General features: G+C 61.1%; 48 protein-coding genes (2 of these 48 cut by a window edge). 27 read left to right on the top strand and 21 right to left on the bottom strand.

What is annotated here, in order from left to right:
- Positions 1-458 carry the 3' end of a collagen-like triple helix repeat-containing protein gene (locus V9L13_RS24080; protein WP_338800714.1) on the top strand. 1,180 nt of this gene lie to the left of the window's left edge, so only the last 458 of its 1,638 coding nucleotides appear in the window; its start codon lies off the left edge, out of view; the stop codon is at positions 456-458.
- Between the two features lie 134 nt (positions 459-592).
- Positions 593-2,263 carry a POTRA domain-containing protein gene (locus tag V9L13_RS24075; protein ID WP_338800713.1) on the top strand — a complete coding sequence of 557 codons (1,671 nt, stop codon included), beginning with the start codon at positions 593-595 and terminating at the stop codon, positions 2,261-2,263.
- Between the two features lie 169 nt (positions 2,264-2,432).
- On the opposite strand, the gene V9L13_RS24070 is transcribed toward V9L13_RS24075, so the two are convergent.
- The 4 genes from V9L13_RS24070 to V9L13_RS24055 all read right to left on the bottom strand — a co-directional run bounded on the left by V9L13_RS24070 (position 2,433) and on the right by V9L13_RS24055 (position 5,941).
- Positions 2,433-4,832 carry an autotransporter domain-containing protein gene (locus V9L13_RS24070; RefSeq protein ID WP_338800712.1) on the bottom strand — a complete coding sequence of 800 codons (2,400 nt, stop codon included), beginning with the start codon at positions 4,830-4,832 and terminating at the stop codon, positions 2,433-2,435.
- A 186-nt stretch (positions 4,833-5,018) separates the two neighbouring features.
- Positions 5,019-5,426: a response regulator gene (locus tag V9L13_RS24065; RefSeq protein ID WP_262143623.1), complete on the bottom strand. Its 408-nt coding sequence runs from the start codon at positions 5,424-5,426 to the stop codon at positions 5,019-5,021.
- A gap of 71 nt (positions 5,427-5,497) precedes the next feature.
- Positions 5,498-5,704: a Flp family type IVb pilin gene (locus tag V9L13_RS24060; protein ID WP_003221332.1), complete on the bottom strand. Its 207-nt coding sequence runs from the start codon at positions 5,702-5,704 to the stop codon at positions 5,498-5,500.
- Between the two features lie 30 nt (positions 5,705-5,734).
- On the bottom strand, positions 5,735-5,941 hold the full coding sequence (locus V9L13_RS24055) for a Flp family type IVb pilin (protein ID WP_045122703.1): 207 nt from the start codon (positions 5,939-5,941) through the stop codon (positions 5,735-5,737).
- 340 nt (positions 5,942-6,281) lie between these two features.
- Between V9L13_RS24055 and cpaB the strand changes: the two genes are divergently transcribed.
- Genes cpaB through V9L13_RS24015 form a run of 8 tightly spaced genes read left to right on the top strand, consistent with a single transcriptional unit; the run spans position 6,282 to position 13,734 of the window.
- Entirely contained in the window at positions 6,282-7,220 is a 939-nt protein-coding gene (gene cpaB, locus V9L13_RS24050) for a Flp pilus assembly protein CpaB (RefSeq protein WP_338800711.1), read from the top strand.
- Positions 7,221-7,240: 20 nt separating this feature from the next.
- On the top strand, positions 7,241-8,464 hold the full coding sequence (locus tag V9L13_RS24045) for a type II and III secretion system protein family protein (protein ID WP_045122276.1): 1,224 nt from the start codon (positions 7,241-7,243) through the stop codon (positions 8,462-8,464).
- A complete protein-coding gene (locus V9L13_RS24040) occupies positions 8,461-9,651 on the top strand; it encodes a hypothetical protein (RefSeq protein WP_003221323.1) in 1,191 nt (396 codons plus the stop codon). The genes V9L13_RS24045 and V9L13_RS24040 overlap by 4 nt, the downstream gene beginning before the upstream one ends.
- Positions 9,648-10,916 (top strand): CpaF family protein, encoded by a 1,269-nt coding sequence (locus tag V9L13_RS24035; RefSeq protein WP_003221319.1) that lies wholly within the window; start codon positions 9,648-9,650, stop codon positions 10,914-10,916. Before V9L13_RS24040 ends, V9L13_RS24035 begins: the two co-directional genes overlap by 4 nt.
- An 18-nt stretch (positions 10,917-10,934) precedes the next feature.
- Entirely contained in the window at positions 10,935-11,819 is an 885-nt protein-coding gene (locus V9L13_RS24030; RefSeq protein ID WP_262143627.1) for a type II secretion system F family protein, read from the top strand.
- Between the two features lies 1 nt (position 11,820).
- Positions 11,821-12,705: a type II secretion system F family protein gene (locus tag V9L13_RS24025; protein ID WP_003221315.1), complete on the top strand. Its 885-nt coding sequence runs from the start codon at positions 11,821-11,823 to the stop codon at positions 12,703-12,705.
- A 23-nt stretch (positions 12,706-12,728) separates the two neighbouring features.
- A complete protein-coding gene (locus V9L13_RS24020) occupies positions 12,729-13,451 on the top strand; it encodes a tetratricopeptide repeat protein (RefSeq protein ID WP_338800710.1) in 723 nt (240 codons plus the stop codon).
- 10 nt (positions 13,452-13,461) lie between these two features.
- On the top strand, positions 13,462-13,734 hold the full coding sequence (locus V9L13_RS24015) for a DUF3613 domain-containing protein (protein ID WP_338800709.1): 273 nt from the start codon (positions 13,462-13,464) through the stop codon (positions 13,732-13,734).
- A gap of 793 nt (positions 13,735-14,527) precedes the next feature.
- On the opposite strand, the gene V9L13_RS24010 is transcribed toward V9L13_RS24015, so the two are convergent.
- Both V9L13_RS24010 and V9L13_RS24005 read right to left on the bottom strand, forming a co-directional pair.
- Positions 14,528-15,316 (bottom strand): response regulator transcription factor, encoded by a 789-nt coding sequence (locus V9L13_RS24010; RefSeq protein ID WP_338800708.1) that lies wholly within the window; start codon positions 15,314-15,316, stop codon positions 14,528-14,530.
- A 126-nt stretch (positions 15,317-15,442) separates the two neighbouring features.
- Positions 15,443-15,913, bottom strand: coding sequence for a prepilin peptidase (locus tag V9L13_RS24005; RefSeq protein ID WP_338800707.1), 471 nt, complete (start codon positions 15,911-15,913; stop codon positions 15,443-15,445).
- A gap of 75 nt (positions 15,914-15,988) precedes the next feature.
- Here V9L13_RS24005 and V9L13_RS24000 point away from each other — a divergent pair, with 75 nt between their 5' ends.
- Positions 15,989-16,450 (top strand): TadE/TadG family type IV pilus assembly protein, encoded by a 462-nt coding sequence (locus tag V9L13_RS24000; protein ID WP_103520870.1) that lies wholly within the window; start codon positions 15,989-15,991, stop codon positions 16,448-16,450.
- A complete protein-coding gene (locus V9L13_RS23995; RefSeq protein WP_338800706.1) occupies positions 16,447-19,200 on the top strand; it encodes an ATP-binding protein in 2,754 nt (917 codons plus the stop codon). Before V9L13_RS24000 ends, V9L13_RS23995 begins: the two co-directional genes overlap by 4 nt.
- Here the strand turns inward: V9L13_RS23995 and V9L13_RS23990 are convergent.
- The 5 genes from V9L13_RS23990 to V9L13_RS23970 all read right to left on the bottom strand — a co-directional run bounded on the left by V9L13_RS23990 (position 19,197) and on the right by V9L13_RS23970 (position 23,606).
- A complete protein-coding gene (locus V9L13_RS23990; protein ID WP_338800705.1) occupies positions 19,197-21,194 on the bottom strand; it encodes a pilus assembly protein TadG-related protein in 1,998 nt (665 codons plus the stop codon). The two genes, V9L13_RS23995 and V9L13_RS23990, sit on opposite strands and share 4 nt — an antisense overlap.
- Positions 21,195-21,324: 130 nt before the next feature.
- Positions 21,325-21,882, bottom strand: coding sequence for a DUF4136 domain-containing protein (locus V9L13_RS23985; RefSeq protein ID WP_201135894.1), 558 nt, complete (start codon positions 21,880-21,882; stop codon positions 21,325-21,327).
- A gap of 51 nt (positions 21,883-21,933) precedes the next feature.
- On the bottom strand, positions 21,934-22,542 hold the full coding sequence (locus V9L13_RS23980; RefSeq protein ID WP_338800704.1) for a DUF4136 domain-containing protein: 609 nt from the start codon (positions 22,540-22,542) through the stop codon (positions 21,934-21,936).
- Between the two features lie 12 nt (positions 22,543-22,554).
- Complete coding sequence (locus tag V9L13_RS23975; protein ID WP_338800703.1) at positions 22,555-23,304, bottom strand: methyltransferase; 750 nt, start codon at positions 23,302-23,304, stop codon at positions 22,555-22,557.
- Positions 23,304-23,606 (bottom strand): MazG-like family protein, encoded by a 303-nt coding sequence (locus V9L13_RS23970; protein ID WP_007951009.1) that lies wholly within the window; start codon positions 23,604-23,606, stop codon positions 23,304-23,306. Before V9L13_RS23970 ends, V9L13_RS23975 begins: the two co-directional genes overlap by 1 nt.
- Before the next feature lie 159 nt (positions 23,607-23,765).
- Here V9L13_RS23970 and V9L13_RS23965 point away from each other — a divergent pair, with 159 nt between their 5' ends.
- Both V9L13_RS23965 and V9L13_RS23960 read left to right on the top strand, forming a co-directional pair.
- Positions 23,766-24,059 (top strand): hypothetical protein, encoded by a 294-nt coding sequence (locus V9L13_RS23965; RefSeq protein ID WP_003221294.1) that lies wholly within the window; start codon positions 23,766-23,768, stop codon positions 24,057-24,059.
- 150 nt (positions 24,060-24,209) lie between these two features.
- Positions 24,210-25,559, top strand: a complete 1,350-nt coding sequence (locus V9L13_RS23960) for an MATE family efflux transporter (RefSeq protein ID WP_338800702.1) — start codon at positions 24,210-24,212, stop codon at positions 25,557-25,559.
- On the opposite strand, the gene V9L13_RS23955 is transcribed toward V9L13_RS23960, so the two are convergent.
- The 7 genes from V9L13_RS23955 to V9L13_RS23925 form a co-directional block, all read right to left on the bottom strand.
- The gene (locus tag V9L13_RS23955; protein ID WP_338800701.1) at positions 25,553-26,428 is read right to left on the bottom strand and encodes an alpha/beta hydrolase; all 876 of its coding nucleotides are present in this window, start codon (positions 26,426-26,428) and stop codon (positions 25,553-25,555) included. The genes V9L13_RS23960 and V9L13_RS23955 overlap by 7 nt on opposite strands.
- A 12-nt stretch (positions 26,429-26,440) precedes the next feature.
- Entirely contained in the window at positions 26,441-27,235 is a 795-nt protein-coding gene (locus V9L13_RS23950; protein ID WP_338800700.1) for a DUF4123 domain-containing protein, read from the bottom strand.
- Positions 27,232-28,569 (bottom strand): contractile injection system protein, VgrG/Pvc8 family, encoded by a 1,338-nt coding sequence (locus V9L13_RS23945; protein ID WP_338800699.1) that lies wholly within the window; start codon positions 28,567-28,569, stop codon positions 27,232-27,234. Before V9L13_RS23945 ends, V9L13_RS23950 begins: the two co-directional genes overlap by 4 nt.
- A 230-nt stretch (positions 28,570-28,799) precedes the next feature.
- Positions 28,800-30,713 (bottom strand): arginine decarboxylase, encoded by a 1,914-nt coding sequence (gene speA / locus V9L13_RS23940; protein WP_338800698.1) that lies wholly within the window; start codon positions 30,711-30,713, stop codon positions 28,800-28,802.
- 217 nt (positions 30,714-30,930) lie between these two features.
- Positions 30,931-31,302, bottom strand: coding sequence for a translation initiation factor Sui1 (locus V9L13_RS23935; protein WP_003221288.1), 372 nt, complete (start codon positions 31,300-31,302; stop codon positions 30,931-30,933).
- A gap of 188 nt (positions 31,303-31,490) precedes the next feature.
- Positions 31,491-32,048 carry an NUDIX hydrolase gene (locus V9L13_RS23930; protein WP_003221287.1) on the bottom strand — a complete coding sequence of 186 codons (558 nt, stop codon included), beginning with the start codon at positions 32,046-32,048 and terminating at the stop codon, positions 31,491-31,493.
- A gap of 3 nt (positions 32,049-32,051) precedes the next feature.
- Positions 32,052-33,119 carry a DUF2333 family protein gene (locus V9L13_RS23925; protein ID WP_003221286.1) on the bottom strand — a complete coding sequence of 356 codons (1,068 nt, stop codon included), beginning with the start codon at positions 33,117-33,119 and terminating at the stop codon, positions 32,052-32,054.
- 435 nt (positions 33,120-33,554) lie between these two features.
- On the opposite strand from V9L13_RS23925, the gene gcbA reads away from it, so the two are divergent.
- The 12 genes from gcbA to V9L13_RS23865 all read left to right on the top strand — a co-directional run bounded on the left by gcbA (position 33,555) and on the right by V9L13_RS23865 (position 49,794).
- The gene (gcbA, locus tag V9L13_RS23920) at positions 33,555-35,225 is read left to right on the top strand and encodes a diguanylate cyclase GcbA (RefSeq protein WP_338800697.1); all 1,671 of its coding nucleotides are present in this window, start codon (positions 33,555-33,557) and stop codon (positions 35,223-35,225) included.
- Positions 35,226-35,276: 51 nt separating this feature from the next.
- Entirely contained in the window at positions 35,277-37,223 is a 1,947-nt protein-coding gene (locus V9L13_RS23915; protein ID WP_338800696.1) for a methyl-accepting chemotaxis protein, read from the top strand.
- Positions 37,224-37,464: 241 nt separating this feature from the next.
- Positions 37,465-37,917: a type II 3-dehydroquinate dehydratase gene (gene aroQ / locus V9L13_RS23910; protein WP_003221283.1), complete on the top strand. Its 453-nt coding sequence runs from the start codon at positions 37,465-37,467 to the stop codon at positions 37,915-37,917.
- 48 nt (positions 37,918-37,965) lie between these two features.
- Complete coding sequence (accB, locus tag V9L13_RS23905; RefSeq protein WP_024164417.1) at positions 37,966-38,430, top strand: acetyl-CoA carboxylase biotin carboxyl carrier protein; 465 nt, start codon at positions 37,966-37,968, stop codon at positions 38,428-38,430.
- 17 nt (positions 38,431-38,447) lie between these two features.
- Positions 38,448-39,806, top strand: coding sequence for an acetyl-CoA carboxylase biotin carboxylase subunit (accC, locus tag V9L13_RS23900; RefSeq protein WP_045122275.1), 1,359 nt, complete (start codon positions 38,448-38,450; stop codon positions 39,804-39,806).
- A gap of 256 nt (positions 39,807-40,062) precedes the next feature.
- Positions 40,063-40,941 (top strand): 50S ribosomal protein L11 methyltransferase, encoded by an 879-nt coding sequence (prmA, locus tag V9L13_RS23895; RefSeq protein ID WP_027613592.1) that lies wholly within the window; start codon positions 40,063-40,065, stop codon positions 40,939-40,941.
- A 30-nt stretch (positions 40,942-40,971) separates the two neighbouring features.
- Positions 40,972-42,264 (top strand): DUF3426 domain-containing protein, encoded by a 1,293-nt coding sequence (locus V9L13_RS23890; RefSeq protein WP_338800695.1) that lies wholly within the window; start codon positions 40,972-40,974, stop codon positions 42,262-42,264.
- Positions 42,265-42,449: 185 nt separating this feature from the next.
- The gene (gene dusB / locus V9L13_RS23885; protein ID WP_003221277.1) at positions 42,450-43,460 is read left to right on the top strand and encodes a tRNA dihydrouridine synthase DusB; all 1,011 of its coding nucleotides are present in this window, start codon (positions 42,450-42,452) and stop codon (positions 43,458-43,460) included.
- Positions 43,457-43,777, top strand: coding sequence for a DNA-binding transcriptional regulator Fis (gene fis / locus V9L13_RS23880; protein WP_003221275.1), 321 nt, complete (start codon positions 43,457-43,459; stop codon positions 43,775-43,777). Before dusB ends, fis begins: the two co-directional genes overlap by 4 nt.
- Before the next feature lie 82 nt (positions 43,778-43,859).
- Entirely contained in the window at positions 43,860-45,467 is a 1,608-nt protein-coding gene (purH, locus tag V9L13_RS23875) for a bifunctional phosphoribosylaminoimidazolecarboxamide formyltransferase/IMP cyclohydrolase (RefSeq protein WP_338800694.1), read from the top strand.
- A gap of 157 nt (positions 45,468-45,624) precedes the next feature.
- Positions 45,625-46,920, top strand: a complete 1,296-nt coding sequence (purD, locus tag V9L13_RS23870; RefSeq protein ID WP_338800693.1) for a phosphoribosylamine--glycine ligase — start codon at positions 45,625-45,627, stop codon at positions 46,918-46,920.
- A 99-nt stretch (positions 46,921-47,019) separates the two neighbouring features.
- Entirely contained in the window at positions 47,020-49,794 is a 2,775-nt protein-coding gene (locus V9L13_RS23865; RefSeq protein WP_045122274.1) for a hybrid sensor histidine kinase/response regulator, read from the top strand.
- Positions 49,795-49,824: 30 nt separating this feature from the next.
- On the opposite strand, the gene V9L13_RS23860 is transcribed toward V9L13_RS23865, so the two are convergent.
- Positions 49,825-50,334: a hypothetical protein gene (locus tag V9L13_RS23860; protein WP_338800692.1), complete on the bottom strand. Its 510-nt coding sequence runs from the start codon at positions 50,332-50,334 to the stop codon at positions 49,825-49,827.
- 265 nt (positions 50,335-50,599) lie between these two features.
- The gene (locus tag V9L13_RS23855) at positions 50,600-51,388 is read right to left on the bottom strand and encodes a hypothetical protein (RefSeq protein WP_338800691.1); all 789 of its coding nucleotides are present in this window, start codon (positions 51,386-51,388) and stop codon (positions 50,600-50,602) included.
- A 253-nt stretch (positions 51,389-51,641) separates the two neighbouring features.
- Here V9L13_RS23855 and V9L13_RS23850 point away from each other — a divergent pair, with 253 nt between their 5' ends.
- Positions 51,642-52,238 (top strand): MarC family protein, encoded by a 597-nt coding sequence (locus V9L13_RS23850; RefSeq protein ID WP_007961956.1) that lies wholly within the window; start codon positions 51,642-51,644, stop codon positions 52,236-52,238.
- A 62-nt stretch (positions 52,239-52,300) separates the two neighbouring features.
- Here the strand turns inward: V9L13_RS23850 and V9L13_RS23845 are convergent, their stop codons facing one another.
- Positions 52,301-57,671: the 3' portion of a TcdA/TcdB pore-forming domain-containing protein gene (locus tag V9L13_RS23845; protein ID WP_338802899.1), read on the bottom strand. 1,595 nt of this gene lie beyond the right edge of the window; only the last 5,371 of its 6,966 coding nucleotides appear in the window; its start codon lies off the right edge, out of view — the gene reads right to left on this strand; the stop codon is at positions 52,301-52,303.

Here is a 57,671-nt window from a genome sequence, read left to right as displayed (position 1 = left end):
ACAATGGTCTGGTGAGCGCAGGCGGCGTGGCCGGCGCATCGGCGGGCAACGTAATCGCCTCGCTCAATACCGTTCTGGGTGGTTCCGGTACACCGATAACCAGCACCACAGCGCCACTGGCAGCACTGGGCAGCAACGTCGGCGCCGCACTCAACCCGGTTACCACAGCAGTCTCCGGCCTGACCCAACAAGTCGGCGCCGCGACCGGCCTCGGCAGCCCGGTTGCCGGCCTGACCAATCAGGTAGGTGGCGCGGTCAGTGGTCTGGGCGGTGCAATCGCCGCAACGAATAATCCGGTAGGCACCGCAGTCGGAGGCCTGGTCAGTAACGTCGGCGCTACCGTTGGTGCGGTCGGCGGCCTGGTGAACGGCGGCAGCGGAACTGGCACCGGTACCACCGGTGGCCTGGGTGGCGTACTTGGTGGCCTGACCGGCGCTCTTGGAGGCAACAAACGCTAAATTGCACCTGGCCGATTCGACGGCCTCACCTACAGCGCCTACGCTTGGTTGAGGGCGGAAGATTCCCACGAATCTTCCGCTTTTTTCTTAGGAAAAAAACAGCCCTGTGCTGCGACCTGACCACGGAGTGTCCTATGCGCGTAATGGCATCCCTGCTGTTCCTCAGTCTCAGTTCCGCCGCTTTCGCCGACACCCTGCCCAGCTTTCTCAACAGCAACGAAACCATTCGCAATCTGCCCGTGCCGAATCTGCCGGCCGATGCCTATCGCCCGGCCACCACCCCGGTGCAAGTGCCGGAACCCGGCGCGGCCAGTGCCCAGCCGCTGATGATGGAAACCAGAATCACCCTGAAGACGGTGCAGATTGAAGGCGGGACGATCTATCCGCTCGGCGAACTGGCCGAGATCTACAAACCCCTGATCGGTCACCAGACCAGCCTTGCCGACCTGATCGAAGCCACCCGCAACATCACCCGCCGCTACCAACAGGACGGTTATCTGCTGTCCTACGCGTTCTTGCCTCAACAAAAGTTCGACGACGGGGTAGCGCGGGTGGTGTTGGTGGAAGGCTACGTCAGGGATATCCAGATGCAGGGCGACGTCGGCCGGGTCAAAGGCCTGCTCGATAAACTGGCGGCGAAGATCCAGGCCGAACGGCCGCTGACCCGCAAGACCTTCGAGCGCTATACCACACTGATGACCCGCATTCCCGGAGTGACGGTACAGGCCCAGGTGCCTCCGCCCGGCACCACCGACGGTGCCACGACCCTGGTCGCCCAGGCCAGTCGCAAACCGTTCACCAGCACCCTGAGCACCACCGAAGACAATCGTAACGGCACTCAGGCATTGCTCGGCGTGAGCAGCAACTCGCAAACGGCCATGGGCGAACAGCTGACCCTCAGCGGCCTGTTTCCGCCGGGGCACGACGCAGAGCATTACTATCGCCTGGACTACAACCAGTTCCTCAATGCAGAGGGCACACAACTGAGCCTGTTCGCTTCGCGCTACCGCGCCGACCCGGGCACCAACGTGCAACTGGATAACGGTCTGGAACTCAAACCGCATCAGGAAGACGATCGCTACTCCATCGGTTTCAGTCACCCGATCATCGCTTCGCCCAACGAGTTGCTCAGCGCCGGCGCAAGGCTTTATGCGGTCGACGACACCACCCGCTATAACGTCGTCGGCTACCCCTTGAGTGTCGAAGAGCGCACCGACATCCGCGCCGTCGCCATCGAAGGTGACTGGCGCAAGTCAGACGCCCGGCAACTGCGGATTCTCAGCGCGGGCCTGTACCAGGGCATCGACGGCATGGGCGCGCACACCAATAACCCGGATCTGGATATCAACTTTTTCCGCATGCGCCTGTCCGGCGTACAGAGCGACAAGTTCTTCGACAACTGGCAGGGCGTGCTGTCGGCGGCGCTGTACTGGAGCGATGACACGCTGCCCGACAGTGAGCGTGCGGTGTTCGGCGGGCAGAATTTCGGCCGTGGCTATCCGGACGATCAGGCGTCGGGGGACAAGGGCTGGGGGGCGGCTTACGAGGTTAACTACAGCTTCAACCGTGACGGCACCTGGGTGCGCATCCTGCAGCCGTACGTGGTGCTGGACCGTTCGAAAACCTGGTTCAACAAACTGGCGGTGCAGAGCAACGACCTGTCATCGGCGGCGGTCGGGCTGCGCTTTGGCGATGCCAAGTACTACAACATTGCGCTGGAAGCGGCCAAGCCGATGGCCGATGAAGCACTGGACACCTACAACCGCCGGATGAGGTACAGCATCAGCTTCAGCTATCAGCTGTAGGAAGTCAGATCAATCAACTGAGCGGACAGACCGCTTGCTCTCACATTGCAGCGCACATTCCTGTGGGAGCGGGCTTGCTTGCGAAAGCGGTGGATCAGCCAGCATTTTTGCCGACTGACACTACGCCTTCGCGAGCAGGCTCACTCCCACAGGTTTTACGCGAAGTGGATCAGAACGCGTAACGCACCTTCGCAGTAAAGCTGTCGGAGTCGAAACCGCTCGAAGTCAGATAGTTGTAAGAGCCGCCGACGCTCCACGCGCCCATCCGGTAGTTGGCGCCCAGGCCCAGTTCATAGCTGTCACGCACCGGAGTGGTACCGCGGCTGACGGACGACTCGCCCCCCAGCACGAAGGCAGATGTGGTGCTGACCTTGTCACCGATGAAGTCATGCCAGGCCATCAGCTTCGCTTCCGGTTCCAGGCTGCCGCTGCCGACATCGAATGCCGCCGCCAGACGTGCACCGACGCCCATCTCACCGACTTCATAACGCTGGCTGCCGACATTCAGCGACGCCGAGCTGCCCTTCTCGCGATAGGCATCCATGCCCACATTGGCATAGCGTGCGCCGACCTGGGGTTCCAGCACCACATCAGGCATCAGCCGCAGGCTGTAACCGGCCAATGCGCTCATGCCAAATACGTCACTGTCGTAATCAGCCTTAGCCTGAGTGCCAGCGATATAACGTTTGGATTCGTTGTCGTTCCAGCCGTACATCAGCGACGAGTCGACGAACCAGTTGTCATGCACCCAGTTGCTGTACAACGTCAGCGCATGACCAGTGACTTTGGTCTTGTTGCCCAGATCGGATTTCACATCGGTATCGAGGTAGCTGTAGGCCAGACCCAGCGTGGTATCGGCATTCAACTGACCATCGGCACCGACCGCGATCCCGTGGCTGTCGGCGTCATAACCGGCGACACCGCGACGCTCGTCCTGATTGGCATCGCTGCTCAGGGCTTGCAGCCACACGCCTTTTTCCGGGGTTCCGGTGGCTGAGCGCGCGCGACTGGAGCGATCACTGATCACGCCCGAGACCAGCGTCTGGCTGTTGGTGGCCGCGTGAAGTACTCCGCGGCTGACATCCGGGCTGAGGGTTTCACTCAGGCGCGCCAGTTCGGCATCGGTGCCGGCGTTGGCGAATGCCTGGAACACCGGATCCTGTTCATCGAGGCGTGCCAGCAGTCCTGGCACATGCCCGACCGCCGTCGCCGCGTTATCACTGCCGCCAACGGCCAGGGTGTTCTCGGCCAGCACCTCGCTCGACTTGGTCGTCACCACACTGGTGATGTCATTGCCGACCACACCGAAGCTCTTCACATCGAGCAGCGCGGAGGTCGAGGTCACAGTCAGGTTGCTGCCACCGACCAGATTCCCCGAGCTGATCAGGGTGTAGCGCGTACCGCCGGGGCTCACGCGAAAATCACTGGAACGTGCCAGCAGACGCAGTTGCGCGCCCGGGGCGATATCGGTGGTGCCGGTGACTTTCAGCACAGGCAGCGCCGGGTTGGTGTCATTGCCCAGGTACATCTCCAGCACCGAGTTCGACTCTTCCATATCGAAGTCGCCGATGAAGGTGGTGTGCGGCTTCATCAGGGTCAGCGTGCCCTCTTCGATAGTGACGTAGCCGGAGCGGATGGTCGAACCGTCGAAAGTCGCATCACCGTCGACCAGTACTCCAGACAGGCCGAGCAGGTCACCCTTCACCGCGCCGCCATAGAAATAGAAGTAGCTCGTGCCGTCATCGACCTGGATCGCCGCCTTGCCCCCCTCGATCAACCCGTTCATTTGATAGATGCCGAAAGGCAGGGCGCCACTGGCCTGGTCGCTGACATGCACACCGATATCCTCGCCGGAGATGGTTCCGCCGTTCCATAGTGCGGTGGCGTTGGCACCTACTGGACCGCTGAACTTGACCCCCTCGAATACCAATGCCTCGGCATTGGCACCGGTTGCACGGATTGTCCCCGTGTTGTTGACCGACAGGCTCAGCGTCGCGCCGTCGAGCAAAACGCCCAATGCATCGGTACCGCTTGCGTTGATGGTGCCTCGGTTGCTGAGCCCGGTCATGCTGGTATGCACCAGCAACAGGCCACTGGCGGTCTGGCCGCTGACGTCGATGCTGCCACTGTTGAGCAACGAATCGCCCAGCGTGCTGCCGAGATCGGAAATACCGCTGGAGGTGCCAGCGTCAGGCAACCCGTGAATCGCAATGGAGCCGTTGTTGATCAGTGCGCCGGTGATATGGCTCGCCACCGTACCGGCAGAGTTCAGGCTGATGCCCACGCCGAATTTGGCACCGTCAATCCGGATGTTGCCGTTGTTACGCAACTGGTCTGCATTCAGCCCCGCAAACTGCGCGCCGTAGGTCAGCGTCGCCGGTGAGCCGGGAGCGATCGTCCCGTTGCCGCTCAAGTCGACAAGCCCCAGGTTCTGCAGATTGCTGTTCAGCGATCCGCCGCTCAAATCGTAATTGAGGTTGGCGCCGGCCGCGGCTGCGAGGGAGGCGTGCAACGTGGCGGCGGTGATGGAGAGCGCCAGCAGGGAGCGGCGCAGGCAAGCGATATTCAAGTGAGAATCCCTTCCAGAACAAAACAGTTCAGCAGGGTTCACACATTCATGATGGCATCCCTACCGGCCAGCCAGAGAGAACCGGCGAGGCGTGGGGGAATTTACAGGAGCCATCATTTAGACACCATCAAAATGTCATAGGATTGGCGCCAATAATCAAAGAGCTGGTGAAAGGCGCAAGACGCGTCAGCCGACATTTACCTTGGGAATGGGAAACAGATTGTTCAGCGTCTCAAGCAACCTGACGTGATAGATCGGCTTGCGAAACAGATCCAGCACCTGCAAGCGCAGCATGTCGCTGACATCTTCCATATCCGCATGCCCGGACGTCACGATGACCGGCAAATGCTGACGCGACGTGTGCTCGCGCAAACGCTTGATCAGCGACATGCCGGACTCCTCCGGCATACGCAGATCCGTAATCACCAAGGCAATATCGGGATGCCGGGTCAGATGGTGCAACGCAAGCTTCACCGATGTCGCGGTATGGCAGACAAACCCCTCGCCCTCCAGCAACTCCGCCAACTCGAGCAACGCGTCCTCTTCATCGTCAACCAGAAGCAACTGTTGGCGCGGGATCGAGGAAGCAGTCATGGGCAATACCTGAAAACCGAGGGTGGAACAGAGTGTAGTGCGACAGTCGCCAAGTGCGAGTTTTATCCCGCTCAGGGCGTGGGTGCCGTTACCGCCGTACCACCCAGTGCCACCAGCAGATTATTGAACATGATCAGCACTCTGGCACCGACGGGCGTGACAAAGACCACCACCACGACCGCTACCATCGCGACCACGATTGCATACTCGATAGCCGAGGCAGCTTCGGTACTGGAGAAAAAGCCCCGGGCACGCATCTTCAAGTACTCAAAGAACATCACCGTTCTCCTCAGGGATTGGCAGCGCGACTATGGTGTTGCACGGGTTTGCGCGGTGCCACCCAGTCCGACCAGAATATCGTTGAAGTACTGCAGGACGCGGTTGCCCAGTGGTGTCACAAACGCCACGACGACAACGGCAACCATGGCCACCACTATCGCGTACTCAATTGCCGACGCCGCTTCTTCGTTCTTCACGAACAGCCGGGTCCTGGCCACCATATAGTCGATGATCATCTGAAACATACGTCCACTCCTTTGCGCCTCTGGCGCCGCTAACGCTACAGCGGCAAAGCCTCCACCGTGCTATCTGAGCATTGTCAACAAACCCCCGGTCAACAACTGTAAGAACGGATTAATCACAAAGAATTAATCAGTTGGTCGTGACGCTTAGTTCAACTGTTAATTGGCGATTGCTCATACTTTAGTGAGTTATTTTCCGGCCAGTAATGGCGTTTTGGCTTGGATCAGCTAGCTTGGAAATAGCGAAATAGTTGCATGTTCATAGCTGCCTGAATGCGAAATTCCCTTGTCAGGAAATACGGGCTTGTAGTGCAGCAGGAAAGGGAGAGCCGTCATGAACAGTCGCATCACCATGGGCCTTGCAGCATTACTTCTGCTGGGAGCAATTTTTGTCGGCTATTGGGGACTGGTGCTCAGTCGTCAACCGGCGCCTGTTGCCGAAGCGCCTTCCGCCCCGGTCGCCACTGTTGAAAAAACCGTTGCCGTCGCCGAAGACCAGACCCGTCAACCCGTGGTGGTGCTGCTGCACGATGTGCCGCCGTTCACCCCACTCACTGCCGCCGACGTGACCGTGGAAAAGCTGCGCAACGCACCGGCCGGCAGCCTTAAAAGTGTCGATCAGGTCGTTGGCCGCAAACCCTGGCGGCCGCTGTCTGCTGGCACCTGGCTGAACGACGAGAGCTTCGACGCCGGCGGTGCCCTGGCCCGCATGATCCACAGCGATGAACGCGCGCTGACCGTGGCAATCGATGAAGTGATCGGCGGCGCCGGGCAACTGATTCCCGGCGACTATGTCGATGTGCTGCTGTACCTGCGTCAGGACAGCAGCAACCTGCAACAGTCGGCGCAGGTTGTCGTGCCCGCCCTGCGCGTGCTCGGCGTCGGTGACCAATACGGCTTGACCAACGACGGTCAACCCGCCACACCGGCCCTGAGCAGCGACGACAAAATCAAACAGGATCAACGCCGGATCGCCGCGCGCACCGTGGTGCTGGCGGTGCCCGAGCAATTGCTGAGCCGGATGATGCTCGCCACCCAGGTCGGCACCTTGCGGCTGGCCGTGCGCAGCAGCGAAGAACAGCGCCTGGCCAAATACTGGGCCGGCGAAACGCAGTCGCCGGCGCACCTGGACAACGCCAACAGCCAACTCTTCCAGTTCACCCAACTGGCGCTGGGCAGCGGCCCGAAAGCGCCATCCAGCGCTGAACACGGCGCTGCGCGCAAAGCGATGGAAGTGATTCGCGGCAATCAGATTTCCCAACAAGCCCCATGACTGAGCAAGGATCCAAGTGCATGCAGAGTCGATTCAGGCCGATATTAAAACCTGTACTCCGGGCCTTGATACTGACAGGACTGTCGATGAACGCGGCCTTCGCGGCCACGGGCAATTGCTCGGCGCTTTCCCGCATGCCCCCGGTGATCGAGATCGGCGAAGGATTCCAACAGGACATCCAGTCGCCAGTGACGATCACCCGCGTGGCAATCGGCGACCCGAAAATCGCTGACGTGCACGACACCGGTCACTCATCTTTTCTGCTGACCGGGGTCGCCCCCGGCGCCACCAGTCTGATGGTCTGGACGTCATGCTCCAGTGAGCCGCGCCAGAGCATGGTGTTCGTTCAAGGCAGCGCCACTGCTGCTTTGACCAACGCCAGCCGAATGCCTTCCGATGATCCGACGCTGCCCTCGCAAGTGCAGACCGACATTCGCTTCGTCGAAGTCAGCCGCACCAAACTCAAAGAAGCCACCGCCTCGCTGATCGGCACCCGTGGCAATTTCCTGTTCGGCTCCCCGGGTACGCTGCCGCCCATCGACGGTGTACCGACCCCGAAACTGCCGGTGGACAACACCCTGTTCAACTTCTCGTGGATCGGCGGCAAGACCATGGCGATCATCAACGCCCTGGAAAGCAGTGGCTTCGCCTACACCCTTGCGCGGCCGAGTCTGGTGGCACTGAGCGGGCAGAGCGCAAGCTTTCTGGCCGGCGGTGAAATCCCGATTCCGGTGCCCAGTTCCGGCAGCGACAACGTGTCGATCGAATATAAGGAGTTCGGCATCCGCCTGACTCTGACCCCGACCGTCATCAGTCACGACCGCATTGCGCTGAAGGTCGCACCGGAAGTCAGCGAACTGGATTTGAGCAACGCCGTGCAGATCGCCGGCACCACCGTTCCGGCCCTGACCATTCGCCGCACCGACACCAGCGTCTCGCTGGCCGATGGCGAAAGCTTTGTGATCAGTGGCTTGATCAGCACCACCAACAGCTCGCAGGTGAACAAGTTTCCGGGGCTGGGCGATATCCCGGTGCTCGGTGCCTTTTTCAAAGGCTCGCAGATCAAGCGCGAAGAGCGCGAACTGCTGATGATCGTCACGCCGCATCTGGTACAGCCACTGGCGGCCGATGCGCAACTGCCGTCGCTGCCGGGGGAAAAACTGCGCAACTACGACCCGAATTTCTACCGCATGTTCTTCCTCGAAAACGGCAACTTCGACAAACGCAGCGGGTTGTCGCAATGAGCCAGAGCCTGAGCCAGACCTTCCTTGCGATCACCCGCAACAGCACCGATCTGGAGTGGCTGCAAAGCGCCCTCGCCCCCCTCGGTCAAGTGGTGAGTGCCGGTGGCGGCAGCCTCGACGAACTGCTGGCACTGGTCGACGTGACCTTTGCCAGCCTGGTGTTCGTCGGCCTCGACCGCGAGCACGTGGTGGCGCAGAGCGCACTGATCGAAGGCGCGCTGGAAGCCAAGCCGATGCTGGCGATCGTCGCGCTGGGCGACGGCATGGACAATCAGTTGGTGCTCAATGCGATGCGGGCCGGCGCCCGGGACTTCGTCGCCTATGGCTCGCGCTCCAGCGAGGTTGCCGGACTGGTGCGCCGGTTGAGCAAACGCCTGCCACCCGTGGCACCCAACACGCAACTGGGCGGCCTGACCGTGATGTACGGCGTGCAGAGCAGTTCCGACGGCGCGTTGCTGGCCAATCACATGGCGCTGGTGGTGCAAAAGAGCGGGCAGCAAACCTTGCTGCTGGACCTCGGCCTGCCCCGCGGCGACAGCCTTGCCCTGTTGGGGCTGGAGAGTTCGTTTCACTTCGGCGATGCCTTGCGCCACTTGCGCAGACTCGACGCCACACTCATCGACAGCGCCTTCACTAGCGCCGAAGCGGGCCTGCGGATTCTCGCCTACGCCAGCAACGACGAGCCACTGGAAAACACCAGCGCCGCCGAGCTGTATATGTTGCTCAGCGCGCTGCGCCAGCACTTCCAGCACATCGTCGTGAACCTCACCGGGCAAGCCGACAGCGAAGCATTGCGCACCTTCGTCAGCCACTGCGACAAGCTGCTGTGGTACACCGATCAGAACGTGCTCAACTGCCGCCGCAACCTCGCCGTGCTCAACCAGTGGCGCGAAAAAGGCATGAAACTCGATCATGGACGCCTGCTGATCGACCGTTATCTGAGCAACGTGGCGCCGAGCTCGGAAACCCTCGGCAAGACCTTCAATCTGGAAGTCATTGCGGTACTGGCGTTCAACCCTGAAGTGCGGCTCAACGCGAAAAATCAGGGCGTGAGTCTGTTCGAACTGGCGCCCCGGGAAAAACTCACCCAGAGCCTGCGCACCCTCGGTGAACGCCTGGCCAAACGCTCCGAGGGTCTGGCCAAACCGAAAGTCACCTGGTTCGACCGCTTGCGAGGTTCCTCATGAGCGCGGAAAAACTCTTCGGCGCACCGCAACGCGCAGGTCTCGGCAACACCGATCACGAAGGCCTGAAACTGGTGCTGCACCGCTACATCATCGACGCCATCGAAGAGTCGGGGAGAAACCTGCTGGAAGGCTCGCGCCAGCAGCTGGCGCAATTTGTCACCGACAAGGTCGCCGAATACATCGCCCGTTTGCACCTGGCGATTTCCCGCTATGAGATGGAGCGGCTGGCCGAAGAAATCGTCGACGAACTCACCGGCTTCGGCCCACTGGAGGTGTTGCTGCGTGATCCGTCGGTGACCGAAATCCTGGTCAACGGCCCGCACCGGGTGTTCATCGAACGCGACGGCGTGCTGCATCAAAGTGACTTGCGCTTCATCGATGCGCACCACGTCGAACGGGTCATGCAGCGAATTCTCGCACCGCTGGGGCGACGCCTCGACGAGTCTTCACCGATGGTCGACGCACGCCTCCCGGACGGCAGCCGGGTCAACGCGATCATCCCGCCGATTGCCCTCGACGGCCCGTGTCTGTCGATCCGGAAGTTTCGCAAGGACATGCTCAAAAGCACCGACCTGATGGCCATGCAGACGATCGACATGGCGATCTTCGACTTCTTCCAGGACGCCGTGGGCAAGCGCTGCAACATCCTCATCAGCGGTGGGACCGGCACCGGGAAAACCACGTTGCTCAATATTCTCAGCCAACTGATCAACCCTCATGAGCGTCTGGTGACCATCGAAGACGTCGCCGAATTGCAGCTCGGCCACCCGCACGTCGTGCGCCTCGAAACCCGTCCGCCGAATGCCGAGGGCCACGGCGAAGTGAAAGCCAGCGACCTGATCCGCAACGCCCTGCGGATGCGTCCCGACCGGATCATCCTCGGCGAGATTCGCGGCGTCGAAGTGGTCGACGTGCTCACCGCGATGAACACCGGCCACGACGGTTCGATGAGCACCGTGCACGCCAACAACGCGCAGGATGCTTTGCTGCGACTGGAGACGCTGGTGGGCCTTACCGGCCGCACGATCGCCGAACGCACCTTGCGCCAGATGATCTGCGCGGCGCTCGACGTGGTCATTCAGTTGACCCGCATGCCCGACGGCCGCCGCTGCGTCAGTGAAGTGGTGGAAGTGGTCGGTATCCGCGAGGACGTCTACGTCACCAACACCCTGTTCCGCCTCGACCGTCGCACTGGTTTCGGCTTCCTGCGCGAAGCCGTCAACCCGGCCGGCGACAAGTTGCGCAACGACGCCCATCCGGGCTGACGGCAAGGAGCACCGAGCATGCTTGGACCGGTCATTCTCATCATCATGTGTCTGATTCTGCTCGGGCTGTCGATCCGCCTGTTCCTGCATGGCATCCACAAGACCGCCAACGAAAAGGTACTCAATCGACTCGCCGCCGGCCAACCGCAGATCGCTGTGGAAAAAACCCGATGGGTGGGCCTTGAGCGAATGTTTCTGCGCGCCGGGCTGGGCCGCCCGACCGAGCGTTTCGGCCTGTGGCTGAGCCTGTGGGCCATCGCCATATTGCTCGGTTACCTGCTGGGCCACTGGCTCGGATTGCTGGTGGCGCTCCTCATGCCGCCGGTGATTTTGCGCCTGTACATTTCGTGGCTGTACCGCCGCCGGCTCAAACGCATGATCGAGCAACTGCCGCAGTTGCTTGATCACACCGTGCGCAGCCTCAAGTCCGGCCGCACCCTGAGCGACGCGGTCATGGGCGGAATCGAAGCCAGCGACGATCCGCTGAAAACTGCCATGGGCCGGGTACAACGCAACGTGCAACTGGGGGTCAATCTGCCGGACGCCGTCAGCGACTTCGCCGAGCTCTATGAGCAAGACGAACTGCGCATGTTTGCCCTGGGCCTGAAGGTCAACCACCGCTACGGCGGCAACGCCAGCGAGCTGCTGGAGAACCTGATCAAACTGATCCGCGAACGTGATCAGGGCGCTCGCCAATTGCGCGCGATGACCGGCGAAACCCGGATGACCGCGTGGGTGCTCGGCGCGCTGCCCGTGATACTGGTGAGTTACTTCATGCTGACCAATCCCGGCTACATGCTCGGCATGTGGCACGACTCCGGTGGCCAGACCATGCTGATTGCCGCACTGGTGCTGCAGGTGCTCGGCTGCCTTGCGCTGTGGCGCATGTTGCGGAGCGTCTGACATGATCTTTCTTGTCGCCCTCATGTTGTTGCTCGGTGCGTTTTTGCTGGTGGCCAACCACTTGCTGACCGAACGCCGCCGCGAGCGCCAGGTGACTCAACGCCTGCAAGGCAACCTGGTGCGCGAAAGCCGCCTGGGCAACTGGTTGCGCGCCTTGGGCAACAGCCGGTTTGGCCGACGCTCGGTGAGCATCGACAGCGAAACCCAGACCCTGCTCAGCCGCCTCGGCTGGCGCCGCGCCAGCGAGCGTTCGTTGTACGCGGCGTGTCAGATCGGCACTCCGCTGCTGGCGCTGGGTGTCGGACTGTTTTTGCGAGAGGTGTTCTTCCCCCACGCGCCGAACGGCTGGCTGGTGCCGATGCTCGCCACCGGCGCCGGTTACCTGCTGCCCAAACGGCTGCTGGCGTACGCCGCAGCGCGCCGGCAGAAAATCATCGCCGTAGAAATTTCGACATTCATTCCGCTGCTGCGCATCCTGTTCGAATCCGGCATGGCGGTCGAACAGGCGCTGCGTGTCCTCAGCACCGAAGGGCAAAAACTGCTGCCGGAACTGACCACCGAACTGCGCCTGATCCTCAGCCGCGTCGACTCGGGCCTGGAGCTCGGCCAGGAACTCAACAAGACCGCCGTGATGCTCGCAGTGGACGAATTCACCGACACCTGCGTGATCCTCCAACAACTGATTCAACAGGGCGGCGGCGCGATGAAATCGCTGTTGTCGCTCAAGCAATTGCTCGACGACCGACGCCTGACACGGCTGCAGGAGTACGTGTCGAAAATGTCGGCAAAGATGTCGGTGGTGATGATGCTGTTTCTATTTCCGGCCTTGCTGATCGTTCTGGCCGGTCCTGGTTTCACTGCCATTTCAAGGGCGTTTGCAAACTGACGTGGGCTCATGGAGAGCGTTTGATGAAAGTACTGATTGTCATGGCAAGTCTGTTGATGCTCGGCGGTTGCGCCACCGACGGCCAGGCGCCGTGGACGGCGATGCTGTCACCGTCCAGTTGCAGCAAATTGAGCTCTGAACAGGAGCTGTCCCTGAACCTGGCGGACGATCTGGCCAACGACGGCAAACTGCACGCCAGCCTCGCCAACCTGCAGAGCATGCCCGACAACTTGAGCGAAGTGCGCCTGCGCAAAGCCAAGGTCTACCGCCTGCTCGGCCGCAGCGAAGCCGAGCCGCTGTACCGCGGTTTGCTCGGCGGCTGCCTGACCGCCGAAGCCGAACACGGCCTGGGCCAGCTCTACGCCGCCCGCGGCGACAACGGCCAGGCCCAGGCCCACCTGCAACGCGCCGCACGCCTGGCCCCCACCGACGAAAAAATCCGCAACGACCTCGGCGTGGTCTACCTCAACCAACTGCGCCTCGAAGACGCCCGCTTCGAATTCCTCACCGCCATCGAACTCAAGCAGAACAATCAACTGGCAACGATGAACCTGGTGTCATTGCTGCTGTACCAGAACAACTGGCAACAAGCCGCCGAAATCGTCAGCCGCGCCAAACTGACCCCGGCGCAATTTACCGAAGCCCAGGAACGCGCGGAAAAACTCAAAACGCCGATCCCGGCGAAACCGGCGACCGGCAATCAAGTGGCGGTAGCGGCTGATCCGCAACCGTCGACAATCAAATAAGGAGACAGCCATGAACGCACTCAAAGGCCTGTGCTACCTGAGCTTGTTGAGCTTGCCGCTGAGCGCCCTCGCCATCGACGCCGGCCCGGCCTCCGCGCAGCAACAGGAAACCGAAGGCTGGCTGCTGCTGCAAAGCCGCAACAAAGCCGCCTCGGAAAAAAACCAGACCGCCACCGCCGCTGAACGGGAACTGGCGATGCAGCGCTGGCTGAAAAAGTACAAATACGAAATTCCGGATTTCTACGACCCGGATGCGGGCGGCAAGATCGAGACCAACAAGTGATTTGATGTTGGCCGCCATACCGCCATCGCGAGCAGGCTCGATCCTACAATGGGATGGGGTGTGGTCTGTTGGAGGTTGGGCGGCTGTCAGGTCGCCTTCGCTGGCAAGCCCGCAGTGATTGAGTACATCTGCGAAGGATCCGTCGCCTGTCAGGACGTCTTTGCGAGCAAGCCCGCTCCCACAATGGGATGGGGTGTGGTCTGTGAAGGCTGGTCGGCTGTCAGGCCGCCATCGCTGGCAAGCCAGGCTCCCACAGGGATTGAGTGCATCTGCGAAGGATCCGTCGCCTGACAGACCGCCTTCGCGAGCAAGCCCGCTCCCACCATGGGATGGGGTGTGGCCTGTGAAGGCTGGTCGGCTGTGAGGCCGCCATCGCCAGCAGGCTGGCTCCTACAATTTAGCAAGCGCACACACCATGCGGCGAAGCCGCCCCACTCCAGGATGAGCGCAAGCTCGGCTGCAGCTCTTGATCTTGATCCACGGGCGACGTCGGAAGGCTGAGTGGAGGGATTGATCCGGGGGTGGGAGCGCAGCGACCGTTTGGCGCAGCCAAACACAGCGAGAGGAGGTGCAGCGAAGCAAACCGTAGGCGCTGCCCCCGGATCGATCCCGGAGCGAAGGAACCCCGAGCCCCAGCGAGCGGGCCGAACGCAGGAGCAAGCCTTTTTGGTTACTTTTTCGGCGTCTGGAAAAAGTGACCCGCCGTAAGGGCGGAACCCTAATCCGCCATCACCAAAAAAACGGATATACACCCAAACCACCCGAAGCCTGGTCGGCCCACAGGCCGCCAAGGTCAATGCGCCGTCACCCGCTGCCGCAAAGCCGCCCCACCGGGAGACAACGCCAACGCCAACTGCGTCCGGTTATGCATATGCGTCAACCGCAAAACCTGCGACACATAAAGCTTCACTGTGTTCTCGGTAATCCCCAACTCACAGGCAATCTGATAATTGGTCTGCCCCTTGCCCACCAACCGCGCCACATCGAGCTGGCGTGGCGACAGTTGTTGAAAGATCTCCGGCATTTCCTGCTGCTCGCTGTCGGGCGCTTCCCCACCCATCACATCACGAACCACCGCCGCCGGACTGCGCCGAACCTTATCGAGATCCTGATAAAGGTCATCAATCGACTCGGACAAAAATTGCAGCTTCTGATTCAAATGCCCCAACTGCACATTTTTATGCCGTTCGTGCAAAGCCTGCTCCTGACGCTGCAAGCCCTCGAGCAATTCCGTCAAAACAATCGGCTTCTGATAGTAATCGGCAATTCCGGCACGCAACGCCTTGATCACGTCCTGCTTATCGGCGCGCCCGGTGAGCATGATCGCCTCGAACACCCGGTGCTTGCCGCAGATCCGCTGCAACGCCTGCACCAGCTCGATGCCATCCATGTCCGGCATGTGCAGGTCGCACAGCACCAAGCCGATATCGGCATCTTCACTGAAGCGCGCGATCGCCTGCTGACTGGATTCACAGGGTACGCAGCGGTAACCGCTGCTTTCGAGAAACTCGCACAACTCCTCCACGATCAAGGGCTGATCGTCAACCACGAGGACTTTTATCGCAGACGTAAGCTTGTTCACGTGCCACTCCATGCCGTAGGCCAAAGCTGACCATTCCTGTACTGCCAGACTTTGGCTGTATAACCTGCTCATTTGAAAGTAGACGCACTTTCCGACTATGTACATAGGACTAGTGGCATCTGGCGACTAATGGATCCAATGTATCGAAAGCAATACACCGATCAGCACGAACGGTGCAAATGGCAGCTTTTTTGACTTTTCCGGCTCCAGATAACGAAGATGTTCTCTAACTCGTTGACTCATATGCAGCCAGAGTCTTGGCGCTATGAGCAGCCAGATCAAACTTGCCAGGCCAGCGCCGATAAACGCGCCAAGAATGAACAGACCGTCCGTCGCAAGCCCCAGTGCTGTCATTAATTTCACATCGCCGGCCCCCATGCGGCCCATGAAATACCCCGGTAGCGTTAGCACCAGCGCAATCAGAAAAGCCCAACCACCCTGCCCCGCATCGGCGCCGAGCCAGGTGTTGCCGGTCCACAGCAAATACCCCAGCGCGAGCGCACCTGCACCGAGTGTCAGAAGGTTGGGAATACGCCGCTGGCGGGCGTCGAAGGCGGCACACATGGCCAGCCAGACAAGAAGGGTGAAGCTGAGCATTCGGTAAAAACCGTCCGTTTTGGCTGAATGATTCTATGCTGATACTACGCAGTGACTGTCAGGGTAGACGCACTCATGAAAACCGGCTTTCGCAAGTCGCAAAAAGGCGCGGTGGCGATTGAGTTCGCCTTGGTATTCGTGATCTTTTTTGCGGTGTTTTACGGTCTGGTCAGCTACAGCCTGCCATTCGTGATGATGCAATCGTTCAACGAAGCCACATCCGAGGCGATCCGCCGCAGCGTACAGGTCGATCCGAACACTCCCAACTATTCAACGGTGGTGGTGAACACCGCAAACGCCGCGCTCACCCAGCAATTGTCCTGGGTGCCGCCGGCCTTCAATCTGGTAATCGGGGTCGATACCAATGCGGTCTATAACACCGGCAGTGCCTATGGGCCCAATGGCACGCTGACCGTCTCGGTGAAATACCCGGTCAGCAAGCTGAATCAGGTCATCCCCTTTCTGGTACTGCCGGGGATAGGCACGGTGCCGAACCTGCCGACCAATCTGACCGCCATTTCGAGCCTGCAATTTTGACGGCCGGCGACAATCTCTTCGGGCGTTTGCTCAAGCGCGCACCGACCGCCGCCCTCGACCTGCCCGACCCGCTCGGGACGCCGCCGGTCGGCCTGCATGTGTATCTGGACGACGACGGCGGCGTGCTGCAAATGGCCGGCCCGCTGCGCCACCTGCTCGCGCAACACCCCCCGCATGAGCCGCCGTTACCGTTGCGTGCCTGCCTGCTGCCACACAGCACACTGGCGATCCACGGCCGCCCGGCAGATTGGCAGGGGCAAATGTTCGATCTGGATTTCCCCGGTCTCGGCGATCAGATTCTGCACCTGCGTGGCTGGGTGCAGCCGTCGGGCAACGGCTGGCTGATGCAACTGCTGGACATCGCCGACCTGTTGCTCGAACGCCAGCAGTCCCGTCATCGCGAAGCCAGCCAGTTGATCGGCGGACAAATCAGCGAGCAGGTGCGCATCTGCGGCCTGAGTCGCCTGCCGCAGGTCGTCAGCGAACAACTGCAACTGATCGCCCAGCGCTGGCATATCCCCTGCCTGGGTCTGGCGCTGCTCGACGAGCAGACACAAGGCTGGCAGATCTATCGTCAGTTCAGCGCCTACGATGCGCCCACACTCTGGGAGGACGGCCAGCGTCTGGGCACGTCACTGGACAGCCTGAGCGGCAGCGCGCCGCAGCGGATCGGTGCGCAGCATGGCCTTGACGAACATGCGCGGGTGCAAGCCGTGTTCGGCAATGGCGAAGGGTTGGCTGTGCCCTACAGTGATGAACGCGGCGTGGTGGCCTGGCTGCTGTGCGGTTTTTTTGCGCTGGATTCGGCCGCGCCGTACCTCAAAGACCGGGACTGGATGGCCTTGACCAGTGCCCTCGCCGGCCCGTTGCTCGGGCGTTTGCGTGAGCAGCAACATCACCTGCAACTGGAGCGCCTGGAATCCTTGCAGACGCTGCTCGGCACCGGCTGGTGGGAAATTCAGGCTGACGGCAGCGAGATCCAGTTGGCCCCCTCACTGACCAGCGCCCTGCAGTTGAGCAACTCGCGGCTGGCAGTCGAAGACTGGCTGGCGCTGCTGCATCCCGCCGACCGCGATGAGGTGCGCAGTCGTCTGCAGGCCTTGCAGCAACAGGGCGAGCCGCTGACGCTGTGTGTTCGCCTCAACCGACCGGAGGCCGGGCAAAACTCGACGTGGTATCGCCTGCAGGGTCAGACCAGCGGCAACGGCGAACAGCGCCGGCTGATCGGTTTCATGCTCGACATCAGCGACATCAAGAACCAGCAGCAACTCGCCGCCGCGGCGCACGCACGGCTGGACAACCTGATCGCCAGCTCACCGGCGGTGATTTACGTGCAGCACTACCTCGAGGGGGCTTTGGTGCCGGCCTTTTTCAGCGCCAGCCTGCAACCGTTGCTGGGTTGGAGCCTGGCCGATTGCAGCGCCAGCGCACTGGTCGAAATGATTCACCCCGAAGATCGCGACGGGTATTTCCAGCGCACCCGCCAACTGCTGCGCGAGGGCTCGGTGAGTACGCGTTATCGGTTGCGCGACAGTCGCGGGGTTTATCACTGGCTGCTCGATGAGGCCAGACTGCTGCGCAACGATCTCGGCCTGCCGGTCGAAGCCGTCGGCTTGTGGCTGGACGTCACCGAGGCGACGCAAGCCGCCGAACAAGTGAGACAAAGCGAAGAGCGCTATCGGATTCTGGTGGAAGACTCACCGGCAATGATCTGCCGGTATCGACCTGATCTGACCCTGACCTTCGGCAACCGGCCACTGGCGAATTATCTGGAATGCACCCCGCAGGATCTGCCGGGGGTCGATCTGGGCGGCTGGATGTCCGACGAGCAACGTAGCGCATTCAAGCATCGCGTGTCCCTGTTGACCCCGGAGCTGCCGGTGAGCACCGCGGAAATCAGCCTGCAGCTGCCGGGGCGCGAGCATGCATGGTGGGTGTGGTCGGATCGCGGTGTGTTCGACGAACACGGACAGTTGATCGAGGTACAGGCCGTGGGCCGCGACAACACCGAAGTGCGCCGCTCGCAGCAGCAACTGACACAAAGCGCAAAAATGGCCACCCTCGGCGAGATGGCCACGGGACTGGCGCACGAAATCAATCAGCCGCTGAACGTGATGCGCATGGCCATCGTCAACGTGCTCAAGCGCCTGGGCAATGGCGATGTGCAGATTGATTACCTGACCGACAAGCTCAATCGTATCGATGCGCAGGTCGAGCGCGCGGCAAAAGTGGTGGATCACATGCGCGTGTTCGGCCGCCGTTCGGAGATCGAACAGCAACTGTTCAACCCGGCCTCGGCCATCGAGGGCACGCTGTCGCTGCTGGCCGAAGGCATGCGCGGCAAAGGCGTGGATCTGCGCATCAGCGAAACCGCGTTTGTGGTGCAGGTGCGCGGGTTTGTCGACCAACTGGAGCAGGTGTTGATCAATCTGATGGTCAATGCCCGCGATGCGTTGCTGAGCAAACGCGAGAAGGATTCGACGTTCAAGCCGTGGATCTCGATCTACGCCGAACGTGATGATCAGAAGGTACGGCTGTGGGTCGAGGACAACGGCGGTGGCATTGATCCACGGCTGCTGGAGCGGATTTTCGAACCGTTCTTCACCACCAAACCGGTGGGCGTCGGCACCGGGCTGGGTCTGTCGGTCAGCTACGGCATCATCGAGAACATGGGCGGCCATTTGAGCGTGCGCAACTCGGTGGAAGGCGCACGCTTCTGCATCGAGCTGCCACTGGCGCCGGACGCCTAGATCACCAGATAGGCTTTGCCGGTCTGGCCGCAGGTCATGTTGGCGCCCACATCGACGTCCATCAGATTGATGCCCAGGCTATTGAGCAGGTTGTTCAGCAAGGGGTCGAGCAGCGGGCTGAGCAGGTTGGTAATCAATGGCTGAAGAATGGTAGTAACGCTGCTGATCAGACTGGCCACACCTGTAACGATGGCACCCAGGGGGTTGCTGCCCAAAGGTTGATAAACAATCAGATTGATCCCCGCCAGCGTGCTGGCCAGGCTGTTGACGATGTTGCTCGATGGCGCAGCGGAAATCACACTGGGCGGCAGCTTCAGGTTGGGCGGCGTCGCGAATGGGGTCGCGCTGGAAAACACCAGGTTCTGAGTATTCTGAGCCACGCTGGTGTTGACCATGATCGCAATCCCGCCGGCCCCGTATTGCACATGCGTGCTCTCGTCGCAGCTGCCGATCCCGAGAATCTTGTGGCAGGTCACGGTGCCCAGATCCACAAGAGGCAGCGGCGTAACGGTGGGTTCCGCGGACGACGAAAAGGCATTGGTCGGGTCAATCTTGCCAACCTTCAGATCGGCAATCGAGGTGATGGTGTGCGCAGTCAGGCTCTTGGTGCCCGTGGTACCCGTCGGGCAGCTGTAATCAGTGACGTAGCTGATGGCACCACCGGCATCCAGGGCGATATCGATTTCCGGGGACGGCAATAGCAGCGGGTCGAGTTGTTGGCAACCGGCACCTAGCAGACAGCCGACCGAATTGAGAGTCGCTACCAGGTTGAGGCTCAGCAGAGCATTCAGGGTCGGGGTCAAAGTTCCGACCAGCCCCAGTACCGCATTGACCAGACCGGTCACCCCGGACAGCACCGGCAGATTCACCGACAGCATCGTGCGAATCTGCGCCGTGCGCACATAAATCCGGTTCGGTCCCGTCGGGTTGGCCTTGGCCAGCGCCGGATCACCGATCGCGGAGAACTGCGGCGGCTCGATGACTTTGACCCGCACCGTGACGTTCGCCAGCCCCAATACGCTGATCGGCACCGTGGCGGACACCGCGCTGTTGCTGTTGGCCAGTTGCACCACGGCCTGCACCAGTTGCAGCAACTGCAGGTTGGCATCCAGCCCCGCCGCAGTGGTACCGGTCTGCAGTTGCAGGATGTCGCCGAGCTTGACCGGCGCGGCATTGATCGCGGCAATTTGCAGCTGGCCCAGTGCGGTGATCACGTCGGCGGTCGCGCCGTTGAGTTGCACCACGGTGGCGGCGGCTTGAATCAGCTGTGTGACGGTAGCCTGGGTGTTGAGCAACTGGGTGTAATTGCCGGCGGCCACGTTGAGATTGATCGCCAGTTGATTGAGGTAACTGAGCAGGTTGACGTTGGTATTGAGCAAACCGTTCCAGCCCAGCGCGGTCAAGTTGACGTTACCGCCGAGCAGCGATGAAAACAGCGGATTGAGAATGTTCGACTGAGCCGTGTTGACGCTCGCCAGCGTGCTGCGAATGTTCAATTGCGCGACGGTCGGCTGTGGCTTCGCGGCGACGGCAGAGGCATTGAGCGTCGTGTTGAGGCTCACCGGCGTCCCGCTGAACAACGCCTGCACGCCGCCGGCAATGCTGGTGATGACGGTGCGGCTGGCGGCGACTTTCACGGCGGCGGCTTGAGTGGCGTCTACCGTGAAGGTGCGCAAGCCTGTGGCGGCGGTGACCAGCGTGCCGCATGTGGTAACAAGGGTGTCGCTGGCATCGACTGTGTAGCCGTTACGCACGGCGCTTTGTCCGGCGTAGGTCGCGGCCGTCAGACCGGGCAGGCAGGTGCCACCGCGACTGACCGCTTCCAGCGCGGCGTTATCCACCACCCGCTGCAACTTGCGTTGTTCCATGTACAACCGGCCGGTATCGACCACGAGCAACATCAATACCACTGCCAGGCTGAGGGTGACTGCCGCCATCAGCCCGATAGCCCCGCGTTGCCGCGCCGGGCTGTTGAATTGCGAACGGGGCGACATCGCGCACTCCTTTGCCGGCCCTGTGCCGGGCGCTGCCTCCATGGGTGCAGTTGAGTGTAGACGGCGCTAGTCGCAGCGCGCCATTTCGTGCGCCATAAAACCACTGTGGGAGCTGGTCAGTCTCGACGTCTTAGCGCGGTGGATAGTTGGCCAGGATACGACTGACCGTCTCACGAATCGCTTTGCTGCGATCCTCGGGGTTCGGCGTGCTGCTGAGCATCTGCTCGTCGCTGCCGCGCCACACCAGTTTGCCGTCCTTGCCGTCGAGCAGGTCGATCTGGATCGTCGCCACTTTGTAGGTGATGTTGCGGGTTTCGTTGTACATCGGTGCGCCCCAGTATCCGTTCCACGGGCCGCCCCAACCGCCGCCGTAGTTGGTGGTGACTTGCTGCTGGCGATCCTCGACGATCAGATAGGCTTGCACGTTCAGGTCGCCCTTGGTGCCCGCCGCCGCAGGACGCAAGCCACGCTGGTCAAGCTGATCACTGACGGCCTGGCGGATGCGTTGCTCGGTCAGGTCACTCTTGATCCGTGGATCATCAGGGCGGTATTGCAGCGCGGGTTCTTTCCAGTTCCAGCTGCGATAGGCAGCGAAGTCGCGGCTGGCATCGAAGTCGTGATTGACCTGGTTGGCGGCGCAGGCGCTGAGCAGTGCGGCCATGGCCAGTAAAGCGAGACGACGGAACATGGTTGTTCTCCGGTTGAAGGCCTGAATCTGCGAAGCGTTCTCACCTGAAGTCTAGCTCGGCGGATAGGCCGACAGCGCTTTTTCCAGAGCCTCGCGAATGGCGTCGGTGCGCACGAGCTGGCTCCCCTGATTGGCGGTTTCGGCGCTGGCGCTCCACACCGGTTGACCGGTGCCGGCGTCGAACAGATTGACCTGCACCACCACGACCTGCTCCTGATAAGTACGAACAATCGGCACGCTGTTGTACATGCCGTAACCGCGCCCGTATCGATCATAGCCACTGTATCCGCCGTAACCGTAATCGTCCTGCACCTGACGCAAGCGGGTTTCCAGACGCAGATTGGCGCTGACCAGCAGGTCGGCCGGACGGTTGTCGTGCAACGGCCGCAACCCGCGCTGATCCAGTGCATTGCTCACCGCTTCGGCCACTTGCGCCGAATCGGCCCAGGCCGTGCCCGGCGGCAACTGGCCGTTGAGCCAGGCCCAGCTGCGATAGCGCGCATAGTCACGCGGCGGCGCCGGATAGGCGCTGCGATCAAAGGTGTTGGCGGCTTGAGGCGGCGCCGGTGGCAAGGGCCGCGATTGCGCTACGTACGGGTTGCTGCCCTGGCAGGCAGCCAACCCCAGACAGATCAGCAATAACCCGGATTGAGCTTTCATGTGGTGCTCCGATCAGATCGGCCGGCAGATCCAGTGCAAGTAACGCCCAAGCCCGGCGAAGCTTGGGTGGCGACGGTGAGCGAGCTCCATCTCCAGCAAATCCACCAGTTCGGCGCGAGCCTGGAATTCCACCGGCATGTAGTCGTGGAAAACCCGAATCCCGCTCTGGCTTTCGACCTGCCACAACCCTTCGAGTTGCGTTGCCAATTCTCGTGGATCGAGCGGCTGTTGCGGGGTCAGACTCTGCTTTTCCCCGGCCAGGGTGTTCTTGCGCATTTTCTTGAAATGGCCTTTGAGCAGGTTGCGGTAGATCAGCGCATCGCGGTTATAGAACGCCAGTGACAACCAGCCACCGGGCTTGGTCAGTTGATGCAGCACCGGCAGGATCGCGTGTGGCTCGGCCAGCCATTCGAGCACCGCGTGGCAGATCACCAGATCGTAGGGCTCGGTGAGCTGACCAAGCAGCTCCTGCCACGGCGCCTGAATGAACGTTGCGCTCTGCCCGGCTTCGGCGAAGCGCTGACGGGCGCCCTCAAGCATCGGCTCAGCCGGCTCGGTGAAGGTCACTTCATGGCCGCGCTCGGCCAGCCACAGCGACATGTGGCCCAGACCGCCGCCGATGTCCAGCACGCGCAGCGGTCGGTCCGGCAATGCTTCGGCCAGGTCGGCCTGCAACACCGCGAGGCGAATCGCGCCTTTGGCGCCACCGTAGATTTTTTCGGCGAACCGGGTCGCCAACTGATCGAAATGCCGGTCGCTCATCAGCTGAACCGCCGTTCGCTGTCGGCGAGCTTGCTGCGCACCACTTCATTCATGTCCAGCCCCAACTCGCTGCACAGCAGCAACAGATACAAGACGATGTCGCCGACTTCCTGCCCGGCATGCGCCAGTTTGTCCGCGGGCAACTGGCGGGACTGGTCTTCAGTCAGCCACTGGAAGATCTCCACCAGCTCGGACATTTCCACGCTGGCAGCCATGGCGAGGTTTTTCGGGCTGTGAAATTGCCGCCAGTCATTGCGGTCGCGAATGGCGTGCAGGCGTTCGGTCAGTTCAACAAGGTTCATCGGGCTCTCCTGAAGGCGTATAGCTTCGGGGGGATGCCAAACGAAGGCAAGGGGCACGCGTCGCTCCCACACAGGATTGAGGCAAACCCTCTATAGTTGCAGGGAACTCGGCCACCTGCGTTGTGGCCCAAGGCTCAGCTCTTTCATCAGGATGCACACATGCAGGTAGAAAGCTTTTTCGAATGGCTCGGCCAGGCGCTCGGTTCGGTCATCCGCTTTATCGTTGATGGCCTCAGTGGCCTGTTCAATGTGCTGAGCCATGCCGGCGGCAACTTTGTCGACGGTCTGGCCAAGACCTTGGGCATGGACACCTCGATCATCAGCATCCTCGCGCTGATCGTTGGCTTGATGCTGCTGTGGTCGGCGATTCGCGCGTTCATGAATGCGTCGATCATTGCCGGGATCATCTGGTTGCTGCTGGGGTTGTGGTTGTTGAGCTGGATCATCCACTGACACCTCTCTTCCCCTGTGGGAGCGGGCTTGCTCGCGAAAGCGTCAGATCAGTAAAAGCTGTTTTGACTGACACACTGCCTTCGCGAGCAAGCCCGCTCCCACAATAGGTCGCATGAATCGCTACAATCCCCGCTCCCCCAAGGAGCCCGCATGTCCAACCTGATCGCCGACTGGCGCGACCGCCCGACTCACCGCAAGGTCTGGGCGCTCGCTGCGCCGATGATTCTTTCGAATATTTCCGTACCGCTGGTGGCGCTGGTCGACAGCACCGTCATCGGCCACCTGCCCCACGCCCATCAGTTGGGCGCGGTGGCAGTCGGTGCCAGCCTCTACACCTTTCTTGCCTGGGCCATGGGTTTTCTGCGCATGGGCACCACCGGGTTTGCCGCTCAGGCGGCCGGGCGCAGCGATGGCGCGGCGTTACGGCAGATTCTGTTGCAGGGTTTGCTGCTGGCGCTGGGACTGGCAATCGTGCTTGGCATTCTCGGCGTGCCGTTGAGCGGTGTGGCCCTGCATTTCATGCAGCCATCGGCAGAACTCGATCAACTGACCCGCGAGTTCTTCCACACCCGGCTATTCGGCTTGCCGGCAGCGCTGGCCAGTTACGCCCTGGTCGGCTGGTTTCTCGGCACCCAGAATGCACGGGCGCCACTGGCGATTCTGCTGACCACCAACCTGATCAACATCGCTCTCAACCTGTGGTTCGTGATAGGTCTGGAATGGGGGGTGGTCGGCTCGGCCCGGGCCTCGGTGATCGCCGAGTGGAGCGGCGCCCTGCTCGGCCTGTGGCTGACCCGTGGCGCATTGCGCGCCTATCCCGGGCACATCGCCTGGGCAGCGCTGAAGGTGTGGCAGAGCTGGCGCCCGCTGCTGGCGGTCAACCGGGACATCTTCATCCGCAGCCTGGCGCTGCAATCGGTGTTTTTCCTGATCACCGTGCAAGGTGCGCGATTGGGCGATGCCACAGTGGCGGCGAATGCCTTGCTGCTCAATGGCCTGCTGTTGACCGCGCATGCGCTGGACGGCTTGGCCCATGCGGTCGAAGCCTTGTGCGGCCACGCCATCGGCGCCCGCGACCGCCTCGCCCTGCGCCGCTCACTGGTGGTGGCCGGCGGCTGGTCGCTGCTGGCCAGCCTCGGTTTCGCCGCGCTGTTTCTGTGGGGCGGGCACTTGTTCATCGAGATGCAGACCGACATCCAGAGCGTGCGCGACACCGCGTTCATCTACCTGCCGTATCTGGCGGTGTTGCCGCTGATTGCGGTCTGGAGCTACTTGCTCGACGGTCTGTTCATCGGCGCCACCCGTGCCCGGGAAATGCGCAACGGCATGCTGCTGACCATCGCCCTGCTGCTGCCATTCGCCTGGGCGCTGCAAGGGCTGGGCAATCATGGGCTGTGGATAACGTTCCTGCTGTTCATGGTCTTGCGCAGCCTGACCCTCGGCGCACTCGCCCTGTGGCTGCGGCGCAACGACGGCTGGTTCAGCGGCGCCACTCACTGAGCCGGCGTGTGTTTGACGAACGCCACGACCTGATCGAGTACCGGCGCCAGCCGCCGCAGCGGCCGCGACAGGGTTGCCACCAGCGTCACATGATTGGGGCGCGAGTAATACAGATCCTGCACCGGCACGCCGACCTCACGCAGTTTTTTCGCGAGGCCGGCGGTGTTGCGCGTCGGGTTGACCAGATTGTCCTTGGTCGCAGCAATCAGCAACGCCGGAGGCTCGCCCGCCCTGACGTGGTTGATCGGCTGCGATTGCGGCGGTGAGTCCGGCCAGAAAAATACCGGGCGCACGTCGGTATTGTTGATCGGCAAAAAGTCATACGGCCCGGCCAGGCCGATCCAGCCGCTGAGGTCTTTCGACGACATGCCCACCGCCCCCAGCAGGCCGGGGTCCAGCGCCAGCATCGCGGCGTTGTAGGCGCCGGAGCTGTGGCCCATCAGATACAGGCGTTGCGGGTTGCCGGAGAACTCGCGGATATGTGCGCGAGTCCAGGCGACTGCCCGCGCCGAGTCTTCAAGAAACAGCGGATAGCGCACTTGCGGGTACAGCCGATAATCTGCCAGCACCGCGACAATTCCCCGCGACGCCAGCGCCTCGCCGACAAACGCGTAATCGCCGCGCTCACCGCTGTTCCAGCTGCCGCCATAGAAGAACACCACCACCGGCGCGTCCTCCAGCCGCTGACGTGGCACGTAGACGTCGAGTTTCTGTCGCGGATCATCGCCATAGGCAATCCCGGCGGTTTTGTGGAACGTGTCGTCGGGGGTCAGCGCATTGAGCACCTTGACCGGGGAACATCCCGTCAGCACCAGCAGCAGAAACCCGCCGAGGACTGCGCCGAACCGCTGCCACAGAGGATTTGTCATGGATGTCGCACCTCAAGATTGATCGTTCTGCCACTGTCGCCGCACATGGTCGAGCCGTTCCTGCTGGGTCAGCCCGTCCGGCACGCCTGGCAATCCCGCTCGGGGATGCTGCAAGCGTAGCCACAACCAGCCATCCAGCACGGTTCGGTCACTGAAACCCAGCGTCAGTCCCTCCTGCACATGGGAGGCCATCCGCGTGTAGTCGGTTCCGAGTGATTGGCACCAGCGCCAGATGTGGTGTTCCAACAGGCAACTTTGCAAACGTTCGCGCTGACGATGGGTAAGGCTTTCATCGATCCCCAGCGGCTCGACCGCCCACTGCGGATTGCGCAGTTGCTGCCAGCCCTGACTGCCGATGGCGAGGTCGGCCCAGGTGCCACCGAACCAGCGCATCAGCCGGATCGGGCCGAGCCAGCGGCTCAAGTCGGCGGCATCACAGGCATCGAAGAAATAACTCGCTGTCTGCCGGTTGTAGTAACCGAGCAAGGCACGGTGGTTGAGCCCGAACGAAACGCTGAGCATCCGGCGCAGGTGGTTCAGAAGTGTCTGCTGCGAAGCATCGCTGGCCAGCAGCAGACCGCGCCAGGTCTGCGGATCGCGGTGACACAGCGCAGCCAGTGCCGGACTCTCGTGCAACTCGACCAGCAGCGGCCCGTACTCGCTCACCGCTTGAAACTCGGTGCCCTCGAGCAGCCGCGTGCAACGTACTCCGGCGAACCCCTGACGCAGTGTCGCCAACGCCTGCTGCGCGTCGGTGCCGTCGAGCAACAGCCACTGTGCCTGCTGGGCAAACCCGACGCCGCTCAAGTGGCGCCGCCCTGATCCAGCGACGCGACCAGTCGGCAACTGCAGATCGACGCCGTGCAATGGTTGTAACTGCCGCCGCCGGGCAACAGGCACAACAGCAACAGCGGTTCGGCGGACTGGAGCCATTGCGCCAGACCCGCACTCGCCAGCACGTCCGGCAGCTCCAGTGACTCGTCGACGTCTTCGATCACCGCCGGTTCCTGCAGCACGCCACTGATCACCGGTTGATCCGGATCGCCCTCATGAAAACTCACCACCACTTCGACCCCTTCACGCAACGATGCCAGCGACGTGTCGCTCAACGCCGCCGCCAGCGGCAGCCAACAGTGGCTGGCGGCAGCGCCTTCGCCCTGGTAAAGCCAGTCAAACTGCACGGCCACCGGTCGCAGGTCGTCAGGTTGTGGTTCATCGACCGTCACCACCCAGGCACGTTGCAGGCTGTGCATCCGCGGTCGGGTACAAGTGCTCGCCAGCGGGGGGAGTGGCGCCTGGGCGGCGGCAACGATCCGATTGCTGTAAGACGGCTCGCTGGCGGGGTCAGCACGATGCTCGATCCGGCTCAGCAACCAGCGGCGGTTGCACTCGGTAAACGGATGTTCGGTCAGCGCCAGCCACTGCGCGCTGCGCAAGGTCGGCAGATCGCTGTGGCCGTAAGCTTTGCCGATCCGGGCGGGATGCGCGCCCGCATCCGGCGCATTCATCTCTATCTGCCAGCGTCTTACCGTCGCCGCACTCGCGCCCGTGTCCACAGACGCCACACCCGCCACGGGCAAGCGCGCAGGATCATCGGCGAAAACCACACAGTGCCCGTCGGGCCGGTGCTCGAAGTAGTAATGAATCCCGGCCTGCGCGCACAGGCGTTGCACAAACTGCAGATCCGATTCGCAGTACTGGGTACAAAAAGTGCGCACCGGGTAATCGCAGTGCAAATCAAAGCGTCGTTGCCCACCGATGATCCCGTGCTCCTTGAGCACCTGAGCGAGGATCTGCGGCACGCACTGGCTGCTGAAAATCCGCTGGCTGAACCGTAGCGCCAGGCAACTCAGCTTCGGCCCCAGCGTCACCCGACACAAGCGGCAACCCTCGGCGTGCTCGTGCTGGACAAGACTCTGCAATTGTCCGCTCAAGCCATTGTGCAGGGGGCCGAACTGCAGGAACGCCGAGCGGAAAAGCAGACCGGCAAGGTCCAGTTGCGGATCATCGATCAACAGATCGATCGCAAAAACGAAGGGTTCGCTGATGCCCTCACTCCCAGTAAAGGCCAGCACCTCGAAGGGGTCGGGCAGCCCCGCTACATCGAGACGAAACGACGGCTCGTTGACTGATTCGAACATGGGCGGATCTCTACAGGAGGGACGGCCGGGGATTCTCGCCGAGAGCCATGGCCGAGTAGAGAGCTGAAGTACAACTTAGGAAATGACCTACGCGAAAAGCAGACCGGATGACTTCACGGGCGATGTCATGCAGTCTTTTCGCGGGGAATTTGGGAGATGTCCCACCGGGTCATCCGAATTTTCCACAGCTTGCGGAAAAATTTCAGACAACCCGGTGCAACAGACCTGACTCAGGAAGACAGGTAGGAGGAGCGGGTCAGACCCAGACGCAAGGCATCGAGGAACTGCGTGCGCTCGCTGGCACTGATACGGGCACTGGCGCACTTGTCGCGGTAGTGGGTCATCAGTTCTTCCGGCGACAAGTGCACATAACGCAGCATGTCTTCGATGGTGTCGTGGGTCTCGATGCCGGCGTGGTACACGCTGCCATCGGCGTTCTGGTAGATGTTCACCGAGTCGGTGTCACCGAACAGGTTGTGCATGTCGCCGAGAATTTCCTGATAGGCGCCGACCAGGAACACGCCCAGCAGGTAGTCTTCACCTTCGTTCAGACCGTGCACTGGCAGGCTGGTCTCGATGCTCTGCTCGTCGACGTACTGGTTGATCTTGCCGTCGGAATCGCAGGTCAGGTCTTGCAGCACGGCGCGACGCAGCGGCTCTTCGTCCAGACGATGCAGCGGGATGATCGGCAGCACCTGATCGATCGCCCAGGTGTCCGGCAGGCTCTGGAACACCGAGAAATTGCAGATGTACTTGTCGGCCAGCTTGTCGTTGAGTTCGTCGAGCACCTGACGGTGCGAACGCTGACGCGCCTTCAGCGAGTTGTGCAGGCGCCGGCACACAGCGAAATAGCACTGCTCGGCCAGGGCTTTTTCCGCCAGGGTCAGTTTGCCGTCGGCGTACTGCGAAGCCACGTCGCTCATGTAGTGCGTGGCGCGCCAGTAAGTCTCGGTGACCATCTCGATGTCGGTCGGGCCGAGCAGGTCCACCAGCCACTGCACGGTTTCCGGCAGGTTTTCCTTGTTTTCGATCAGCGGGATTTCGTCGTTGTGTTTCTCGACGTCGGTCACCTGCACCACCAGCATCGCGTGGTGCGCGGTCAGCGAGCGGCCGCTTTCGGAGAAGATGTGCGGATGCGGCAGGCTCTGCGCGTCGCAGAACTCCTTGAGCATGCCGACCACGACACCGGCGTAGTCGTCCATGTCGTAGTTGATCGAACTGGCGTTGCGCGAGTGGGTACCGTCGTAGTCGACACCCAGACCGCCGCCGACGTCGATGTGATCGACCGGCAGGCCAAGGTTGCGCAGCTCGCCGTAGTAACGGATCGCTTCCTTGAAACCGTGCTGGTAATCAGCCAGGTTGGCGATCTGCGAACCCATGTGGAAGTGCAGCAGGCGAATGCCCTGATCGAGGCCGGCCGCGCGGAAGCGCTCGACCACCGACAGCAGTTGCGCCGCCGACAGACCGAATTTGGATTTCTCGCCACCGGTGTCCGCCCACTTCGAGGACGCCAGCGACGACAGGCGCACGCGAAGACCGACCTGTGGCTTGACCTTCAGCGAGGCGGCTTCTTCGATCACCAGGCCGACTTCGGATTCTTTCTCGATCACGATGAACACGTTGTGGCCGAGCTTCTGGCCCATCAGCGCCAGACGGATGAACTCGCGATCCTTGTAACCGTTGCAGACGATGGTGCCGCCCTTCGGCGCCAGCGCCAGCACCGCCAGCAGCTCAGGCTTGGAGCCAGCTTCCAGACCGATGGAAACGTTGTGGGTGGCGATGATGTTCTCGATCACCGCTTCTTGCTGGTTGACCTTGATCGGGTAGAGCGCGGTGTACTTGCTCTGGTATTCCAGGCGCTCGATGTTCGAGTCGAAAGCACCGGTCAGCTGACGGACACGGTCTTGCAGGATGTCGGGGAAACGTACCAGCAACGGCAGGGACAAGCCGCTCTTGCGCAGTTGGTCGACTTGTTCGAACAGGTCGATAGGCGAACTGCTCGGGCCGTTCGGACGAACTTCGACGCGACCGGCGTCATTGATCGCGAAATACCCGGCCCCCCAATGGCGAATCCCGTAAACACTGCGGCTGTCCGCAACTGTCCATTGGCTGCCATCGTCTTTACGTGTGCGTCGTACGGACATCGAAGTCCCCTATAAAGAAGTCATAGTGCGTCGCCTGATCGCAGGCCGGCGCAGTCTAAAGAATGAAAATGACGATTCGTCAGCGCGGCGGTAGACCGCGCTGACCGCGTGTAGTTTAGAAACCGGTATGAACAGGCTCTGTGAAAACCATGGAGACGACGCCGGCGCTGAGCATTTCAGAGCCGGATCAAGCCGCAGGTGGTTTTCACAGAGGCTGCTAGCCGCCGGACTTCTTCGCTTTGAAACCGAGCTTGATCAGTTCAGCCAAGAGTAGCTCGACATGATCGCCCTGGATTTCGATGATCCCGTCCTTCAACGCCCCACCGGTGCCGCAACGTTTCTTCAACGTTGTCGCCAGCTCCTTGAGAGCGTCTTCGGCCAATGGCACGCCGGTTATGGTGGTCACCGTTTTGCCGCCACGGCCCTTGCTCTCGCGACGCACGCGGGCAATGCCGTCCCCGGCCGGGATCACGGTTTGTTTGCAGATACAGGCGTCCACCGGCTTACTGCATTCCGGGCAATGACGACCTGCGTCGGTGGAAAATACCAGGCCACCAAGGGCGGCGAAGGATGCGGCTTTTTTGGCCACCGGCAATCCTCTTGGGAGGACAAAGACTGATCGCGACCTTGGGCAAGGTCATCGACCGCGAAGCCCCACTCAGGCAGGGGCAGCGCTACTGCACCGTGCGCTTCAATAAAAGCAGGTCGGTGCAGCTTGAAAAGGTCGCGCAGTGTAACGGCAAAAAGCGCAATTGCTAAGAGCCAATCGGCGCCAATTTATGAGTTCTTTGCGACGTCGCTTTGCTGAGCCTTCAGATAGCGCTTCAACGCGGCCAGAGAGTCCGGACAGTAAGGCTTTTGCTCGATTTCGCGCATCACCTGTTCGACCGGAATAAAGCGTGCTTCCAGCACTTCTTCAGGCTGCAGTTTCAGCGGGCCGTCCCACACCGCGGAAAATGCCGAACACCACAGACGGTTGCCGGTGTCTTCGAAGAAGAAATGATCGTGGGCGGTCAATTCCACCCCGCTCACACCCAACTCCTCTTCCAGCTCCCGGGCTGCGGATTCGGCGTAGGTTTCATCGGCCTGCACCATACCGCCGGCCGCAACATCCCAGTAACCGGGATAGATCGCCTTGCTCAAGGTGCGCCGATGCACGCAAAGCTCACCGGCGCTATTGAACAGCATGATGTAGGTGCCGCGACCGATCAGCCCGCGTTCACGCAAATCGGCCCGCACCAAGGCGCCGAGCAGGTTGTCCTGCTCGTCGACCCAGGCGATCTGTTCGGCATCGGAGGCGGCGCGGTGGGCCGCCTCTTTGGCGCTCTCGACCATGACTCAGCCCTGATTGAGCAGTTGACGCAAATCGATCACCGCTGCGTTGGCCCGGGAAATGTAGTTGGCCATCACCAGCGAGTGGTTGGCCAGAATCCCGAAACCGCTGCCATTGAGGATCATCGGACTCCAGACTGTCTGCTGCGAGGCCTCCAGTTCACGAATGATCTGACGCACGCTGACCGTGGCGTTCTTCTTGGCCAGCACATCGGCGAAGTCCACCTCGATAGCGCGCAACAGGTGCGACAGGGCCCAGGCCTGACCGCGAGCTTCGTAGAACACGTTGTCGATCTGCATCCAGGGAGTTTCCACAACTTCCTCATCGACCTGTGGCACCTGCCCCGGCGCCACGACTTCAGTCTTCAGCGCGGTATTGAGCTTGACCCGACCGACACTGGCCGACAGTCGTTGCGACAACGAACCGAGACGCGTACCGACATCGCCCAGCCAGTTGTTCAGGTTGTCGGCTCGAGCATAGAACAGCGCGTTTTTCTGCGAAGGATCGGACAGGCGCGCCTGATAGCGGCTCAGGGAATTGATGCCTTCCTGATATTCCGACTCGCTCGACGGCAGGATCCAGCTCTTGTTGTCGAAGTTGAAACGCGGCTCGGCCTTGGCCAGATCGGCGTCTTCGGCCGACTGCGATTGCGAGCGGGCGAAGTCCTTGCGCAGGGCACGGGTCAAGTCACGTACCTGCACCAGCACGCCGTATTCCCAGCTCGGCATGTTGTCCATCCACAGGCCCGGCGGGAAACGGTCATTGGCGATGTAACCGCCCGGCTTGTTCAGCAAAGTACCGGCAACGGTTTTCAGGGTTTCGACCGTGGTGTAGCCGACGACCATCTGCTTGCCTTCTTTTTCGGCCGCAATCTGAGCGTTCTGCGCCACCGGGAACAGCGCCGGCTCCTCGCTCCAGTAAATGCCCAGGGCGATGGTCACCAACAGGTAAATGCCGACCAGTGTGGCCAGCGCACGGCTGAACAACAGGCCGCCGAAATAGCTGCGGGTGGCCGACTTGGGCTCGGCGGCACGTTCAGGCGCGCTGCCCGCGCGGTTCTTCCAGTCCAGCATGGCGATATCCTTTCAATCACTTGGGTTCAACGGTTCGACCACAACCATACAACAACGTGCCAAGGCCGGCACCCGCCCGTAAAGATAAGCAGCAAATCCGCGGCGCGGACGAAGCATCCGTCAGAGTCTAGGGGAATACCTGATACCGCACCGGCAAAAATCTTTCGCCGAACGGTTTTTCAAGCACGCAAAAACCATTCAAGAGCTTTATGTCAGCCGCAGCGGAAAGTCATGTGAATGATCCCGCCGGCCACCTCATACCCCCGGCATTCGGGGACTTGCCCGACGAGCAGGTCCGTTTTGAAACCCGCCAGTCAGAAACTGAATTGTGTCGCATCGCAGATTATTGACGCACGACACTGATGTAAGGGAAAAGAGGTGCTAGCATAGAGCCACCAGTCGATCTCAGCATGCACCCTAACTAGTAGTCAGGATATGACCGAGCCAGAAGACCCCAGCCGCGAGCGCCTCAAGCACCACTTTGCCCAGCGGGTAATTCATCAGGCACGTCAGATTCTTGAGATATGGCAGCGCCTGCAACGCAGTGAGTGGTCCACTGCCGACCTCGCCGAACTGAGCGAGGCCAATCTGCGCCTGCTGCGTTTTGCCGAGCGTTTCGAGCAGCCCGAGCACACGCAACTCGCGCGTCATATCGGCCAGTCGCTGGAAGCGGTGGACGCCAATCGCGGGCGCCTGAGCAGTGGCCTGATCACCGATCTCAATCGTTTGATGCAGCGCCTGTCGCGCACCGGTCTGCGCCATGGCGATCAACTCGACCAGACCTTCCTGCCGCCGCTGCGCAAACCGATCTACGTGATGTTGCAGGATCACGACCGCGCCGAGCGGCTGGCCAAGCAGCTGGAATTTTTCGGCCTCACCGCGCAGGCGCTGGACAGTGTGGCGGCGTTTCGCTCCTCGATGGTCGAGCGCTTGCCGGCTGCGATCGTCATGGACGTTGACTTCAGCGGCGCTGGCGTCGGCCTGCAACTGGCCGCCGAAGCCCAGGTCGGTCTGGAAGAACCGCTGCCGCTGCTGTTTTTCAGCCTGCACGAAACTGACACCCCGACCCGCCTCGCGGCGGTGCGCGCCGGTGGCCAGGAATTCCTCACCGGCACCCTCGAAGCCTCGAGTCTGCTGGAGAAGATCGAAGTCCTGACCTGCGTTGCCCAGTACGAACCCTATAAAGTGCTGATCATCGACGACTCCCGCGCCCAGGCCTTGCACACCGAACGCCTGCTCAACAGCGCCGGGATCGTCACTCGCACGCTGATCGAACCGATCCAAGCGATGGCCGAACTGGCGGACTTCCAGCCGGACCTGATCATCCTCGACATGTACATGCCGGCCTGCACCGGCACCGAACTGGCCAAGGTCATTCGCCACAACGACCGCTACGTCAGCGTGCCGATCATCTACTTGTCCGCCGAGGACGATCTGGATAAACAGCTCGACGCGATGAGCGAGGGCGGCGACGACTTCCTGACCAAACCGATCAAGCCGCGGCACCTGATCACCACCGTGCGCAACCGCGCCGCGCGTGCGCGCAACCTCAAGGCACGCATGGTCCGCGACAGCCTCACCGGCCTGTACAACCACACGCACATCCTGCAATTGCTCGAAGACTGCTCGTTCCGCGCGCGCCGCGAGAACAAGCCACTGAGCTTTGCCATGCTCGACATTGACCACTTCAAACGGGTCAACGACAGCCACGGCCACCCGATGGGCGACCGGGTGATCAAGAGCCTGGCGCTGTTCCTCAAACAACGGCTGCGCAAGACCGACTTTATCGGTCGTTACGGCGGCGAGGAATTCGCCATCGTCATGCCCGACACCGACATAGAAGCGGCGCACAAAGTGCTCGACGAGATCCGCCAGCGCTTCGCCGAAATCCACTACCCGGCGCAACCGCAGGATTTGTGGTGCACCTTCAGCGCTGGCGTGGTGGAAATGCACGAGGACTCCGACAGCCTGATGATGGCCAGCCAGGCCGACGAGGCGCTGTACCGCGCCAAAGGTGCCGGACGCAATCGGGTACAGACCGCGTACGGATCAAAGCAAAGTGCCACTTTTTCATCGGAATCCACCGATTCGGTCATAACCCTGTAACAGAACCGCAATAAATTCAGGCGCTTACCATTTCTGCCGTTGGTAGCCGTCATGCGCCTGAAGTTGCTCACCAATCTCAACACTCTGCTGCTGGTCGCCGTCTGCGTGGCCCTCGGCGCGACGCTGTGGTGGTCGCAAAAAGCCCTGGAGCGTCCGTACTTGTTGATGGAGCGCTACCTGGGCCTGTCGCAGCAATTTCAGAATGATGTGGCGCGCAATGTCGAGGATTACCTCGCCAGCGGCGACGCGCTGCGCCTGAGCAGCGCCAGCCAGGCCATCGACGGCTTGCAGAAGGAACTCGGCGAACTGCCACCGGCACTGGCCGAGCCCCTGCGCCCGAGCCTGTCGAGCCTCGAAGAATTCAGCAAAACCGACCTGCTCGCAGCCGGCAAACTGGCCGGTGATCCGCAGGCACTGCTGTTGCAGGCCGAACGCGAACTGAGCGCCAGCCTCGATCAGCTCAGCACCTACGCCGATGGCAACGCGACGTACCTGACACCCCTGCTCACCGCCTCGCAGCATCTGGGCAAGCTGTCGCTGGCTCGCGACAAACTGGTCAGCAGCGGCCGCAGTGAACTGGCCGCCGACGTCGAGCGCGAGGTCAGCAACATCCGCGCTCAGGCACAGGTGATCGATGCCCTGCCCCTGCTCGGCGTGGTCGCCAAGAACGAATCCGGCAGCGATGATTTCGCCGCCATGATGGGCATCGAAAGCAACGAAAAAGCCGCCGCCGAAGACGCTGGTGTCAGCCTCAAGCGTGAACTCAACAGCCTGCTGGGGCGCTATCCGGCGGAACTGGAACGCACCCGCGAGCAGATCCAGAAACGCACCGACCTGAGCACCGCCACGCACCTGAAGATCGCCGCCGTGCAGCAAGCCATCGCCGGCCTCGAGCCGGTGGTGCGCGCCCAGCACGGGCAGATTCAGGGCGAAGTGCGCCTGATGCAAGGCGTGATGATCGGCCTGATTCTGTTGATCGCCCTGCTGATCGACACCCTGCAGCGGCGCCTCGCCCGCACCCTGACCAACCTCGCCCCGGCGCTGTCGACCTGGGCCGAGGGCGACTTCAGCAACGACATTCACTTGGGCAAGACCAACCGCGAGCTGCACGACATCGAAGCGTCGCTCAATCGCTTGCGCGCCTATCTGGTGGATCTGGTCGGCACGATTCGCGGCAATGCCGAACAAGTCGCCGGCAGCAGCCGTACCCTCGCCGAACTGAGCAATGAGCTGCACAGCGGCGCCGAACATCAGGCCGGCGATACCGCGTTGATCCGCGACTCTCTCGGCGAACTGGAGGCGACCATCCAGCAAGTGGCCGGTGATGCGCGCCAGGCCGCGGACGCCAGCCGCCATGCAGGGCTGGCGGTCGAACATGGACAGACCGTGATCGGCCAGAGCCTCACCGGGCTGCACGCACTGGTCGGCGAGGTGCAAGGCAACGCGCAGATGATCGAGCACCTGGCCGAAGAGTCGGCGACCATTGGTGGCGTGCTGACGGTGATCCGCTCGATTGCCGACCAGACCAACCTGCTGGCCCTGAATGCGGCGATCGAAGCGGCGCGGGCCGGGGAAATGGGCCGTGGTTTTGCGGTGGTGGCCGAAGAAGTGCGCTCACTGGCGCAACGCACGGCGGGCGCGACAGCGGAAATCCAGACGCTGATCGCCGGCCTGCAAAGCGCCGCCCGACAATCGGTCGAAGGCATGCGCGCGCAAGTCGAACACGCCGAAGCCACGGCCAATCAGGCACAGGCGGCGGACGGCGCGCTGGATAAAATCGTCGGTGCGATCCAGACCATTTCCGACACGGCGATCCGCATCGCCGACATCACCGCCCAGCAGAGCGGCGCGGTCAGCGAGATCCGTGACCACAGCGAGCGGATTCATCAATTGGGCGGGGATAACCTGCTGCGCATCGGCGAAGGTCGTGAACAAGGCGAGAACCTGCTGGTATTGGGCGGACAACTACATACCGCCGTGCAAGCCTTCCGCGTCTGACAAATAGCCTTCGCGAGCAAGCCCGCTCCCACATTGGAATGCGTACCCCTGTGGGAGCGGGCTTGCTCGCGAAGGCGGTATTGCTGTCACCACAAATGACCGGATCAAATTACTCAGTCACAAATTTCGCGCAAACATCGGTCATCGTGCTGGCTATTGCAGAGAACTGGACAGTCACAAAGTCTTTGCGGCATAGTCGCCGGGTTCTGACGACTGCTCATTCATAACAAGGAACACGCAGATGGCAACCCTACTGGTGCTGCACGGCCCCAACCTGAACCTGCTCGGCACCCGCGAACCCGGCACCTACGGTTCAACGACCCTGGCGCAGATCAATCAGGATCTGGAGCGCCGCGCCCGTGAAGCCGGCCATCATCTGCTGCACCTGCAAAGCAACGCCGAGTACGAATTGATCGACCGCATCCACGCCGCTCGCGGCGAAGGTGTCGATTTCATTCTGATCAATCCAGCAGCTTTTACGCACACAAGCGTCGCATTACGTGACGCGCTGCTGGGAGTGAGCATCCCATTCATCGAAGTGCATTTGTCCAACGTGCACAAGCGCGAACCTTTCCGCCATCACTCTTACTTCTCCGATGTAGCGGTGGGAGTGATCTGCGGCCTTGGCGCCAGCGGTTACCGACTGGCCCTGGAGGCCGCACTAGAGCAGCTTGAAACACAGGCAACAGCTTGAACCACAAGCGTTAAACGCCCCTGACCGACCCTTGGGAGTTGATGATTCATGGATATCCGTAAAGTTAAGAAACTGATCGAATTGCTGGAAGAGTCCGGCATCGACGAGCTCGAGATCAAGGAAGGCGAAGAGTCCGTACGTATCAGCCGTCACAGCAAGACCCCGGCTCAGCAGTACTACGCTCCGGCGCCGATGCAGGCTCCGGCCGCTGCGCCTGCCGCCGCTGCCGCTCCAGTGGCTGCCGCCGCTCCGGCTGCCGCTGCTGCTCCAGCACTGAACGGCACCGTGGCCCGCTCGCCAATGGTAGGCACCTTCTACCGTAAATCTTCGCCAACCTCGCCAGCCTTCGTTGAAGTCGGCCAGACCGTGAAGAAAGGCGACACCCTGTGCATCGTCGAAGCCATGAAGATGATGAACCACATCGAAGCTGAAACCAGCGGTGTGATCGAATCCATCCTCGTCGAAGACGGCCAGCCGGTTGAGTACGACCAACCGCTGTTCACCATCGTTTGAACTGCGGAGAGCCTTTGATGACTGCGAAGTTGGAAAAAGTTCTGATCGCTAACCGCGGTGAGATCGCCCTGCGGATTCTGCGTGCCTGCAAAGAGATGGGCATCAAGACCGTCGCCGTTTACTCCAAGGCCGACAAAGAGCTGATGCACCTGGGTCTGGCAGACGAATCCGTCTGCATCGGCCCGGCTTCTGCCGCTCAGTCCTACCTGCACATCCCGGCCATCATCGCTGCCGCTGAAGTGACTGGCGCTACCGCCATTCACCCAGGCTACGGTTTCCTAGCGGAAAACGCCGATTTCGCCGAGCAGGTCGAGAACTCCGGCTTCGCCTTCATCGGCCCGAAAGCCGACACCATTCGCCTGATGGGCGACAAGGTATCGGCCAAGCACGCGATGATCGAAGCCGGCGTGCCAACCGTTCCTGGTTCCGACGGCCCACTGCCGGAAGACGAAGAAACGGCACTGCGCATCGGTCGTGAAGTCGGCTATCCGGTGATCATCAAGGCCGCTGGCGGCGGTGGTGGTCGCGGCATGCGCGTGGTGCACAAGGAAGAAGACCTGATCGCCTCGGCGAAACTGACCCGCTCCGAAGCTGGCGCGGCGTTCGGCAACCCGATGGTCTATCTGGAAAAATTCCTGACCAACCCGCGTCACGTCGAAGTTCAGGTGCTGTCCGACGGCCAGGGTCACGCCATCCATCTGGGCGACCGCGATTGCTCGCTGCAACGCCGTCACCAGAAGGTTCTCGAAGAAGCGCCGGCACCGGGCATCGACGAGCAGGCGCGCCAGGAAGTTCTGGCTCGCTGCGTCAAGGCGTGCATCGATATCGGTTACCGTGGCGCCGGCACGTTCGAGTTCCTGTACGAGAACGGTCGTTTCTACTTCATCGAAATGAACACCCGTGTTCAGGTGGAGCACCCGGTTTCGGAAATGGTCACCGGTATCGACATCGTCAAGGAGATGCTCAGCATCGCCGCTGGCAACAAGCTGTCGTTCACGCAGGATGACGTGGTTATCCGCGGTCACTCGCTGGAGTGCCGGATCAACGCTGAAGACCCGAAAACCTTCATGCCGAGCCCGGGCACGGTCAAGCATTTCCACGCCCCAGGCGGCAACGGCGTTCGCGTCGATTCGCACCTGTACAGCGGTTATGCGGTTCCGCCGAACTACGACTCGCTGATCGGCAAGCTGATCACTTACGGCGCCACCCGCGACGAAGCCATGGCGCGCATGCGCAATGCCCTGGACGAAATCGTGGTGGACGGGATCAAGACCAACATCCCGCTGCACCGTGATCTGACCCGCGACGAAGGCTTCTGCAAAGGGGGCGTGAACATTCACTACCTCGAGCACAAGCTGGCTGGCGAGAAGCACTAAGCTTCAGCCCGCACCTGACAAAGCCGCCTTCGGGCGGCTTTGTTGTTTCTGCAGATTACATAAACCCCTGTGGGAGCGGGCTTGCTCGCGAATGCGGTGTATCAGATACATTTATTTGTCTGGCACAGCGCCTTCGCGAGCAAGCCCGCTCCCACAGGGTGCAATGCAGCTCCCACAAACCCTGCGCGCTCGCGTAAACTTGCGCGCTTCTCGCTGGCCGCTAGGCTGCAATCATATTTTTTCAAAGGTGCCCGCCATGCCTTGGCTGCAAGTACGTCTCGCCATCAGCCCGGAACAAGCCGAAACCTACGAAGACGCTTTCCTTGAAGTCGGCGCCGTTTCGGTGACCTTCATGGACGCCGAAGATCAGCCGATCTTCGAGCCGGAACTCAACACCACCCCACTGTGGGCGCACACGCACCTGCTGGCCCTGTTCGAGGGCGGCACCGAGCCTGCGCCGGTACTCGCGCATCTGGAACTGCTGACCGGCAGCCCGCTGCCCGAGCATCACAGCGAAGTCATCGAAGACCAGGACTGGGAACGCAGCTGGATGGACGGTTTCCAGCCAATGCGTTTCGGTCAGCGCCTGTGGATCGTGCCGAGCTGGCACGCCGCCCCTGAGCCTGACGCAGTCAACCTGCTGCTGGATCCGGGCCTGGCGTTCGGCACCGGCACCCACCCGACCACCGCACTGTGCCTGGAATGGCTCGACGGCCAGGACCTGAAGGACTGCAACGTGCTCGACTTCGGCTGCGGCTCGGGGATTCTGGCAATTGCCGCCCTGCTGCTCGGCGCGAAAGAAGCGGTCGGCACCGACATCGACGTGCAGGCGCTGGAAGCCTCGCGCGACAACGCCGGGCGCAACAACATCGCCGATGAGCTGTTCCCGCTGTACCTGCCGGAAGATCTGCCGCAAGTCAAAGCCGACGTGCTGGTCGCCAATATTCTGGCCGGCCCGCTGGTTTCCCTGGCGCCGCAGCTGTCCGGCCTGGTGAAAACCGGCGGTCGTCTGGCGCTGTCGGGCATCCTCGCCGAACAAGGTGAAGAAGTCGCTGCCGCCTATGCGCAGGACTTCGATCTCGACCCGATCGCCAATCGCGATGGCTGGGTGCGTATCACCGGCCGCCGGCGCTAGAATGACCGACTGCATAATCCGGATCGCCGCATGACTGACAGCTTCGTCACCCAGTGCCCGCATTGCCAAACCAGCTTCCGCGTCAGCCATGCTCAATTGAGTGTGGCACGCGGGGTGGTTCGCTGTGGCGCCTGCCTGCAAGTGTTCAATGCCGCCAAACAGCTGCTGGAACAACACGCCGGCAAGGACGCGGTCACCCCGGTGGCGCCGGCCATGGTCGAGCCAGTACCGTCTCAGCCGGTGGTCAGCGAGCCGCCGCCGGTGGTCGAAGCGCCCGTCGACGACGAACCACCCGCGCCGCGCGCCATCAGCCAGAAGCAATGGAGCGCCAACGAGCTGGACCTGGACTGCCTCGATCTGGACGAAGAACTCGCCCGGCTCGAACAACGGGAAATCCAGCCGACCACCGAATTCGGTCGTCAACGCGAAGAGTCCCTGAGCGCCCGCCGCGACAGCCACGAAAGCGATGAAACGGAGTGGCGCGACAGCCTGTTCAGCGCGCGCGACGATGAGCGTCTGCCCGAGCCCGAAGCTGCGATCGAGCCTGATATCGTCGAAGTAGAACCACTGAAAACCACGCGCACCGAGCCTTCGTTGTCGCTGGAACCGGTGGATCTGGACGACGAGCCGCCGATCCCGCAACTGCGCCTGCACGACCCGATCGATCCGAATGCCCGTCGTGAACGTCTGTCGGCCAACGTCGAGCCCGACGATGATGACCTGCCCTCGGTCGAGCCGCTGCGCAAGAAACGCGAGCGTGCCGAACCCGGCGTACGCGCCGAAGTGCTGCAGGACCTGACCGACGATCCGCTGCAACTGGACTGGCAGAAACGCCGCTCGCCCTGGGGCCGACGCCTGCTCTGGGGCTTGCTGGTGCTGTTGGCCGCCGCCGGTCTGGCAGGTCAGTACATTGCCTATCATTTCGATGAACTGGCGCGGCAGGATCAGTACCGCCCATGGTTTCAGCAGTTCTGTCCGCAGATCGGCTGCACGGTGCCGTCCAAGGTCGACATCGGCAAAATCAAAAGCAGCAATCTGGTGGTGCGCAGCCATCCGGAATTCAGCGGGGCGCTGGTGGTGGATGCGATCATCTACAACCGCGCGACGTTCTCCCAGCCATTTCCGTTGCTGGAGCTGCGTTTCGCTGACCTCAACGGTCATCTGATCGCCAGTCGTCGCTTCAAACCCGGCGAATACCTCAACGGCGACCTTGAGGGCATGGCGGAAATGCCGCCGCAGACGCCGATCCACATCGCGCTGGATATCCTTGATCCAGGCCCCAAAGCGGTGAATTACAGCCTGAGTTTCCACTCGCCCGAGTGAATCGCTTCATCGCTTCAGGTTTGACGGCAGTTTTCTGACTTCGCCCGCGCCCACCAAACCGCTGGTAATAACAGAATAACTGTTCAGATTTTGTTCAATTCAGCCTTTATCCAGTCATCGAGAGCGGGTATCATGCCAACCCTTTTTCGAACTCTCATGATCCGGCCCCACTTCAGGGAAGTCCTATGTCGGCGGTACGCATCGGCCCATATACATTGCAGAACGGTTTGATTCTCGCCCCGATGGCGGGCGTCACCGACCAGCCCTTTCGTCAGCTGTGCAAGCGTCTGGGCGCAGGGCTTGTAGTCTCGGAAATGGTCACCAGTGACATGAGCCTGTGGAACACCCGCAAGTCGCGCATGCGCATGATCCACGAAGGCGATCCCGAGCCACGCTCGGTGCAGATTGCCGGTGGCGATGCGCAGATGCTGGCAGATGCGGCACGGGCCAACGTCGAACTGGGCGCGCAGATTATTGATATCAACATGGGTTGCCCGGCAAAGAAGGTCTGCAACAAGGCCGCCGGCTCCGCGCTATTGAAAGACGAAGCACTGGTTACCGAGATCCTGCAGGCCGTGGTCGCTGCAGTGGATGTGCCGGTGACCCTGAAGATCCGCACCGGATGGGATCGCGACAACAAGAACGGCCTGACCGTGGCGAAGATCGCCGAGCAGGCCGGGATCACCGCGCTGGCAGTGCATGGCCGCACTCGCGCCGATCTGTACACCGGCGAAGCCGAGTACGACACGATTGCCGCGATCAAGCAGGCGGTGTCGATGCCGGTGTTTGCCAATGGCGATATCGATTCGCCGGAAAAGGCCCGTTACGTGCTCGACGCGACCGGTGCCGATGGCCTGCTGATAGGCCGGGCTGCCCAGGGGCGGCCATGGATTTTTCGCGAGATCGAACACTTCCTGCGTACCGGCGAGAAATTGCCGGCGCCGGAGCTGAGCGAAGTGGAACGCATCCTGCTGGAGCATCTGGCCGCACTTCACGCCTTCTATGGGGATGTGATGGGTGTCCGTATTGCCCGCAAGCATGTGGGCTGGTATCTCGCAACCTTGCCGGGCGCCAGGGAGTTTCGCGCCCACTTCAATCGTTTGGATGGTACGGAAACACAATGCGCCAACGTTCGGGAGTTTTTCGCCGAGCGTTACAAGAGCCTGACAGGGGACGAAGAAGGGGTGGCCGCATGACGATGATGACCGAGACTTTAGTGAGTGGAACAGCACCCGTGAGCGACAACGTGAATTTGAAACAGCACCTCAATACCCCGAGCGAAGAAGGTCAGACCCTTCGCGGGAGTGTCGAGAAGGCGCTGCACAATTATTTCGCCCACCTTGAGGGCGCGTCCGTCACGGATGTGTACAACCTGGTGCTCTCCGAAGTCGAGGCTCCCCTGCTCGAAAGCGTGATGAACTACGTCAAGGGCAACCAGACCAAGGCCAGTGAGCTGCTGGGACTCAACCGCGGCACGCTGCGCAAGAAACTCAAGCAGTACGATCTGCTGTAAGCATTCAATCAAACCAGAAAGGCGCCCGCGTAAAACCGGTCGCCTTTTTTGCTGACTTCCTTTGCTTTTGATGGAAATTGAGATGACCGACCAGACTACCCGCCTGCCGATCCGCCGCGCCTTGATCAGCGTTTCCGACAAGACCGGGATCCTCGAATTCGCCAAGGAGCTTGAAGCCCTCGGCGTCGAGATCCTCTCCACCGGCGGAACGTTCAAGCTGCTGCGCGACAACGGTGTTGCCGCAGTGGAAGTCGCGGATTACACCGGTTTCGCGGAAATGATGGACGGTCGGGTGAAAACCCTGCACCCGAAAATCCACGGCGGGATCCTCGGTCGTCGCGGTATCGACGACGCGATCATGAACGAGCATGGCATCAAGCCGATCGACCTGGTAGCGGTCAACCTGTACCCGTTCGAAGCCACCATCAACAAGCCAGGCTGCGACATGCCGACCGCTATCGAGAACATCGACATCGGCGGCCCGACCATGGTCCGTTCGGCAGCGAAAAACCATAAAGACGTGGCGATCGTGGTGAATGCCAGCGATTACGCAAACGTTCTGCAAAACCTCAAGGCCGGCGGCCTGACCTACGCTCAGCGTTTCGACCTGATGCTCAAGGCCTTCGAACACACCGCTGCCTACGACGGCATGATCGCCAACTACATGGGCACCGTGAATCAGGCTGCCGACGTGCTGAGCACCGAAGGCCGCAGCGAATTCCCGCGCACCTTCAACAGCCAGTTCATCAAGGCTCAGGAAATGCGCTACGGCGAGAACCCGCACCAGAGCGCGGCGTTCTACGTGGAAGCCAAGCCGGCCGAAGTCGGCATCGCCACCGCGACCCAACTGCAAGGCAAAGAGCTGTCGTACAACAACGTGGCCGACACCGACGCCGCGCTGGAATGCGTGAAGAGCTTCGTCAAGCCGGCCTGCGTGATCGTCAAGCACGCCAACCCGTGCGGCGTGGCCGTGAGCCCGGACGCCGAGGGCGGCATCCGTCAGGCCTACGAACTGGCCTACGCCACCGACACCGAGTCGGCGTTCGGCGGCATCATCGCCTTCAACCGTGAACTGGATGCCGAGACCGCCAAGGCGATCGTCGAGCGTCAGTTCGTGGAAGTGATCATTGCCCCAAGCGTCAGCGCAGAAGCTCGCGCCATCGTCGCCGCCAAAGCCAACGTGCGCCTGCTGGCGTGCGGCGAGTGGTCGGCGGATCGCGTTCCGGCCTGGGACTACAAGCGCGTCAACGGTGGCCTGCTGGTGCAGAGCCGCGACATCGGCATGATCGGCGCCGACGACCTGAAAGTGGTGACTCAGCGTGCACCGACCGAACAGGAAATCCACGACCTGATCTTTGCCTGGAAAGTGGCCAAATTCGTCAAATCCAACGCCATCGTCTACGCCAAGAATCGTCAGACCATCGGTGTCGGCGCTGGCCAGATGAGCCGCGTAAACTCCGCACGTATCGCCGCGATCAAGGCTGAACACGCCGGTCTGCAGGTACAGGGCGCGGTGATGGCTTCGGACGCGTTCTTTCCGTTCCGCGACGGCATCGACAACGCGGCCAAGGTCGGCATCACTGCGGTGATCCAGCCAGGCGGCTCGATGCGTGATGCTGAAGTGATTGCTGCCGCTGACGAGGCTGGCATCGCCATGGTGTTTACCGGCATGCGCCACTTCCGTCACTGATTCAACTCGATACAAATGTGGGAGCGGGCTTGCTCGCGAATGCAATCTGTCAGCGACAACTGTTTCGACTGACACACCGCTTTCGCGAGCAAGCCCGCTCCCACAGAAAAGCAGCCCAGTGCTGCCTCCAGAATTAGCGTCATCCGAGGTTTTTGAAATGAATGTTTTGATCATTGGCAGCGGTGGCCGTGAACACGCCCTGGCCTGGAAAGTGGCTCAGGATCCGCGCGTGCAGAAGGTTTTCGTCGCGCCGGGCAACGCCGGGACCGCGATTGAAGCCAAGTGCGAGAACGTCGCCATCGACGTGCTGGCCCTTGAGCAACTGGCCGACTTTGCCGAGAAAAACGTTTCCCTGACCATCGTCGGCCCGGAAGTGCCGCTGGTGGCTGGCGTGGTCGATCTGTTCCGCTCCCGTGGCCTGGACTGCTTCGGTCCGACCGCCGGTGCTGCGCAACTGGAAGGCTCGAAAGCCTTCACCAAGGACTTCCTCGCGCGCCACAAGATCCCGACCGCCGACTACCAGAACTTCACCGAGATCGAGCCGGCCCTGGCTTATCTGCGTGAAAAAGGCGCACCGATCGTGATCAAGGCCGATGGCCTGGCCGCCGGTAAAGGCGTGATCGTTGCCATGACCCTGGCCGAAGCCGAAGACGCCGTGCGTGACATGCTCGCCGGCAACGCGTTCGGTGATGCCGGTTCGCGCGTGGTGATCGAAGAATTCCTCGACGGCGAAGAAGCCTCGTTCATTGTCATGGTCGACGGCAAGAACGTACTGCCGATGGCCACCAGCCAGGACCACAAACGTGTTGGCGACGGCGACAGCGGCCCGAACACCGGCGGCATGGGTGCCTACTCCCCTGCCCCGGTGGTCACCGCCGACGTGCACCAGCGCGTGATGGACCAGGTGATCTGGCCGACCGTGCGTGGCATGGCCGAAGAAGGCAACGTCTACACCGGTTTCCTGTACGCCGGTCTGATGATCGACAAGGCCGGTAACCCGAAAGTCATCGAATTCAACTGCCGCTTCGGTGACCCGGAGACCCAACCGGTGATGCTGCGTCTGCAGTCGAGCCTGGTGCTGCTGGTCGAAGCCGCTCTGGCGCAAGCGCTGGACAAGGTTGAAGCACAGTGGGATCCACGCCCGAGCGTCGGCATCGTGCTGGCCGCCGGCGGCTACCCGGGCGACTACGCCAAGGGTGCAGCGATCAACGGTCTGGACGCAGCCGCAGGTCTGGATGGCAAAGTCTTCCACGCCGGGACTGCGCTCAAAGATGGCAACGTGGTGACGGCCGGTGGTCGCGTACTCTGCGCCACCGCCATGGGCGCCAGCGTCAGCGAAGCGCAGCAGCAAGCCTACAAGCTGGCCGCCGCCATCGACTGGGCAGGCTGCTTCTACCGCAAGGACATTGGCTACCGCGCCATTGCCCGTGAACGTGGCGAAACCCAGGAATAAGCTGTCCTTCAAGTCCGGCGCGGGATGCAGTCCCTCGCCGGGCTGTTCCGCCGCCGCGCATCGTTATATTCTGGCATCAACCTACGAAGGGATTTCGCCGTGCGCTGGCTCAGGATTGCCATAAGCTTCACCGTCACGCTGCTGACCTTGCTCTGCATGCTTCCGGCCCAGGCCGCGCAAGGCAGTGGCTGGTCGGTATTGCTTGACGATCAGGGCAATCTGCAACTGAGCGACATCCGCTCGGCTCGCTACACCAATCAATTCAGCCCTATCGAACTTGATCGCCTCACGGCGGCCGAGCCCGATGGCGCACTCTGGCTGCGCTTCAAACTGGCGCCGGGCAAGCACGAGCAAGTGCTGCGAATCTTCGCCCCCGACCTGTCCAACCTCAGCCTTTACGTGCTGGACGGCGACAAGCTGATCGAGCAACGCACCTCCGGCACCCATCAGCCACAGGTCGAACGGCCACTGCCGAGCAGCGATTTCCTGCTGCCGCTGCCGCAAAGCGACAAGTCCCTCGACGTCTATCTGCGGATGGTTTCCGACCATCAGCTACGCCCGCACATTGCCCTGCAATCGGCGGTGCTGAGCGCCGCCAACCAGAACCAGACGCTGATCTTCGGTCTGCTGTTCGGCTGCCTCGGCATGTTGCTGCTGCACAACCTCGTGCGCTACGCCTACTCCCGTTCGCGCAGCAGCCTGTGGCTGGCGGTCTGCGAAGGCCTGCTGGGCCTGAGCCTGTTGCTGCTGCTCAACCTTGCCGGCCCGTGGCTGCCGAACTGGCACGCGATCCAGACCCCGGGCGCGTATCTGGCCCTGCTGCTGACCGCCCCGGCCGGGCTGATGTTCGCCCTGCGTTTCTTCGCCCCGCTCGGCCCGCACCCGCTGAACAAACTGTTGCTGGGCGACATTCTGTTCATCGTGATCTGCAGCCTGCTGCTGTTGTTCGTCAACACCCTGCCGCTGAACATCATCACTTACGCACTGGTGGCCCTGGCCGGTCTGAGCATGTTGCTGGTCGGCTTCTACCACTGGCAGAAGGGCTACCGTCCGGCGCGGCTGTTCGTTGCCGGGATGGTGGTGTTCAACATCGGCACGCTGATCATTCTGCCGGCGTTGCTGGGGCTGACCCTGGTGTCGCCGCAAGGCCTGATCATGACCCTGATGGCGTTTATCTGCATCAGTGGCCTGCTGATGAGCATCGCCTTGGGTGAACGTCAGCGCAGCATCACCGAAAGCCGTTTCAGCATCAGCCGCGACCTCGCCGCCAGCAACGCCGAGATCAACGCCAAGGCCGAATTCCTCGCCAAGATCAGCCACGAAATCCGCACCCCGATGAACGGCGTGCTGGGCATGACCGAGCTGTTGCTGGGCACGCCGCTGTCGGTCAAGCAACGCGACTACGTGCAAACCATCCACAGCGCCGGCAACGAACTGCTGACGTTGATCAACGAGATTCTCGACATCTCCAAACTCGAGTCCGGGCAGATCGAGCTGGACGATGTGCAGTTCGACCTCAACGCGCTGATCGACGATTGCCTGAGCATCTACCGGGCCAAGGCCGAACAGCAGAACGTCGAGCTGATCAGTTTCATCCAGCCGCAGGTGCCGCGGGTGATCAGCGGCGATCCGACCCGCTTGCGCCAGACCCTGCTGAGCCTGCTGGAAAACGCCCTGAAGAAAACCGACGAAGGCGAAGTGCTGATCGTCGTTGCCCTCGACGAGCGCAGTGTCAAACCGCGCCTGCGCATCGCCGTGCAGGACAGCGGCCAGCCGATGGAGCCGGAAGAGCGCGAGGCGCTGCTGCACGCCGAACTGCACAGCAAGCATTTCCTCTCGGCCAACCGTCTGGGTGGCAACCTCGGGCTGGTGATCGCGCGACAGCTGATTCGCCTGATGCACGGCGAGTTCGGGATCAAGAGCGGCGCCAATCAGGGCAGCACGCTGTGGCTGACTCTGCCGCTGGACCCGGATCGCCTCGAACACCCGACCTCCGACCTCGACGGCCCCCTGCAAGGTGCGCGGGTACTGGTGGTGGACGACAACGACACCTGCCGCAAGGTGCTGGTGCAGCAATGCAGTGCCTGGGGCCTGAACGTCAGCGCCGTGCCGTCGGGCAAGGAAGCGCTGGCGCTGCTGCGCACCAAGGCGCACCTGCGCGACTACTTCGATGTGGTGCTGCTGGACCAGAACATGCCCGGCATGACCGGCATGCAACTGGCGGCCAAGATCAAGGAAGACCCGAGCCTCAACCACGACATTCTGTTGATCATGCTCACCGGCATCAGCAACGCGCCGAGCAAGATCATCGCGCGCAACTCGGGGATCAAGCGCATCCTCGCCAAACCGGTGGCCGGCTACACGCTCAAGACCACGCTGGCCGACGAATTGAATCAGCGCAACAAGGGTCAGGTGGTGTTCCAGCCGCAAGTGGTCACCCCCGCCACAGCAGCCAAGGTGCCGAGCGATTTCCGCATTCTGGTCGCCGAAGACAACACCATTTCGACCAAAGTGATTCGCGGCATGCTCGGCAAGCTCAACCTGCAACCGGACACTGCCAGCAACGGCGAAGAAGCCCTGCAAGCGATGAAGGCCCAGCGTTACGACCTGGTGTTGATGGACTGCGAAATGCCGATCCTCGATGGCTTCTCCGCGACCCAGCAACTGCGTGCGTGGGAAGTCAGCAATCAGCGCATCCGCACGCCGATCGTCGCGCTGACCGCGCACATCCTCGCCGAACACAAGGAACGCGCGCGTCAGGCCGGGATGGACGGGCACATGGCCAAACCGGTGGAGTTGTCGCAACTGCGCGAGCTGATCGAACATTGGGTCGCCCAGCGCGATCAGCAGAACCGTACGGCGTCGACCTTTTAAGCAGGTGTACCACGCCAGTTCGAGCGTGACTCAATCGGCTGCGCCGCTCTCTTCGGCTGAAACGTCTTCAGTCAGCCTCAACAACGCCACGTCAGCTTCAAGCCTGTCCTGGACTTTCAGGGCGATGGCTGCGCGAACCGGCCCATAAAGCGTTTCGGACAAATGGGCGCTGGCAGAGCGCCTGCAAACACTGCCGCGAATATCGTCAGCCTGGAATAGCTCGGCCAAAGGGTTGTCAGCGAGAATCCGTTCTGTCTCAAACTCGATGTAGACGCTGCTCATCGACATCGGCGAGTGCGCCTCGACCGCCAACAGCCGCACCGTCATCGAGACATCTGACTGATCCGTCGATACATCGCTGGCGCTTTTCTGCATATAACCCCGCAGCAGCGCTATTGCCGGCTCGCTTGCGGAAAGTGCTGCCAGTCGACGCATGACTGCGTTCGCAACGACACATTGCTCCACAGCATCCCCGAACTCAGGAGCGACCACCCAGTCAACGACAGACACGCTGTTACCCTGTTTGACGGACAGATCCAACCGTGCTCTGAAATGTCGCAGCCAATATTGTCCAGAAATTCCATGTAGACGTCATACCAGCCAATGCCCGGATTTTTCTCAAGTTTCTTGTTGGCCGCCAGTTGCGCCAACAACAGAGAGTTTATTAGATCCTGATAGCGCTCTGTTTTGTCTGCCGGCGGAATCAGTACAACGGCACCCGCAACGATAAAAATGGTGTATTCGCAACTCATATAATCGCCCCCCAAAAAAAAGCAGTCGACCTTCGACTGCTTTTTTCGATTTATCAGATATCGATATCTTCAATCTGCTCGAGACCAAACAGCTTTTTCTTGATCGTCTCACGTACTGCGTTGGCGACGTCAGTATTTTTGGCAAAGAAAGTTTCAGCTCGATACAAACTTACATTACGAACATCGACATCCACGAACATCACTTTGGTAGAGGTATTCTTGCGTAGAAAACGCACCGTTCCCAACGCCATGATTGCCTCACCGTCGAGTTCGACACACGCACCGGTCGAGACTCCACCCACGCCGTGGTTCAGCAAATTGCGCTCATAAGCTGTCAACGCAGCAGTGTCGCGCTTTTGCAGGGCCGAAATTGCATCACCCGCAACCTTCAGCATCAGAACACTGGTTGGCCCTGGCAGTGCCACGTTGGCAAGCACCGAACCGAGAATTTCCAGCACCAGTTTGTCCATACGCACACTCGTGCCTTCGACACCGAGGTTACTGTAGAAATTATGGATCGGCGTCCAGCCCGCGAGGGTCATCACCTCACGGAACCGCAGGTACCACTCTCGGCCCTGATGCTCTTCCGGGTATTGTTTGTTCGCTGCACGCGTTGCAAACAGAAGAGCGTTTTGGGCATCCGACTTGTTCTGGTCGGAAAGTTTGCCAGAAAAACCCATTGTGGCTTCGCCGACAATAGAGCCTTTCGACGGCGCCTCAATTTCTTCCCCTATAGCCAACAGGCCACGCGGGCGAATAACAGGCGCATCACCAACATCACACGCCTCAATCGAATTAATACAGGAAGAAATATAAGACTCACTAATGATCTGATTATGCACAATAAAATCCTTATTATTAAATAAGCAAGCTCCTCTTGAACTTGCAGGGGAACAATAAACAATCAAGCCCGCAATCACAAACTCAGATCTGTAACTTATTATCCCGCCTATAAAACACCAACAACATCACACAAAACAACTATCAAAACAAAAACCGAAAACCCAACTGCCATGCGCAGCATCTTCTGCACACACAAGCAACTAACCGACTGATAGACTCGCCGTCATCACTCTCCGGATGCGAGTCGCCCTCATGCTCCACGTGTTATTCAGCGTTTACCTGAAGATGCTGGTGCTCTACAGCCCGTTCTTCGTGTTGTCCTGCTTCATCAGCCTGACCCGTGGCTACTCGCGCAAGGAACAGCGGCGCCTGGCCTGGAAAGTGGCAATCGCCACCCTGGTCTCCAGCGTCTTGCTGTACCTGTTCGGGAGGGTGATTTTCGATGTCTTCGGGATCACTGCAGACGCATTCCGCATCGGTGCCGGCAGCGTGTTGTTCATCTCGGCGTTGGGCATGGCCCAAGGCAAGCCTGTGGTGCAGAGTGACAACGTGCAACAGGACGTGACGATCGTCCCGCTGACCATCCCGCTGACCGTCGGCCCGGGCACCATCGGTGCGCTGCTGGTGATGGGCGTCAGTCAGCCGCACTGGGACGACAAACTGACCGCGATCATGAGCATCACCCTGGCCAGTTTCACCGTCGGCGTGGTGCTGTATCTGTCCAATCACATCGAACGGGTGCTCGGCGATCAGGGCCTGCAGATCGTCAGCCGTCTGATGGGCCTTTTCGTCTGCGCACTGGCGGCGCAGATCATCTTTACCGGGATCAAGGGCTACCTGGTGTCCTGAACGAAAAAGGGCTGCGAAGGAATACCTCCACAGCCCGGTCTGATCTGCCAACTCGCAATGGCTTACTGGTCGATGGACAGCCCGATCAGCGCGCCGAGTTCCAGCAGGGTTTCCGTGGCCATCGCACTCATCAGCTCCTCCAGGCTAACGGTCACCGAGATTTCGTCAGGTAACGGAATTCCGAATGTCACCTGCTGCTGCCGTGCCGCATCAAGGCTCGTGGCATTGCGCAAGATGATGCTGCTTCCCGAATCGGGATCCGTCAGCAGCAAGTGACCGTCGGACATCGAGACCAGCCACTGCTGCATCGGCTCCAGTGTCAACGCCAGATAGATTTTTGCCGCCTCGGGAAAGTCGAGGTCGACAATCAGGCAGTCAAGGCTGTCCCAGGTCTGGCGGTCGAGCGAAAGGTAAGAGGCGGATTGCGCAAAACGCAGGACCAATGTATCGATTCCATCCGGAATCGGCGCAACCTTGCCCGTTGACTTGATGCCATCGATAACCAGCGTATCTGCAACCCGGCTGACCCCTTCTACAGTCATCCATGTATCAATGCGCGTAGCGTCTTCACTGGCGTTGCTGAACAATTGGCCCGTTACAGGATCATGCAGCACCAGGGTCTGACCGTTCGCCACGCCCAGATATTCTGGCCATTCACGGCCTGACACCGTGACGCTGAGCAGACGACCGGCAGCGACGTCATACCAGCAGCAAAGACCATCACTTCGGCCCGCCGTCAGGTAAGGAGCGCTGTGCTGACCTGCAAGCAATCGTGCCAGCTGTTCCTCCCGCGCCTGAAGGGAGTCCACACCGTTAAAAAACTCGACTTCCACGCCGACGATACGCGGCGATTCGCCTTCGAACAGGTCGAACAGCACATGGTCATGCCGGCGGGCGCGCAGACCTGATGCATGGGGCACGGCCCAGGCAAAAGTGTGCCGCGGCATGACTCGCTGCATCGGGGCCAGCAAGTGCGCCTGTAGCAGGCGCGTTCCCGAACCGAATGCCGCCGCCAGGCTTTCAGCTGCCATGAAGGGCTGACGATAGATTCGACCGGTTGCCCGGTCCATCATCCACGCCGCTTTTTTATCTGGCGTCAGCCTCAACACGCGCATTACTTTGCCCGCCGTGTCGGCGATCAGGAATTGCTGATCCAGATAGACCACATACAGTGATGCCCTGCCCGTTACATCGCTGATACCCCCGACCTCCACCCTTTCGGCGGACCAGTTCTGAATGTTGGTCGCGACCGTATCCCACCATTCGAATCCCTGGACACTGCGCTGCTGCCGGGCCGACAGCCAGGCGTGATTGAACGCCACCAGACGCGTCTGACCATCAGCACTCATCTGGAACAGCATGCCGTCATCAGTGAGGATGACGTATTGCTCGCCCTGGCGGTGAACATGCTGCACCTCAAGCGGCAAGACACTTTGCGCAAACGTCGCGGGCGCCTGATCCGCTGCGCCGATGTGTTGTCGATAAACCTGGCAATGACCCTGATAATGAAACAACACCGTATCCCCGGTCGATTGAAGCGGATTGAGCAGCACGCAATCGAGAAAGTCCGGTGTGCCTTTCACATCACGCAGCACAGGTCGAACGAAGCGCCCATCTTCGCTGCGCACCCAGGCTCGGGTGACTTTGCGCAAATCCTCGTCGAAGGAATCGAGCGTAATCATTGCGCCCAGGGTGAATTCCACCCTCTTTTCATCAAACGGCTCATGGTGCCGATTCATGTGCTGTTCGAGGAACTCCCGAACATTGTCGCGACCTTCGCGTACGGGGTTTGGCTGGTCAGTATTCGTATCGGAAATCGCGGTTATGGCAAGGGAGTCTTCCCCGAGCAGGTAAGTGATTTTGTAGAACCTTTTCCACTGGTCTTCAAAGCGCTGAACCACCTGCAGCAAACCCTCTGGCGTCTCCTGAATCGCAACAATGCAGGCGTTGCCCCACGAATGTATTCTCATCACCCGATAAGCGCGCTTGATCTGTCCGGTGAGCAGATCCGTACGCCAGATAATTCCCTGCACCGGGCAGTAGTAAAACAGCTCCTCGCCGATCGTCGGTCCCATGCAGATCTCCGCCGCATACTGTGGGTCCAGTCCGCGCACCAGGTGCAGGGCATCTTCGGTGTGGTCGTACCAGGCCGTGGTACGAACGCCCGTCAGGGCATCGTGGTAATTGCGAATGACCGTCGGGCCATCGGCCAGACGATGGCTGCGGGCGAGCTCGCGCAGATGCTGGCGTGTCGCCGGGCCGTCGGCATCGTTGAGCGCGTCGAGTTCTGCAAAGAGCAGCGCTCCCGTTGCCCAGCCCACCTGATAGAAGCCCTCCTCGAGTTGCAGATACACGACACTCCTGGCGGGCACCTCCACGCGCATCGAGCCCAACTGAAAAGTGTCCTGTTCCAGCTTCACCGCCGCCGCACTCGCCCATGGGGCACGCAATGACCACGTCATTGGATCATCGGAGGAAACCTGCAGCCGCAACGACTTGACGCCCTCGGCCAGGGTGATCGAACAGTGCCCACCAACGGCATCGATGTCATAGCAAAGGTAACCGTGCACCTCTTGCGGCAACGGGGGGACATGCAGAAAACGCTGGTCAGGGCCAATCACCACACTGACGCGGGTTTCCACGTAGTTGGGCACCATTTTTTCCATGATGTATTCGGTCGGTGCCTGGTAAAAGCTGAACCAGAATTGCTGCTCGCCTCCCCGCTTGTATTTTTCCAGTGCCAAAGCCGTTTCCATGTTTTCTGTGAGCGTTGTCGCAAAAGGCAGACCTTCATGGACGAAGCCCAGGAAGCACTCCGGCACACTCGGCAGCACGACGCTTTCAATACCCGGCGCTGTATCGAAGGAAATCGAGTCGCGAAGGTCGAGGGCCTCTCGAATGCTGAATGCCATGCTGCGATCCCCGACGATCCTCGGCTTATGCAGAAAGGAGTAATCTTCCGCGGCGAAAATTTTGTGGCCGCCGAAGGTAATGAGCCCTTTGCGCAAATCAAGCCCGGTATAGACCGCACAAGGATTGGCGATATAGGTATCGCCTTGTACCGAGTGATTTTCAGGTCGATAGGCCGCATGCACATCATTCAGATACTGGCCGATCCGTCTTCCACGATCTGCCCTGGCGCTGAAGCCCTCGACCAAAGCGCCGATGCCCACCGCCAGCCCGCCCAGAATCACCCCCGCGCCGCCGAGAAAGGCCGCCGCCGTGCCCGCACCGGCAAGACCGGCGCCCAAAGCGCCAACACCCAGCGCCAGCCCAGCTGAATCGAAGGCCAGCTGCGTGGCATAGACCGCTCGCTGGATATCGTTTTGTGCATTGACCAACAGATAAATGTCGAAGCCGATGCTGGCCAGTTGCAGAACGGTTCCGACACCTTCGTTCAAGACGCTGCCCAATGCATTACTGACGATCGATGAGGTGGTTTTGGCCACCCGCAGACCGTCGGTAAAGGCATGACGCACCAGATTCAGTAACTGTACTGCGTCGACCACCAGCCCGTGAGCCATCTGCGCATAGGCCAGGTAACCGTGGATGCGCACGGCCGACGTCAGCGCGGTCGTCCCCATCCCGGACTCCGCGCTCTGCAAGCCGAGCAGCAGGGCTTGAATGGCAAATCCGGCATTGAGCGTGTGCACCGCACCGACATCCGTCGGATCGATCACAGGTGCTCCCGCGCTTCTGCCGGACAACGCTTCAAAGGTATCGCTCAGATAAGACTTGATTCCTGGCAGGCGCGTGTCATCAGTGGACACTGTGCGTGTGCGCTGCGGATCACTGGCACTGACCATGGTGATTTCGCTGCGCCCTTGCGCAGTGCTCTTCAGGGAGTCGAACACCGGAACGAAATCACGAGACAGTTGATGCTGGTCCTGCAAACGCAGGGTCGCACTTTCGATCGTCCGCGCCCACTTGTGGCTGTCCACACTGCTCAGCGCCTGCCCCAGACGCGCGTTCTCTGACAGGGAACGCGCGCGCAAGGCGGCATGCTGACTCCAGGGTTCGACGGCATGCCCGCCGCCCAGCGGGTCACTGCTGAGCAAATGCTCAACGCGGATATCCGAGGGCAAGGATTTACCGGCAATGCTTGCGCCGTCGAGTTCGATGACCTCGAAAACACTGGCAGCCCCCTGCTCCAGACCATATAGCCTGGCAATCACCTGCTCCTGCATGAAACGCTGGACGCCTTGTTGCAGATCCTCGATCCGGGCGAACGCATACAGCCCGAAGTTGGGATCGTAGAAGCGATAGGATGTCTCGCCTTGCGCCACAGCCTTGCTCACCAGCATCGAGTGATTGTCTGTGTTGAGCAACAGGCTGCCAGGAGTGGTCTTCGCTGCCAGCGTCTGCATCACGGTGGCCAAGTTGGCCGCCGGTATCTTTTCGCCGAACCGCGCCATGGGTACGCCACGCAACTCGTCCAGCACCTTGAGCAGGGCATGGGCTTGCGGTACGTCGGGAGTGAGATTGGCAATCGCCAGTTTGCCAATCAGCGCACGCTCGGCCGAAGCGCCTTTTTCCAGCGCGGCGGCCATCACCAGCGCCAGTGGATAGCAGCGTCGGCCCGGATCCCCCGCACCGCGCAACAACAAATCCTGTGGCAGTTGTCTGGCGGTATGCGCGCCCGCTTCGAAGAATGCCTCGCGCACTGCCGCACCCCGCGCAAGGATCGACGCCCGGCGCTCATTCACGGCGGCGATTTCGACCCGATTCACGTACTCACGCCATTGCCGTACGCTAATCGGCTCGGCAAACGCCTGCGCCTTCAGCAGCCTGGAGTTCTGCCCGAACGATTCGCGATCCACCGCAGTGACTCGTGCCTCGACCGGTGCAGGATCGCGACTGAGCAGTGTCTGTTCGATCACTTCGTAGCGCGCGACCAGGCCACGGTCGCGCGTATCTTCGGCAAAGGCGACCGTGGTTGCCCATGCGTCTGCGAACCCGGTCTGATCCAGTGTTGCGGCACCAAACAGGCCACCAAACATCACCCGGTGCAACGGGCTTAACTGATCCAGTGGCAACTTGCCTGCGGCGATGCGCGCCAGGGCCTCGTTGAGGTTGCCCAGTGACTCGGCACCCGTGGACGCTGGAATTTTGTCGACTGTCTGTTTCAGCACCTGCTGTCGAGCATCAAAATCGAGACGGATGGGGACGTTGAACGTCACATCACCGGTCAAGCGGTCATTCATGGCCCGTACAAACGGCTCACCCAGATCATCCAGCAGCTGCTGCAGAACCGAGGTCAGCAACACCGGTTTGCCTTCGATGACCGGCCAGCCCAGTTTGAACGTGAGAGTCCGCTCTTTCAGTAACTCGGCCAGATTGCCGGCGTATCGCGACTTGAGCTTGCCCGAGTTCCACTTCTCATGTTCTTTTGCCAACCAGTCTTCGGGGGTGCCTTTTACTGCCCAACCGGAG

Source organism: Pseudomonas sp. RSB 5.4 (assembly GCF_037126175.1).
GTDB classification, from domain to species: domain Bacteria; phylum Pseudomonadota; class Gammaproteobacteria; order Pseudomonadales; family Pseudomonadaceae; genus Aquipseudomonas; species Aquipseudomonas fluorescens_H.
The sequence above is the reverse complement of the archived record's forward strand: the minus strand, read 5'-3'. Positions and strand labels throughout refer to the sequence as shown.

What these genes read in the sequence shown, in the direction of transcription:
- V9L13_RS24015 (WP_338800709.1), top strand. Translation starts at nt 13,462, where the DNA reads ATGAACGCACTCAAAGGCCTGTGCTACCTGAGCTTGTTGAGCTTGCCG.
- V9L13_RS24065 (WP_262143623.1), bottom strand. Translation starts at nt 5,426, where the DNA reads ATGACTGCTTCCTCGATCCCGCGCCAACAGTTGCTTCTGGTTGACGAT.
- aroQ (WP_003221283.1), top strand. Translation starts at nt 37,465, where the DNA reads ATGGCAACCCTACTGGTGCTGCACGGCCCCAACCTGAACCTGCTCGGC.
- purD (WP_338800693.1), top strand. Translation starts at nt 45,625, where the DNA reads ATGAATGTTTTGATCATTGGCAGCGGTGGCCGTGAACACGCCCTGGCC.
- speA (WP_338800698.1), bottom strand. Translation starts at nt 30,713, where the DNA reads ATGTCCGTACGACGCACACGTAAAGACGATGGCAGCCAATGGACAGTT.
- V9L13_RS23915 (WP_338800696.1), top strand. Translation starts at nt 35,277, where the DNA reads ATGCGCCTGAAGTTGCTCACCAATCTCAACACTCTGCTGCTGGTCGCC.
- V9L13_RS24005 (WP_338800707.1), bottom strand. Translation starts at nt 15,913, where the DNA reads ATGCTCAGCTTCACCCTTCTTGTCTGGCTGGCCATGTGTGCCGCCTTC.
- accB (WP_024164417.1), top strand. Translation starts at nt 37,966, where the DNA reads ATGGATATCCGTAAAGTTAAGAAACTGATCGAATTGCTGGAAGAGTCC.
- V9L13_RS24020 (WP_338800710.1), top strand. Translation starts at nt 12,729, where the DNA reads ATGAAAGTACTGATTGTCATGGCAAGTCTGTTGATGCTCGGCGGTTGC.
- V9L13_RS23970 (WP_007951009.1), bottom strand. Translation starts at nt 23,606, where the DNA reads ATGAACCTTGTTGAACTGACCGAACGCCTGCACGCCATTCGCGACCGC.
- V9L13_RS23955 (WP_338800701.1), bottom strand. Translation starts at nt 26,428, where the DNA reads ATGACAAATCCTCTGTGGCAGCGGTTCGGCGCAGTCCTCGGCGGGTTT.
- V9L13_RS23930 (WP_003221287.1), bottom strand. Translation starts at nt 32,048, where the DNA reads ATGGTCGAGAGCGCCAAAGAGGCGGCCCACCGCGCCGCCTCCGATGCC.
- V9L13_RS23890 (WP_338800695.1), top strand. Translation starts at nt 40,972, where the DNA reads ATGACTGACAGCTTCGTCACCCAGTGCCCGCATTGCCAAACCAGCTTC.
- gcbA (WP_338800697.1), top strand. Translation starts at nt 33,555, where the DNA reads ATGACCGAGCCAGAAGACCCCAGCCGCGAGCGCCTCAAGCACCACTTT.
- prmA (WP_027613592.1), top strand. Translation starts at nt 40,063, where the DNA reads ATGCCTTGGCTGCAAGTACGTCTCGCCATCAGCCCGGAACAAGCCGAA.
- cpaB (WP_338800711.1), top strand. Translation starts at nt 6,282, where the DNA reads ATGAACAGTCGCATCACCATGGGCCTTGCAGCATTACTTCTGCTGGGA.
- V9L13_RS24075 (WP_338800713.1), top strand. Translation starts at nt 593, where the DNA reads ATGCGCGTAATGGCATCCCTGCTGTTCCTCAGTCTCAGTTCCGCCGCT.
- V9L13_RS23990 (WP_338800705.1), bottom strand. Translation starts at nt 21,194, where the DNA reads ATGTCGCCCCGTTCGCAATTCAACAGCCCGGCGCGGCAACGCGGGGCT.
- V9L13_RS23925 (WP_003221286.1), bottom strand. Translation starts at nt 33,119, where the DNA reads ATGCTGGACTGGAAGAACCGCGCGGGCAGCGCGCCTGAACGTGCCGCC.
- V9L13_RS24055 (WP_045122703.1), bottom strand. Translation starts at nt 5,941, where the DNA reads ATGATCATCGACTATATGGTGGCCAGGACCCGGCTGTTCGTGAAGAAC.
- V9L13_RS24060 (WP_003221332.1), bottom strand. Translation starts at nt 5,704, where the DNA reads ATGTTCTTTGAGTACTTGAAGATGCGTGCCCGGGGCTTTTTCTCCAGT.
- V9L13_RS24025 (WP_003221315.1), top strand. Translation starts at nt 11,821, where the DNA reads ATGATCTTTCTTGTCGCCCTCATGTTGTTGCTCGGTGCGTTTTTGCTG.
- fis (WP_003221275.1), top strand. Translation starts at nt 43,457, where the DNA reads ATGACGATGATGACCGAGACTTTAGTGAGTGGAACAGCACCCGTGAGC.
- V9L13_RS23945 (WP_338800699.1), bottom strand. Translation starts at nt 28,569, where the DNA reads ATGTTCGAATCAGTCAACGAGCCGTCGTTTCGTCTCGATGTAGCGGGG.
- V9L13_RS23985 (WP_201135894.1), bottom strand. Translation starts at nt 21,882, where the DNA reads ATGTTCCGTCGTCTCGCTTTACTGGCCATGGCCGCACTGCTCAGCGCC.
- V9L13_RS23960 (WP_338800702.1), top strand. Translation starts at nt 24,210, where the DNA reads ATGTCCAACCTGATCGCCGACTGGCGCGACCGCCCGACTCACCGCAAG.
- V9L13_RS24030 (WP_262143627.1), top strand. Translation starts at nt 10,935, where the DNA reads ATGCTTGGACCGGTCATTCTCATCATCATGTGTCTGATTCTGCTCGGG.
- dusB (WP_003221277.1), top strand. Translation starts at nt 42,450, where the DNA reads ATGTCGGCGGTACGCATCGGCCCATATACATTGCAGAACGGTTTGATT.
- V9L13_RS24045 (WP_045122276.1), top strand. Translation starts at nt 7,241, where the DNA reads ATGCAGAGTCGATTCAGGCCGATATTAAAACCTGTACTCCGGGCCTTG.
- V9L13_RS24000 (WP_103520870.1), top strand. Translation starts at nt 15,989, where the DNA reads ATGAAAACCGGCTTTCGCAAGTCGCAAAAAGGCGCGGTGGCGATTGAG.
- V9L13_RS23975 (WP_338800703.1), bottom strand. Translation starts at nt 23,304, where the DNA reads ATGAGCGACCGGCATTTCGATCAGTTGGCGACCCGGTTCGCCGAAAAA.
- V9L13_RS24035 (WP_003221319.1), top strand. Translation starts at nt 9,648, where the DNA reads ATGAGCGCGGAAAAACTCTTCGGCGCACCGCAACGCGCAGGTCTCGGC.
- V9L13_RS23965 (WP_003221294.1), top strand. Translation starts at nt 23,766, where the DNA reads ATGCAGGTAGAAAGCTTTTTCGAATGGCTCGGCCAGGCGCTCGGTTCG.
- V9L13_RS23850 (WP_007961956.1), top strand. Translation starts at nt 51,642, where the DNA reads ATGCTCCACGTGTTATTCAGCGTTTACCTGAAGATGCTGGTGCTCTAC.
- V9L13_RS24040 (WP_003221323.1), top strand. Translation starts at nt 8,461, where the DNA reads ATGAGCCAGAGCCTGAGCCAGACCTTCCTTGCGATCACCCGCAACAGC.
- accC (WP_045122275.1), top strand. Translation starts at nt 38,448, where the DNA reads ATGACTGCGAAGTTGGAAAAAGTTCTGATCGCTAACCGCGGTGAGATC.
- purH (WP_338800694.1), top strand. Translation starts at nt 43,860, where the DNA reads ATGACCGACCAGACTACCCGCCTGCCGATCCGCCGCGCCTTGATCAGC.
- V9L13_RS23980 (WP_338800704.1), bottom strand. Translation starts at nt 22,542, where the DNA reads ATGAAAGCTCAATCCGGGTTATTGCTGATCTGTCTGGGGTTGGCTGCC.